Source organism: Blautia glucerasea (assembly GCF_020537505.1).
Classification (GTDB): Bacteria; Bacillota; Clostridia; order Lachnospirales; family Lachnospiraceae; genus Blautia_A.
Window position 1 is genome coordinate 1 of sequence record NZ_JAJBMO010000006.1, and the last position, 57671, is coordinate 57671.

At 44.3% G+C, this 57671-nt stretch carries 51 protein-coding genes, 1 tRNA gene and 2 pseudogenes (1 of these 54 running past the window's edge); 9 read left to right on the forward strand and 45 right to left on the reverse strand.

Going from position 1 to position 57671, the window contains the following annotated elements:
- Positions 1-55: 55 nt before the first annotated feature.
- The 23 genes from LIQ05_RS06690 to LIQ05_RS06800 all read right to left on the reverse strand — a co-directional run bounded on the left by LIQ05_RS06690 (position 56) and on the right by LIQ05_RS06800 (position 27029).
- Positions 56-1117: a sugar ABC transporter substrate-binding protein gene (locus tag LIQ05_RS06690; protein ID WP_226819582.1), complete on the reverse strand. Its 1062-nt coding sequence runs from the start codon at positions 1115-1117 to the stop codon at positions 56-58.
- Positions 1114-2709, reverse strand: coding sequence for a response regulator (locus tag LIQ05_RS06695; RefSeq protein WP_226819583.1), 1596 nt, complete (start codon positions 2707-2709; stop codon positions 1114-1116). The genes LIQ05_RS06690 and LIQ05_RS06695 overlap by 4 nt, the downstream gene beginning before the upstream one ends.
- Before the next feature lie 86 nt (positions 2710-2795).
- The gene (locus LIQ05_RS06700) at positions 2796-4298 is read right to left on the reverse strand and encodes a histidine kinase (protein WP_226819584.1); all 1503 of its coding nucleotides are present in this window, start codon (positions 4296-4298) and stop codon (positions 2796-2798) included.
- Positions 4295-5308 (reverse strand): sugar ABC transporter substrate-binding protein, encoded by a 1014-nt coding sequence (locus tag LIQ05_RS06705; RefSeq protein ID WP_226819585.1) that lies wholly within the window; start codon positions 5306-5308, stop codon positions 4295-4297. The genes LIQ05_RS06700 and LIQ05_RS06705 overlap by 4 nt, the downstream gene beginning before the upstream one ends.
- Before the next feature lie 218 nt (positions 5309-5526).
- A complete protein-coding gene (locus LIQ05_RS06710) occupies positions 5527-6684 on the reverse strand; it encodes an ABC transporter permease subunit (RefSeq protein ID WP_226819586.1) in 1158 nt (385 codons plus the stop codon).
- A 17-nt stretch (positions 6685-6701) separates the two neighbouring features.
- Entirely contained in the window at positions 6702-8240 is a 1539-nt protein-coding gene (locus LIQ05_RS06715) for a sugar ABC transporter ATP-binding protein (RefSeq protein ID WP_226819587.1), read from the reverse strand.
- Positions 8241-8338: 98 nt separating this feature from the next.
- Positions 8339-9466 carry a sugar-binding protein gene (locus tag LIQ05_RS06720; protein ID WP_226819588.1) on the reverse strand — a complete coding sequence of 376 codons (1128 nt, stop codon included), beginning with the start codon at positions 9464-9466 and terminating at the stop codon, positions 8339-8341.
- 248 nt (positions 9467-9714) lie between these two features.
- Positions 9715-10455: a tRNA pseudouridine(38-40) synthase TruA gene (gene truA, locus LIQ05_RS06725; protein WP_226819589.1), complete on the reverse strand. Its 741-nt coding sequence runs from the start codon at positions 10453-10455 to the stop codon at positions 9715-9717.
- Between the two features lie 218 nt (positions 10456-10673).
- Positions 10674-11477: an energy-coupling factor transporter transmembrane component T family protein gene (locus LIQ05_RS06730; protein ID WP_226819590.1), complete on the reverse strand. Its 804-nt coding sequence runs from the start codon at positions 11475-11477 to the stop codon at positions 10674-10676.
- Positions 11474-12361 carry an energy-coupling factor transporter ATPase gene (locus tag LIQ05_RS06735; RefSeq protein WP_226819591.1) on the reverse strand — a complete coding sequence of 296 codons (888 nt, stop codon included), beginning with the start codon at positions 12359-12361 and terminating at the stop codon, positions 11474-11476. Before LIQ05_RS06735 ends, LIQ05_RS06730 begins: the two co-directional genes overlap by 4 nt.
- Entirely contained in the window at positions 12352-13197 is an 846-nt protein-coding gene (locus LIQ05_RS06740; RefSeq protein ID WP_226819592.1) for an energy-coupling factor transporter ATPase, read from the reverse strand. Before LIQ05_RS06740 ends, LIQ05_RS06735 begins: the two co-directional genes overlap by 10 nt.
- An 18-nt stretch (positions 13198-13215) precedes the next feature.
- The gene (gene yihA / locus LIQ05_RS06745; RefSeq protein ID WP_226819593.1) at positions 13216-13836 is read right to left on the reverse strand and encodes a ribosome biogenesis GTP-binding protein YihA/YsxC; all 621 of its coding nucleotides are present in this window, start codon (positions 13834-13836) and stop codon (positions 13216-13218) included.
- Positions 13837-13853: 17 nt separating this feature from the next.
- Positions 13854-16166 (reverse strand): endopeptidase La, encoded by a 2313-nt coding sequence (lon, locus tag LIQ05_RS06750; RefSeq protein ID WP_226819594.1) that lies wholly within the window; start codon positions 16164-16166, stop codon positions 13854-13856.
- A gap of 20 nt (positions 16167-16186) precedes the next feature.
- Entirely contained in the window at positions 16187-17509 is a 1323-nt protein-coding gene (gene clpX, locus LIQ05_RS06755; protein ID WP_226819595.1) for an ATP-dependent Clp protease ATP-binding subunit ClpX, read from the reverse strand.
- Positions 17510-17840: 331 nt separating this feature from the next.
- Positions 17841-18422: an ATP-dependent Clp endopeptidase proteolytic subunit ClpP gene (clpP, locus tag LIQ05_RS06760; RefSeq protein WP_118582708.1), complete on the reverse strand. Its 582-nt coding sequence runs from the start codon at positions 18420-18422 to the stop codon at positions 17841-17843.
- Positions 18423-18541: 119 nt separating this feature from the next.
- Entirely contained in the window at positions 18542-19849 is a 1308-nt protein-coding gene (gene tig, locus LIQ05_RS06765; RefSeq protein ID WP_226819596.1) for a trigger factor, read from the reverse strand.
- A gap of 268 nt (positions 19850-20117) precedes the next feature.
- On the reverse strand, positions 20118-20669 hold the full coding sequence (locus tag LIQ05_RS06770) for a DJ-1 family glyoxalase III (RefSeq protein WP_226819597.1): 552 nt from the start codon (positions 20667-20669) through the stop codon (positions 20118-20120).
- Between the two features lie 164 nt (positions 20670-20833).
- Complete coding sequence (gene proC / locus LIQ05_RS06775; RefSeq protein ID WP_226819598.1) at positions 20834-21628, reverse strand: pyrroline-5-carboxylate reductase; 795 nt, start codon at positions 21626-21628, stop codon at positions 20834-20836.
- Between the two features lie 43 nt (positions 21629-21671).
- Positions 21672-22133: a CYTH domain-containing protein gene (locus tag LIQ05_RS06780; protein WP_226819599.1), complete on the reverse strand. Its 462-nt coding sequence runs from the start codon at positions 22131-22133 to the stop codon at positions 21672-21674.
- A gap of 79 nt (positions 22134-22212) precedes the next feature.
- Positions 22213-23742: a 4-alpha-glucanotransferase gene (gene malQ, locus LIQ05_RS06785; protein WP_226819600.1), complete on the reverse strand. Its 1530-nt coding sequence runs from the start codon at positions 23740-23742 to the stop codon at positions 22213-22215.
- 138 nt (positions 23743-23880) lie between these two features.
- Entirely contained in the window at positions 23881-25209 is a 1329-nt protein-coding gene (locus tag LIQ05_RS06790) for an MATE family efflux transporter (protein WP_226819601.1), read from the reverse strand.
- A 42-nt stretch (positions 25210-25251) separates the two neighbouring features.
- Positions 25252-25725 carry a MarR family winged helix-turn-helix transcriptional regulator gene (locus tag LIQ05_RS06795; RefSeq protein ID WP_226819602.1) on the reverse strand — a complete coding sequence of 158 codons (474 nt, stop codon included), beginning with the start codon at positions 25723-25725 and terminating at the stop codon, positions 25252-25254.
- A gap of 182 nt (positions 25726-25907) precedes the next feature.
- Entirely contained in the window at positions 25908-27029 is a 1122-nt protein-coding gene (locus LIQ05_RS06800) for a DnaJ C-terminal domain-containing protein (RefSeq protein ID WP_226819603.1), read from the reverse strand.
- A gap of 245 nt (positions 27030-27274) precedes the next feature.
- Between LIQ05_RS06800 and LIQ05_RS06805 the strand changes: the two genes are divergently transcribed.
- On the forward strand, positions 27275-28645 hold the full coding sequence (locus tag LIQ05_RS06805; RefSeq protein ID WP_226819604.1) for an MATE family efflux transporter: 1371 nt from the start codon (positions 27275-27277) through the stop codon (positions 28643-28645).
- Positions 28646-28725: 80 nt separating this feature from the next.
- Here LIQ05_RS06805 and LIQ05_RS06810 read toward each other — a convergent pair whose 3' ends face one another.
- From LIQ05_RS06810 to LIQ05_RS06830, 5 genes are all read right to left on the reverse strand, one after another.
- A complete protein-coding gene (locus LIQ05_RS06810; RefSeq protein WP_318289503.1) occupies positions 28726-29025 on the reverse strand; it encodes a PD-(D/E)XK nuclease domain-containing protein in 300 nt (99 codons plus the stop codon).
- A 252-nt stretch (positions 29026-29277) separates the two neighbouring features.
- A complete protein-coding gene (locus tag LIQ05_RS06815; RefSeq protein ID WP_226819605.1) occupies positions 29278-29493 on the reverse strand; it encodes a response regulator in 216 nt (71 codons plus the stop codon).
- Positions 29494-29543: 50 nt separating this feature from the next.
- Positions 29544-30269 (reverse strand): nitroreductase family protein, encoded by a 726-nt coding sequence (locus LIQ05_RS06820; RefSeq protein ID WP_226819606.1) that lies wholly within the window; start codon positions 30267-30269, stop codon positions 29544-29546.
- A 434-nt stretch (positions 30270-30703) separates the two neighbouring features.
- Positions 30704-32062: a M20 family metallopeptidase gene (locus LIQ05_RS06825; protein ID WP_226819607.1), complete on the reverse strand. Its 1359-nt coding sequence runs from the start codon at positions 32060-32062 to the stop codon at positions 30704-30706.
- An 82-nt stretch (positions 32063-32144) separates the two neighbouring features.
- Positions 32145-33035 carry a 4Fe-4S binding protein gene (locus LIQ05_RS06830; protein ID WP_226819608.1) on the reverse strand — a complete coding sequence of 297 codons (891 nt, stop codon included), beginning with the start codon at positions 33033-33035 and terminating at the stop codon, positions 32145-32147.
- Positions 33036-33181: 146 nt separating this feature from the next.
- On the opposite strand from LIQ05_RS06830, the gene LIQ05_RS06835 reads away from it, so the two are divergent.
- Complete coding sequence (locus LIQ05_RS06835) at positions 33182-33355, forward strand: chorismate--pyruvate lyase (protein WP_173719358.1); 174 nt, start codon at positions 33182-33184, stop codon at positions 33353-33355.
- A gap of 37 nt (positions 33356-33392) precedes the next feature.
- On the opposite strand, the gene LIQ05_RS06840 is transcribed toward LIQ05_RS06835, so the two are convergent.
- From LIQ05_RS06840 to LIQ05_RS06850, 3 genes are all read right to left on the reverse strand, one after another.
- Positions 33393-33992, reverse strand: a complete 600-nt coding sequence (locus LIQ05_RS06840; RefSeq protein ID WP_226819609.1) for an HDIG domain-containing metalloprotein — start codon at positions 33990-33992, stop codon at positions 33393-33395.
- Between the two features lie 169 nt (positions 33993-34161).
- Positions 34162-34512, reverse strand: coding sequence for a molecular chaperone Hsp90 (locus tag LIQ05_RS06845; protein WP_226819610.1), 351 nt, complete (start codon positions 34510-34512; stop codon positions 34162-34164).
- A gap of 145 nt (positions 34513-34657) precedes the next feature.
- Positions 34658-35698 (reverse strand): helix-turn-helix domain-containing protein, encoded by a 1041-nt coding sequence (locus LIQ05_RS06850; RefSeq protein ID WP_226819611.1) that lies wholly within the window; start codon positions 35696-35698, stop codon positions 34658-34660.
- A gap of 331 nt (positions 35699-36029) precedes the next feature.
- On the opposite strand from LIQ05_RS06850, the gene LIQ05_RS06855 reads away from it, so the two are divergent.
- Positions 36030-37049: an ABC transporter substrate-binding protein gene (locus tag LIQ05_RS06855; protein WP_226819612.1), complete on the forward strand. Its 1020-nt coding sequence runs from the start codon at positions 36030-36032 to the stop codon at positions 37047-37049.
- Positions 37050-37125: 76 nt separating this feature from the next.
- Here the strand turns inward: LIQ05_RS06855 and LIQ05_RS06860 are convergent, their stop codons facing one another.
- Genes LIQ05_RS06860 through LIQ05_RS06870 form a run of 3 tightly spaced genes read right to left on the reverse strand, consistent with a single transcriptional unit; the run spans position 37126 to position 38145 of the window.
- Positions 37126-37482 carry a succinylglutamate desuccinylase/aspartoacylase family protein gene (locus LIQ05_RS06860; RefSeq protein WP_226819613.1) on the reverse strand — a complete coding sequence of 119 codons (357 nt, stop codon included), beginning with the start codon at positions 37480-37482 and terminating at the stop codon, positions 37126-37128.
- Positions 37483-37519: 37 nt separating this feature from the next.
- Entirely contained in the window at positions 37520-37981 is a 462-nt protein-coding gene (locus tag LIQ05_RS06865; protein ID WP_226819746.1) for a beta-L-arabinofuranosidase domain-containing protein, read from the reverse strand.
- Complete coding sequence (locus tag LIQ05_RS06870) at positions 37885-38145, reverse strand: beta-L-arabinofuranosidase domain-containing protein (RefSeq protein ID WP_226819614.1); 261 nt, start codon at positions 38143-38145, stop codon at positions 37885-37887. The genes LIQ05_RS06865 and LIQ05_RS06870 overlap by 97 nt, the downstream gene beginning before the upstream one ends.
- Positions 38146-38345: 200 nt before the next feature.
- Between LIQ05_RS06870 and LIQ05_RS20565 the strand changes: the two are divergent.
- The 5 genes and pseudogenes from LIQ05_RS20565 to LIQ05_RS06890 all read left to right on the forward strand — a co-directional run.
- Positions 38346-38444: pseudogene (locus LIQ05_RS20565) on the forward strand (IS607 family transposase); the annotation flags it as partial.
- 4 nt (positions 38445-38448) lie between these two features.
- A pseudogene (locus tag LIQ05_RS06875) lies at positions 38449-38994 on the forward strand (RNA-guided endonuclease InsQ/TnpB family protein); the annotation flags it as partial.
- A gap of 173 nt (positions 38995-39167) precedes the next feature.
- Positions 39168-40067, forward strand: coding sequence for a damage-control phosphatase ARMT1 family protein (locus LIQ05_RS06880; RefSeq protein WP_226819615.1), 900 nt, complete (start codon positions 39168-39170; stop codon positions 40065-40067).
- 134 nt (positions 40068-40201) lie between these two features.
- On the forward strand, positions 40202-41314 hold the full coding sequence (locus LIQ05_RS06885; protein ID WP_118582627.1) for an ABC transporter ATP-binding protein: 1113 nt from the start codon (positions 40202-40204) through the stop codon (positions 41312-41314).
- 165 nt (positions 41315-41479) lie between these two features.
- Entirely contained in the window at positions 41480-42562 is a 1083-nt protein-coding gene (locus LIQ05_RS06890; protein WP_226819616.1) for a PucR family transcriptional regulator, read from the forward strand.
- A 79-nt stretch (positions 42563-42641) separates the two neighbouring features.
- On the opposite strand, the gene LIQ05_RS06895 is transcribed toward LIQ05_RS06890, so the two are convergent.
- From LIQ05_RS06895 to LIQ05_RS06920, 6 genes are all read right to left on the reverse strand, one after another.
- Complete coding sequence (locus LIQ05_RS06895) at positions 42642-43757, reverse strand: aldo/keto reductase (protein ID WP_226819617.1); 1116 nt, start codon at positions 43755-43757, stop codon at positions 42642-42644.
- 134 nt (positions 43758-43891) lie between these two features.
- Positions 43892-45394, reverse strand: coding sequence for a glycerol kinase GlpK (gene glpK / locus LIQ05_RS06900; RefSeq protein ID WP_226819618.1), 1503 nt, complete (start codon positions 45392-45394; stop codon positions 43892-43894).
- A 382-nt stretch (positions 45395-45776) separates the two neighbouring features.
- Positions 45777-46679, reverse strand: a complete 903-nt coding sequence (locus LIQ05_RS06905) for an undecaprenyl-diphosphate phosphatase (protein ID WP_226819619.1) — start codon at positions 46677-46679, stop codon at positions 45777-45779.
- Positions 46680-46955: 276 nt separating this feature from the next.
- Entirely contained in the window at positions 46956-50171 is a 3216-nt protein-coding gene (gene carB, locus LIQ05_RS06910; RefSeq protein ID WP_226819620.1) for a carbamoyl-phosphate synthase large subunit, read from the reverse strand.
- Positions 50171-51247: a carbamoyl phosphate synthase small subunit gene (locus LIQ05_RS06915; protein ID WP_226819621.1), complete on the reverse strand. Its 1077-nt coding sequence runs from the start codon at positions 51245-51247 to the stop codon at positions 50171-50173. The genes carB and LIQ05_RS06915 overlap by 1 nt, the downstream gene beginning before the upstream one ends.
- Positions 51248-51624: 377 nt before the next feature.
- A tRNA-Leu gene (locus LIQ05_RS06920) sits at positions 51625-51708 on the reverse strand.
- 274 nt (positions 51709-51982) lie between these two features.
- On the opposite strand from LIQ05_RS06920, the gene LIQ05_RS06925 reads away from it, so the two are divergent.
- Positions 51983-52222: a helix-turn-helix domain-containing protein gene (locus LIQ05_RS06925; protein ID WP_226819622.1), complete on the forward strand. Its 240-nt coding sequence runs from the start codon at positions 51983-51985 to the stop codon at positions 52220-52222.
- Positions 52223-52441: 219 nt separating this feature from the next.
- Here LIQ05_RS06925 and LIQ05_RS06930 read toward each other — a convergent pair whose 3' ends face one another.
- The 5 genes from LIQ05_RS06930 to LIQ05_RS06950 form a co-directional block, all read right to left on the reverse strand.
- Positions 52442-52903 carry a signal peptidase II gene (locus LIQ05_RS06930; RefSeq protein ID WP_226819623.1) on the reverse strand — a complete coding sequence of 154 codons (462 nt, stop codon included), beginning with the start codon at positions 52901-52903 and terminating at the stop codon, positions 52442-52444.
- A gap of 79 nt (positions 52904-52982) precedes the next feature.
- A complete protein-coding gene (locus LIQ05_RS06935) occupies positions 52983-53531 on the reverse strand; it encodes a zinc ribbon domain-containing protein (protein WP_226819624.1) in 549 nt (182 codons plus the stop codon).
- Between the two features lie 140 nt (positions 53532-53671).
- Positions 53672-55108, reverse strand: a complete 1437-nt coding sequence (gene clpX, locus LIQ05_RS06940) for an ATP-dependent Clp protease ATP-binding subunit ClpX (protein ID WP_226819625.1) — start codon at positions 55106-55108, stop codon at positions 53672-53674.
- A 201-nt stretch (positions 55109-55309) separates the two neighbouring features.
- The gene (locus LIQ05_RS06945; RefSeq protein ID WP_226819626.1) at positions 55310-57016 is read right to left on the reverse strand and encodes a S1C family serine protease; all 1707 of its coding nucleotides are present in this window, start codon (positions 57014-57016) and stop codon (positions 55310-55312) included.
- Between the two features lie 179 nt (positions 57017-57195).
- Positions 57196-57671: the 3' portion of a glycosyltransferase family 2 protein gene (locus tag LIQ05_RS06950; protein ID WP_226819627.1), read on the reverse strand. 451 nt of this gene lie beyond the right edge of the window; the window shows 476 of its 927 coding nt (coding positions 452-927); its start codon lies beyond the right edge, outside the window; its stop codon occupies positions 57196-57198.

Sequence of the window (57671 nt, forward strand, 5' to 3'; positions counted from 1 at the left end):
CCCATTGTCCGAATGCGTCCCTCTTCGACGAACTTTTCAACCCACAAAATAGCAACTACCGAATATTCAAATAAACATCCTCCCTAGTATGGAACCCTCCATCAATGATCACCTCATCCATATTCTCTGCTGTCACTGCGATCGGATCGATCTTATAATAAGGAATCTCATAATTCCCGTCATTGAAGGTCTCTACCGCCTTGTATTCCCCTCCTCCGGAAGTAATATCCTCCCCTTTTCCAAGCGCCACCGCGAACTCCGCCGCCGTATTCGCCTCCTGCTCAATAGGCTTATAAACCGTCATCTCCTGTGTACCCTCCACAATCCTCTGGCAAGCTGACAGATCCGCATCCTGGGCCACCACAGCCACTTTTCCAGCAAGCCGGTTCTCAGACAATACCTTCACCGCCTGACTTGCCAGATCATCATTTCCACACATCACCCCTACAATATCTTTGGTAACTTCCAGCCCCTCAGTCACATGATTGCCCGCCAGCTCCGCCAGCCAGTTATCACAATATCCTGTATAAACCACATTCAGATTACTATTCGCAATGGCATTAGTGAACCCTCTCACAACCTCATCCACATTTCTGTCTGTAGGGGATCCGTTAATGGCAAAAATATTCCCTCCCTCCGGGCAGGCCTTGATAAGCGCCTCCCCCATAAGGGTTCCAACCTTCTCATTATCAATAGTAATATACAGATCCGCATTAATATTCTCCACAATACGGTCATAACAAATCACATAAATCCCCTCGTCCTTAGCCTCCTTCAGCACATCATACAAAGCATTGCCATCAATGGGAATGACTACGATCACATCCATTTTTTTCTTAATGAAATACTCAATCTGGGAAATCTGCTCCTCCACAACGCCACCTGCCACCTGTACATTCACCTCAGCCCCAAGGCTCTGGGCAGTAGAAACAAACATATCCCGGTCCCGCAGCCATCTTTCGATTACGAAGGAGTCAAAGCTAAGTCCGATCTGCAGCTTGTCCTCTTCCTTCGCGTTCTCCTTCTGGGGTTCCTGAGGCTTACTTCCGCAGCCTGCTGCCAACGCCCCTGCCAGAATCAGAATCATGGGTAAAATCAGCCAACATTTCTTTCTCATTTTCCATACCTCGCCTTATACTCACTTGGAGTCATATCCATCTGCTTCTTAAAGATCCTGCTGAAATAATTGGGATCCGAATAGCCACTCTGGATTCCCGCTTCCTTTACGCTCACATTTGCATCCACCAGAAGCTCCTTCGCTTTATCAATCCGGACTCTGGTCAGATACTCGATAAAATTCTCCCCAGTCTCATCCTTGAAAATCTTGCTGAAATAATAGGGACTAATATTGACCTGGCTGGACACATCATCCAGGGAAATATCTTTGCTATAATTTTCCTGAATATAAAGCATGGCCTTCTTCACCGCAGAATTGGACTGATCCTCCTTCTGATCACGGATCGCCCTGCACACATTTACCATTTTTTCCTGGAACCACTTGCGAAGCTCTTCATAAGTGGAAAGGGACATTGCCGTATCCAGGTAATCCCGGCGATAGCTGAAACCATAATTGATCGCCCCGCTCTCAAAAGCAATCTTCTCTCCCCAGATAATAAACTCCAGGATCTTCAGGCGAATATTATTCATATCCTGTGAATAATGCTCCACCATCCAGTCGCAGAAGAAATTCACCTCCTGGAGCATGCCATCCTCATTTCCCTCTGCCAGAAAACGGAACATACGCTTCTCGTTATTGCCCGGAAAAGCCTCGTCATAAACGCCATTCTGGGAAAGATCCTCAATATGTATTACCCGGCTAAGACTTCCATTTAGCGCCCGGAGTGCCTCACGGTAAGACCGCTCCAGTTCTTCCATTTCCCACACTCTTCCAATACCTACACGGAATTTGGCATCCAGCCTGCTTTCCAGCCTTGCCACCAGCTCTCTGGCCTTTTCCACCAGATCAATACGATCTTCATAAGGATTCTGGAAAATTTCGCAGGGCACTACCACCGGAATACGGTTGGACATAATGTTTCCAACCACACAGGGAAAAGCAGATTTCACTACATCCCGAAATTCCGGGTAAAAGCTCTGGGCCTTCACATTCATTCCAACCGGACTGATCAGTCTGCCATTTTCATAGCTCTGGCCAAACTGTACCACTATAACATAGCCCTGACCATATTCAATATCCAGAAGCTTCTGGTAATAATCCGCTGCAGTCATTTCCCTCTGGAAAAGCAGGGAGTTTACATAACTGGACTCCACAACCGGAATCACCGTCTCCAGTTTTTCCTGGATTTTCAACAGATTGCTTCTCTGGTCACGGACTTTATCCACCTTAGCTATCGCTTCTTTCACTACAGAAATGATCTTACTTTTCGAAATCGGTTTCGTTAAGTATTTTTCCACACCAAGATCAATGGCCTCTTTTGCATAATCAAACTTATCGTATGCAGAAACCACATAAAACAATACAGAATTGTTAAACTTACGGATCTCGCGCATAGCCTGGATTCCATTGATTCCAGGCATATGGATATCCATAAACACAATGTCCGGGTGAAAAGTCTCAGCCTTCTCGATTACGGCTCTTCCAGTCTTCGCAGTCTCCACGCTACATATATCTCCAAATTCGGCAAGGATTACTCCTTTAAAAGCCTCTAGCATAAGTCCTTCGTCATCTGCTATCAGAATACGGTACATTCTTTTTTCGCTCCTCTTTCTATATGTTGCATTTTCTATCATTCAGCAGTCCCGGTCCGCTGCCAGCCAGCGGATTCTGGTACAATTCACACTCCGTTCTCCCCGGACTCCACCTGCAAAGTGATATGCACACTGGTTCCTTTTCCCAGTCCATCACTTTCAATGGTAAGAAGCCCTTTCTGCTTATAATATAGCTCCAGTCTGTCAATTACATTTCCAACTGCAATTCCTGTGGAATACCGGTCCTCCCCGTTATTTCTGGCTTTTCCAGCCATAACTGCGTCTATCATCTGGGCAGTCATTCCTGCGCCGTTGTCACTGACTGTAATCTCCAGATTCCCCCCATCCTTGTGAATGGACATTCGGATCTTTCCAGTCTCCATACAGTCGTGGATCCCATGCTGTACTGCGTTTTCCACCAGAGGCTGCAGGATCATACTTGGAATACGGAAATCCCCGATTCCCTCATCCACATCCTTTTCGTAATGGATATCTCCGGCAAACCGCACATTTAAAATATAAATATAGTTGTCAACTGCATCTACCTCTTCCCAGAGAAGAGCATCATCCTCCATTTTCCGCACATTATACCGGAAAAAGTCCGCCATTTTTTCCAGGAAAACGCCAGTGCGCTCTGCATCCTCCAGCATGGCAAGCTGAGCCCCTGCATTCAGACAGTTAAAAAGGAAATGGGGGTTGATCTGTGCCTGAAGATACTTCAGCTGAGCCTCCTTCAGATGTGTCTCCATCAGAAGCTCCCGTTCCTTCATCTGCGCCTGTTTCTCCATGCTTTCCCTCTGCTGCTTAATATGAAGGCGAATACTGTCCAGCATCTGATTAAAGCCTCGTGTTACCACGCCTACCTCATCCTCGCGGACAACCGGCAGAATGGGCACATTTAAGTTTCCCATTGCAACCTCATGAGCGGTGTTGGAAAGCTGGGTCAACGGCCAGATCATAGAGCGCACAACCAGAATAATAATCGCCACGCCTACTGCTGCCACAATAAAAATAACCACCAACGCCAACCGATACAATACATCCATAGAGGAAAGCAGGATCTGGTAATTGGAGGAGTTCATCCGGAAACGCAGGTTATTCAGCTTATAAATATAAGAATTGATGTATTCATAAAGCTGCAGCTCTTTTTCATAAGAAGCTTTGTATTTCTCAATATTTCTGCCCCGCTTAGCCTGAACAGTCTCGTTGGTCTGCTCCAGATAGCTTTCTGACATTCTGCGGATATTTTTTTCCAGCATTTTTACTTCACTATCCACGTTCCGGTCGTTCAGCCCATCCAGAAGCTCCCGGTAATCCTGCTCATAGCGGTAGTAATTTTCCAGAGCCTTAGTTCCCTTTGTATTCAGATATTCGTAAACGGTTCCCTCCAGCTTATTTAAGGTGTCCGACAGGTCGTTGATTGCTGCATTACTGGAAAAAACAGCATCGATCCGGTCCACACCCGTGTGGATCTGTTCAAAGATAAAAAAGTTGATACATACCACGAACACCATAACCAGTACCATGGCAGAGCTCAGTCTGGTCTGTATGGAATTCTGAACGGAAAGGCTTTCTTTTTTCTCTCTCATTTATCCCCCTCCGTTCTGTAAATCCCAACATTGCTTCTGGTGATCACATGCTGTCCCACACTGTAGTAGTTGCTGGTATGTCCCAGAGAAGAAAACTCTTCCAGGGCATTGATGCTATAGCGCCCTGTTTCATCCATATCAAGAGCAATGGCTGAAGAAATGATTCCTTTACTGATGGCATCCAGGATCACATCGGAATAATAAAATCCTACAATGTCTACGTTTCCAACCTGATTGTAGTCAATCAAGGCCTGGTAAACACATTCTGTTACCACTTCGTCCATGCAGACCAGTACATCCGGAATATCCTCCCCACTTACAAAAATATCCCGGACAAACTCTTCTGTATCAAAGTCAGAGCTGCTGTCAATGCTGTACTCGGAAATGTTTACCGTCTGATCTTCTTTTTTCTTCTCTTCCAGCTCTTTCTTGATCTGGTAATAGATCAGATTCGTTTCCTGGGTTTTGGACTGGGAATTTGACAACAAAAGCACCCGGGTAGTTTCATGTTCCTTCAAAAGCCCTAAGATCTGCTCTGTGTAGGCATTTCCCAGCTGATAGCTGTTCAGCCCTACAAAGCTGATCCTGGCGCTGGAAGAATCATCTGTCATTACGGTAACCACCGGAATCTCTGCATCTGCGGCTTCCTGGATCAGTTCCTGTTCTTCACTGCTGCCGTCCGCTTCCAGAATGATTCCGTCCACCTGGGAAGCAATCCCAATGCGCAGATAGTCTGCCTTAGTATAATTGAAATCGTGCCCTGGCTCAATCAGCTCCAGATAAGCGTCTGCATCCTTCGCCGCCTGACTGGCACTTTCATAGATAGAATCCCACATCAGGGTATTTTTCTCTCCAGAGATCATCAGATAATGTTTTGTGTAACTGGATGCCCCTTCTCCTTCTCCCAGATCTACCTGATCCAGATTTTTCTGGAAATAGATCCAGATTCCGGAGAGAAACAGCATACAGCCTGCCAAAATAAAAAAGACAGTCAGTGTAGATTTTTTCATAATTTAAAAAGCTTCCTTTAATGTCCGCAAATTTACCAGTGAGTAAATCGCCATTTTATTATTTTCTCCACATGTTTTGAGATATCAAACATGCTTTTAAATATTTAACAGTTTACCATATTTGCCTGATATATGCAAAAAGAGCCATTGCATTTTCTGCAACAGCCCTTTTGTCATTACTGCGATTTGCTCTCACAGCATTTTTTCTTATTATTGAATTAGTTTGATTTTCTGTTAGAGATAACATCAAATACAACTGCAACCAGAAGTACGGCACCTTTTACAACGTACTGCCAGGAATCACCGATACCCATGATTGACATACCCATGTTAATAACACCAAGAAGAAGAGCACCGATTACAACACCGCCTACAGTACCGCTTCCACCGTATGCAGAAGCACCACCGATGAAGCAGGAACCGATTGCATCCATCTCAAAGGATGTACCTGTACTACCATTTACAGAACCTACACGTGCTGCACAGAGAAGACCAGCAAGACCAGCAAGTAAGCCCATGTTTGCATATGCAATGAAATAAACCTTATTGGTATCGATACCGGAAAGCTGCGTTGCTTTCTCGTTACCGCCGATTGCGTAGAAGTAACGTCCAAACGCTGTCTTGGATGTGATAAAGTTGTAGATCATGCAGATTGCAACTACCCATACAAGCATTACGGAGATACCTTTGTACTCATACAGTTTGTAGCAATACCACAGAATAACAACTGCGATCACGGCTGCTCTGCTGTAATCAGAAGCTGCTGTATTCTGACGATAACCTTTTTTCGCTTTGTTTGCTCTGGAACGCATGGTTGAGAAAATAATGTAGCATGCAATCAGAACACCAACGATCAGTGCAGAATATTTCTTTCCATCATCAAGTCCTGGGATGTTGATGTAGGATGTAAATACATTCAGGAAAGATTTGTTCTGGATGGAAACCGTTTTGTTGTCCAGTACCAGACGTCCAAATCCACGGAAAATGAACATACCAGCAAGTGTTGTGATGAAAGGAGGAATTCTCTTATAACCAATCCAGTAGCCCTGCCATACACCAACCAGAAGGCCGATTACCAGGCAAAGGAGAATGGTGATAAATGGATTGAAGCCCTTGCTGCCGATCAGGACAGCTGCAACACCACCAACGAAGCAGATAACAGATCCAACAGAAAGATCGATGTTACCACCAGTTAAGATACAGAGTAACATACCACATGCAAGAACCAGTACGTATCCGTTCTGGAGCATAAGGTTTGACATGTTCTGTGCGAAAAGAAGTCGTCCATCAGTCAGAGCACAGAACAGGATAAATACGATTACAAGTGCAATAACCATCGTATATTTTCTTAAAAAGTCTTTTATTTTTGCATTCATTTTGTTTTCCCCCTTCATTATTTCTTCTGATTCTGCATGATATGTGCCATGATGCCTTCCTGGGTAGCTTCTTTCGCATCCAGTTCTCCGGCCATTTTACCTTCATTCATGATATAAATCCGGTCGCACATACCAAGGATTTCAGGCATTTCTGAGGAAATCATGATTACAGATTTTCCCTGTTCCACCATCTGATTGATCAGACAGTAAATATCATATTTTGCACCTACGTCGATACCACGGGTAGGCTCATCCAGAATCAAAATATCTGGTTCTGTGAACATCCACTTTCCAAGAAGGGCTTTCTGCTGGTTACCACCAGACAGGTTACCAATACGCTGCTCATTGGAAGGTGTCTTGGTTCCCATTTCTTTTGTCATCTGCTCTGCCAGCTGTACTTCAAGGTCTGTATTGATAATTCCTTTATCACAGACTTTTGCAAGACGGGCAAGAGTTGTGTTGAAACGGATGGATTCATCCAGAATCAGTCCGTTTGTCTTACGGTCCTCAGTTACATATGCAAGACCATGCTGGATGGCTGCACGAGGATCCTTCAAATCTACTTTTTCACCCTTTATGTACAGTTCTCCGGAGATTGCGCTTCCATAGCTCTTACCGAAGATAGACATTGCCAGCTCTGTACGGCCTGCACCCTGCAGTCCTGAGAAACCAACAACCTCACCTTTATGTACTTTAAAGGAAATATTGTCGTCTACAATTTTTTCCGGATACAGAGGATGATGAACAGTCCAGTTCTTTACCTCCAGCATCACATCTTTACTTACATTGTGCTCACGTTTCGGATAACGGTCTTCCATAGGACGTCCAACCATTCCTTTGATGATCCTGTCCTCACTTAAGTCATCCACGCCTTTTGTAAGTGTCTCGATTGTGCTTCCGTCTCGAAGAATGGTACAACGGTCTGCACAGTAAATGATCTCATTCAGTTTGTGTGTGATAATAATAGATGTCAGTCCCTGTTTCTTAAATTCCATAAGCAGGTCCAGAAGCATCTTCGCATCCTCATCATTCAGGGATGAAGTCGGCTCATCCAGGATGAGCAGTTTAACATCTTTTGAAAAAGCTTTCGCAATTTCTACCAGCTGCTGTTTGCCGGTTCCGATATCTTTGATCAGGGTCTGGGCAGATTCATGAAGACCTACCTGGGCCATATGTTTCTCAGCCTCGCTGTATGTTTTATCCCAGTCGATGGCTCCTCTTTTATTTTTGATCTCGTTTCCAAGAAACATGTTTTCACCGATGGAAAGCAGTGGGATTAATGCAAGCTCCTGGTGAATAATAACGATACCTTTTGCCTCGCTGTCATTAAGCTTTTTAAACTTACACTCTTCACCCTCGTAGGTAACCGTTCCAGTATAGCTGCCGTATGGATACTGACCACTTAATACGTTCATCAATGTGGACTTTCCCGCACCGTTCTCACCGATCAGCGCATGAATCTCGCCACGCTGAACTTCAAGATTAACATTATCCAAAGCTTTGACACCGGGGAATTCCTTTGTAATGTGTTCCATTACTAAAATATTGTCAGCCAAAATGGCGCCCCCTTTCCCATAAAGCAGGCGGAGCTTTTCACCCCGCCCACATTTAAAACTTTATTTTTGATTTGTATGACGTTTTAGTTCAGCTTTTATTAGTTTGCCGGATGAAGATATCCATCATCGTCCATTGTGTAGTATCCTGGGTCAACCAGTGCTTCCTGAAGGTTGTCTTTTGTTACAACTGTAGGAACCAGAAGGAAGGATGGGCATTTATTTCCATCAGATGTCTCATAGGACTCTGTATCGTATGCACACTCGAAATCCCAACCGGATTTTTCAATCAGGGACTCATCAATTGTGTCACCAGCCAGCATTGCTTTTGCAAGGTCAAGTGTTACGACTGCTTCATTGGCAACTGCTTTGTAAACTGTCATGGACTGTTTTCCATCAACGATGTTTGCAAGGTTCGCTTCGTCACCATCCTGTCCTGTGATCAGAACTGTGTTATCACCAGCATAGTCAGACTCGATTGCCTGTGTTACACCAAGTGCTGTGGAGTCGTTGGAGCAAAGAGCTACATCAAGCTGTGTTCCGTCTGCATAATAGGATGCCAGAATGTTCTGCATTCTTTCAAGTGCTGTCTGGGTATCCCATGCAGGTGTTGCAACAGAATCAAAATCAGTCTGTCCGGAAACTACATTTAAGGTTCCTGCATCAATGTATGGTTTTAATACATCAAATGCACCATTGAAGAAGTATCCAGCATTGTTATCAGCAGGATCACCAGCTGTAAACTCGATATTGTATGTCTTGTCTCCAGCATTGTCCAGATCCAGAGTATCTACAACGTACTGTCCCTGAAGGGTACCTACTGTGTAGTTATCAAAAGAAATATAATAGGAAACAGCGTCGGATTTGATCAGACGGTCATAGGAAATAACCGGGATTCCTGCATCTGCTGCCTCATCCATAACTGTATTAAGAGCCTCGCCATCGATAGCTGCTACAACTAACAGGTTAACTCCGTCGGAAATCAGGTTCTGGATATCGTTTACCTGACGGTCTGTCTCGTTGTCAGAATATGTAAGCTCTACTTCGTATCCAGCATCTTCGAACTGTTTCTGCAGATAAGAACCATCACGGTTCCAACGCTCCAGAGACTGTGTCGGCATTGAGATACCGATCTTTCCGCCAGCTGCTCCGTCTTCTGCCATTACCGGAACTGTAAGTGAACCAACTGCCATTGCTGCTACCATTGCCATTGCTACTTTTCTTTTCATGAAAAAACCTCCCGTATCATTTTTATTTGCTATGTTCTATAGCTTTTTGATGGGATTATAATATCATATCGGAACCCTGTGTAAAATGGACTAATTTTTGATTGCTCTTTCAATTTTTGTGTTTGGATATGCACAATTTTGTGCTGAGCTGGACATTTTTGTTGTGGAAATGTGCTAAATTATAATTATGTGCTATTGACATTTTGGGGTTATGAAGTGATATAAAATTCCCGAATATGCTTTTGCTATTAATCAAAGAACTGTATCCCCATAAGCGTCAACCCTTGCGCTGGTGCAGTGGGTCCGGCGGCGGAGCGGTCTTTGGCGTCCAGGATCTTTTGCATGCGTTCTGGTGGATACTGGCCGTTGCCAATCTCGATCAGGGTGCCGGAAATGATGCGGACCATGTTATAAAGGAAACCGGTTCCAGATACGCGGATGGTGACAATGTCGCCGTCGCGGAAGACTTCGATTCCGGTGACGGTGCGGATGGTAGTCTTTACCTGGGCGCCGGAACCACAGAAGCTGGCAAAATCGTGGCGTCCGATCAGGTAGGAGGTTGCCTCGCGCATTTTGTCTACGTCTAATTTATAGTGATAAAAATAGGAATACAGCCGCTCAGTAGGAACCTGGAATTTACGGTTCAGGATGCGGTATTCATAGGTTTTCTCGCTGTCGCAGTATCTTGGGTGAAAATCCGGCTCCACTTCTTCGGACATCTGGATCCGGATGTCTTCGGGGAGACGCTGGTTCAGGGCATAGGATATTTTTTCGCCGGGAATGCGGGTGTTGGTATCAAATACAGCTACATTTCCAAGAGCGTGTACACCGGCATCTGTACGGCTGGCACCGATAGTCTCGATTTTTTCTCCCAGAAGCTCTGAGAGAGTGTCATTGAGTACACCTTGTACCGTAATTCCATTAGGCTGTGTCTGCCAGCCGCAGTAATTGGTTCCATCGTATGCCACAACAAGTCCAATTCGTTTCATAATCTTCTCCTTGTGAAAATTCCCTCACCTGCGATTTAGCACAAGTGAGGGAATTATATAAACATTCGTAACTATTCAGCATCTTCACAATCACAAATCAAATTAAAATTCAGATTACTCTCGTTCAGGCTCTAAATCACCTCACGAAATACTGCAAAAATAGTTACATATATCATTGATCACTTAATTTCTTTGAATAAAAGCTTTATTTCATTCTATCAGATTCCAGCTGCCCTAAATCCAATCGCCACAGCCAAATACGCTATCATCACCACATAAGCCACATGATCTCTCATCTTATAGGTCAGCGGCTTCATCTGCGTCCTGTTATCACCGCCATGATAGCATCTTGCCTCCATGGCCATGGCCAGGTCATTTGCCCGGCGAAATGCGGAGATGAACAGTGGTACCAGAAGAGGAACCATGTTCTTCGCCTTCTGGATCAGATTACCATTCTCGAAATCAGCTCCCCGGGCGATCTGCGCCTTCATGATCTTATCCGTTTCTTCCAGAAGGATCGGAATAAAACGAAGAGCGATAGACATCATCATAGCGATATCATGCACCGGCACATGGAGCTTATTCAAAGGGCGGAGCAGACACTCCAGTCCGTCAGTCAGCTGATTCGGTGTGGTGGTCAGCGTCATAATGGAAGAACCAATTACCAGGTAAACCAGTCGGATCGCCATAGTGCCAGCCAGCACCAGGCCTTCATTTGTCACCTTAATAAAACCAAGCTTCCACACTACCTCACCAGGAGTCAGGATCATATTAAAAAATATGGTGATCAGAAGCAGCATGAAAATGGTCTTCAGACCTTTAAAAATAAACTTCACCGGAACCTTTGACAACAGGATCATTCCTGCAAGAAATATCGTAGCCACTGCATATCCCACAAAGGTATGAAATAAAAACACAGATACAATAAATCCAATGGTTCCTACCAGCTTAGTTCTTGGATCCAGCTTGTGGATCAAAGAATCCGCCGGATAATACTGTCCGATTGTAATATCTCTGATCATTCTGCATTGCCTCCCTTCTTAAGAAGTGAAGGCTTCTGCTTTTTCAAAGCTTCCAGAATAGTATCCCTGGCTTCCTCCACAGTGGTAGCTGTAGTATCCACATTCAAACCATTTTCAGAAAGGGCATGCATAATATAAGTAATCTGCGGTGCCGCAAGCCCCATTCCTTCCAGCTCTTTATAATGGGAAAATACATTCTTCGGGGTATCATCAAATACCATCTCCCCATGATTCATAACGATCAGACGCTCCACATACTTGGCAATGTCCTCCATACTGTGGGAAACCAGGATAATGGTGATTCCGCGCATCTTATGAAGGGCCGCAATCTGATCCAGAATGTCATCTCTTCCCTGGGGATCAAGTCCTGCTGTCGGCTCGTCCAGGATCAGGATCTTCGGGTTCATAGCAAGCACTCCTGCAATAGCAACCCTCTTTTTCTGGCCTCCGGAAAGCTCAAATGGAGACTTTGTAAAATTCTCTTCTTTCACCCCTACATGAGCAAGGGCCTTTTTCGCCTCTTTCTCCGCCTGCTCTTTGGAAAGTCCCTGGTTCATAGGGCCAAAGCACACATCCGCCAGAACTGTATTCTCAAACAGCTGGTGCTCCGGGTACTGGAATACCAGGCCAACCTCGCTTCGAAGGGCCCGGCGGTTATAATTCTCCGCCCACACGTTCTCTCCATTATAAAAGATCTGTCCGCTTGTAGGCTGGATCAATGCATTAAAATGCTGGATCAAAGTTGATTTTCCGCTTCCGGTATGACCGATCACACCAATGAACTGTCCATCCGGAATCACAAGATTAATGTCCTTCAGGGCGTGGCTCTCATAAGCAGTACCCTGACTGTAAGTATAGGTCACGTTCTTAAGCTCTATCGACATAATGCACCTACCAATTCCTCTTTCGTCAGTATTCCTTCCGGAATGTCCACGCCAGCCTTATGAAGCTCATGGGCGAGCAAGGTCACCTGGGGTACATCCAGCCGGTATTTTTTCAGTGTCTCTACCTGGGAAAAAATTTCTCTTGGAGTTCCCTGCATTACCACATTTCCACCATCCATTACATAAACCTTGTTTGCATGGATCACTTCTTCCATATAATGGGTAATGAGGATAACGGTTACATTTTCTTTTTTGTTGAGCTCGGAAACGGCTTCCAATACTTCTTTTCGGCCATTTGGATCAAGCATTGCAGTTGGCTCGTCCAGTACAATACAGCTTGGACGCATGGCCACAACACCTGCGATGGCAACTCTTTGTTTCTGGCCTCCGGATAGCTTGTTCGGAGACTGATAACGGTAAGCGGTCATTCCTGTCTTTTTCAGACTGTCATCCACACGCTTCCAGATTTCGTCTGTAGGTACTCCCATATTCTCAGGACCAAAGCCTACATCCTCTTCCACAACCGTACCAATGATCTGGTTGTCCGGATTCTGGAAAACCATTCCCGCTCTCTGGCGGATCTTCCACAACTCCGGCTCCTTGGCTGTGTCCATATCATCCACCCACATGGTTCCCTCAGAAGGGATAAGCAGCGCATTCATCTGCTTTGCCAGTGTGGATTTTCCGGAACCATTGTGCCCCAGAACGGCCACAAAATCGCCGGCTTCAATGTCCAGGTTTACATCATTGACAGCACGCTGTGTTGCTTCCACATTGCCGTCCTCATCATACTTGAGATAGTCAAATCCCAGCTTGAACGCCTTGATAATTCCCATATTCTTTTTCCTCGTCTGTCAGGCCTTCGGCTCGTCCGTAGCTGCCGGTAATGTGTAACCGGTCAACTCGTCCATCAATGCCCAGATCTCATCTCTTCCCTGCTTGGTCTCAGCAGAGAAAGGAATGATTCTGCTTCCCGGGCGCAGCTTCAGTCCATCCTTGATTGCCTTCATATTCTTCTGTACCTGGCTTCTTTTCAGCTTGTCCAGTTTGGTTGCAATAATGATCGGATTGTATCCGTTGTTCACGATCCAGTCATACATCAGCTTGTCATTTGCAGATGGATCATGACGGATATCAATTAACAGAAATACTGCTTTTAAATCCTGTGAAGTGTGGAGATAACGCTCGATCATCTTTCCCCACTTCGCCTTCTCGGTCTCCGGAACCTTGGCATAACCGTATCCCGGAAGATCCACAAGGTACATAAAATCATTTACATTGTAAAAATTGATGGTCTGTGTCTTACCAGGCTGGGAGCTTGTTCTCGCCAGCGCCTTACGGTTCAAAAGACCATTAATGAGGGAGGATTTTCCCACATTGGATTTCCCTGCAAAAGCAATTTCAGGTCTTCCTGTGTCCGGCAGTTTGCTGGTAATACCGCAAACGATATCCAGTGAAACATTTTTAATTACCATTTTTCCTACCTCTCATTTCAGGCAAGTGCCCGTTCCAGCACTTCGTTCATATTCTCCACAAACGTGATCTTCAGTCCGTCTATGATCTCTTCATCCAACTCTTTCATATCTGTTTTATTGGACTTTGGCACCAGTACTTCTTTAATCTTGGCGTACTTGGCAGCAAGAAGCTTTTCCTTCAGTCCACCGATTGGAAGCACACGGCCTCTTAAGGTAATCTCACCAGTCATGGCCAGATCTGCTCTTACCGGCTTGTCAATAATGGCAGAAAGCATTGCAGTTGCCATGGTAATTCCGGCTGACGGGCCATCCTTTGGCACTGCCCCTTCCGGAATATGTACATGAATGTCATTTTCCTGGAAAAACTCCTGATCGATTCCATACTTAGACGCTACAGAACGGATATAGCTGATGCCTGCTGTGGCAGACTCCTTCATCACATCCCCAAGCTGTCCGGTAAGTACAAATTCCCCTTTACCAGGCATAATATTCACTTCGATCTGAAGGGTATCACCGCCCACCTGTGTCCAGGCAAGGCCTCTTGCAATCCCAACCTCATCCTTTTTATTTGCCATCAGATAATTGTATTTCTCCTGTCCCAGGAAGCTCTCAAGATTCTTTCCTGTAACCGTTACCTTCTCTTTGCCATCTTCCATGATCAGACGTGCTGTCTTACGGCAGATCTGACCGATGAGACGCTCCAGATTACGGACACCGGCTTCCTTGGTATAATTGTTGATGATCTTACGAAGGGCGCCGCTCTGGATGGAAAGTCTGCCTTTTTCAATTCCATTGGCTTCCATCTGCTTTGGAATCAAATGTTCCCTGGCAATATGTTCCTTCTCATTCTCTGTATAACCGCTGATCTCAATGACCTCCATTCGGTCAAGAAGTGGCCTCGGAATCCCCTGGATATCATTGGCTGTTGCAATAAATAACACCTCAGAAAGATCCTGGGGAAGCTCTACATAGTGATCATTGAAATGGCTGTTCTGCTCCGGATCCAGCACTTCCAGAAGCGCAGAGGAAGTATCTCCCTTATAATCGCTGCTAGTCTTGTCGATCTCGTCCAGAAGCATAAGCGGGTTGGCCACCTTGGCCTGCTGAAGGGCAACGGTGATCCTTCCCGGCATAGCACCTACATAAGTCTTTCTGTGACCGCGGATCTCAGCCTCATCCCGCACACCGCCAAGGCAGATACGCACATAGCGCTTGCCAGTGGCTTCTGCAACTGATTTGGCAATGGAAGTTTTACCTGTTCCTGGAGGTCCTACCAGGCAAAGGATCGGGGATTTTCCCTTATGTGTCAGCTTACGTACTGACAGGAATTCCATGATCCGCTCTTTTACATCCTTCAAACCATAATGTCCTTCTTCCAGGATCTTCCATGCAGCCTTCAGATCCTCGGAATCCTCCGAGCACTTATCCCATGGAAGGGAAAGAAGTGTCTCAATATAGCCGCGTAAAATGCTGCTCTCAGCTGCATTGGTATTGGTAATCTTAAACCGGCCGATTTCCTTGAAAATACGGTCTTTCACTTCCTGTGAGGCGGTAAGCTCCTTGGCTTTTCTTCGGAATTCCTCTGCCTCATCAGCTGTATTGTCCTCACCAAGTTCCTCACGGATCAGCTTCAGCTGCTCTCTCAGAATATATTCACGCTGATTTTTGTCCACACGTTTCTTCAGTTTCTGCTGAAGGTCGTGGCTGATGTCCAGCACATTGATCTCGTTGCTGAGGATCGCACCCAGAATCTCATACCGGTCAGTCAGCCTGGCAGCTTCCAGAAGCTTCTGCTTACTCTGCCAGGAAAGGGGCAGATTGATGGCGATCTGGTCGATCAGCTCAGGTGCTTTCTCGATATTCATGATCTGGGCTGCCAGTTCCTTCCCAATCTTACCGCCCTTGGCGCAATAAGTATGGAAAAGCTCCTTGATGCTTCTGTACATTGCCTCCAGCATTGCCTGAGGCAGTTCCTCTTCTTCCTTGTTAACCAGAACAGTCTCTGCTCTTAAATATGGTGTCTCCTGTTCCAGTCCAAGAAGTTCTGCTCTTCTCTTTCCTTCCACAAGAACACGGAGCAGGTTGTCAGGAAGCTTCACAACCTGCTTGATATATGCAATTGTTCCCACCTGAAAAAGCTGCACAAAACCAGGATCCTCAATCTGTGGATTCTTCTGTGTTACCAGAAAAATCTTCTGATCCTGAAGCATAGCCGCTTCGATTGCCTTCTTGGAACGCTCCCGGCTTACATCAAAATGAATGATCATTCCCGGAAGAATGGTAGTTTCCCGAAGGGCAAGGGCAGGAAGTACATTGATCGGCTCACTCATCTGTGGTCAAATCCCTTTCATCAGGCTGTTTCAGGAGTGCCCTTCTTGCGCGCATGCTGGCTTCTTCTGCCTGTGTTCGCCGGACTTACCGGCTGCGCAGGAGCTTCCCCGTGAACAATTTCCGGTTCACCGGTTCCTTCTACAGCTTCTTTTGTAATAATGCATTTACGAATGGTATCATCGGATGGAGTCTTGTACATCAGATCCATAAGAGTGCTCTCCATGATCGCACGAAGTCCTCTGGCGCCGGTTTTACGCTCCATGGACTTTCTCGCCATAACACGAAGTGCCTCATCCTCGAAATCAAGCTCTACCCCATCAAGCTCAAACAGCTTGTGGTACTGCTTGGTCAATGCGTTCTTCGGCTCCTGAAGGATACGAAGAAGTGCGTTCTCATCAAGTCCGTCCAGAGTTACTACTACAGGCACACGTCCTACAAACTCCGGGATCAGGCCGTAACGGATCAGATCCTCTGGCATTACCTGTTTAAACAGCTCGCCAACGTTCTGTTCCTCTTTGGAAGTAACCTCAGCACCAAAACCGATTGCCTTGGTATCCTGTCTGCCTTCGATGATCTTCTCCAGACCATCAAAAGCACCACCGCAGATAAACAGAATGTTTGTAGTGTCAATCTGGATAAATTCCTGATGTGGATGCTTTCTTCCACCCTGCGGCGGAACACTTGCAACAGTACCTTCCAGGATTTTCAGAAGTGCCTGCTGAACACCCTCACCGGAAACATCACGGGTAATGGAAACATTCTCAGATTTGCGTGTGATCTTGTCGATCTCATCTATATAAATAATTCCGTACTGTGCTCTGTCAATATCATAGTCCGCTGCCTGAATGATCTTCAGAAGAATGTTCTCCACATCCTCACCTACATATCCGGCTTCTGTCAGTGTGGTTGCATCTGCAATGGCAAAAGGCACATTCAGAAGTCTTGCCAGTGTCTGGGCAAGAAGTGTCTTACCGGAACCAGTTGGTCCAAGCATAAGGATGTTGCTCTTCTGAAGCTCTACATCCAGATTCCTGGAAGCAGTAACACGTTTATAATGATTGTATACAGCAACGGAAAGTGCTTTCTTGGCCTCATCCTGTCCGATTACATAGTCGTCCAGAATTGCATGGATTTCCTCTGGTTTCATCAGATTGATCTCAGATCCAAGAATATCTTCCTGGTCGTATCCTCCAAACTCTTCTTCCATGATCTCCGAGCAGATTCCTACACACTCATCACAGATGTAGGCTCCATCCGGTCCAGCGATTAATTTGCGGACCTGATCCTCGGTTTTCTGGCAAAAGGAACATCTTACTTTTCCTTCTCTTATCTTCTCAGCCATGAATCTTTAACTTTTCCTTTCTTTCAAATAAAGCCTTTTTCTTCAGAGCTATTCTGAAAAAAGATTTCTTTATTTTTTTAAATTTAGAATTATTCTGTAAAATATACCTATTTTGCAAAATTATCCCATTTTACAAGATAAGACTCCTGTTAATTCAGGAGTCTTTTCTTACAGTAGTAGCATGCAAAAGAAAACTCCGGCTGTCAGAGCCTCTAAAAGCTCCAGGGGGATTTCTTTTGTTTTCCGTTTAGGCGGGAAAATTTATACTGGAAATACACAAATATACTATATCTTCATCAGGGTACACTCGGTTATCCAGTTACAGGTTTTCCTATTTGTGGGTTACAACACCATCGATCAGACCATAAGCTAACGCTTCTTCTGCAGACATGTAATTGTCGCGGTCTGTATCCTTCTCTACAACCTCAAGAGGCTGTCCGGTGTTTGCAGCCAGAATTTCATTTAATGTTCTCTTTGTCTTGGCAATGTGATCTGCCACGATCTGGATCTCTGTAGCCTGTCCCTGGGCTCCGCCAGATGGCTGATGGATCATGATCGTAGAATTCGGCAGTGCAAATCTCTTACCCTTTGTACCACCAGCAAGAAGGAACGCTCCCATGCTGGCAGCCATTCCCAGACAGATAGTGGAAACGTCGCACTTGATATACTGCATGGTATCATAGATTGCCATACCAGCTGTCACGGAACCACCCGGGCTGTTGATATAAAGCTGGATATCCTTTCCAGGATCTTCTGCTTCCAGAAAAAGCAGCTCTGCAACTACCAGGCTGGCACTTACATCGTTTACTTCCTCTCCCAGGAAAATAATTCTGTCCTTCAGAAGCCTTGAATAGATGTCGTAGCTTCTCTCCCCTCTGCTTGTCTGCTCAATGACATAAGGCACTAAACTCATATATTCCCTCTTTTCTTATCAGGTAAGCGCCCTGGCGTGCATTATGCAGTGCCAGGAGGACGCTTAAATAACGAAATAAATTTACCCCATCTTGGGATGTGCCGGTATCTGCTTACAAATTACTCAGCGTCTGCTGCTTTCTCAACTTCAACAGCTGCGTCAGCGATAACAGTAACAGCCTTCTGAACAGCCATATCTTTCTTCATCTGCTCAAGTCCGCTCTCACCGATAGCTTCTCTGATCTTGTCAGCTTCCATCTTGTAAGCGTCTGCCATCTTCTGGATCTCTTCTGTGATCTCTTCTTCGGATGGCTGGATGTTCTCAGCCTCAGCAACTTTCTCAAGAACCAGTCTTGTCTGGATTCTCTTAAGTGCCTGTGGCTTCATGTCTTCCATCATCTTGTCCATGCTCTGGCCTGTGAACTGGAAGTACTGCTCCATAGATAATCCCTGCTGCTGCATTCTTCTGGAGAAATCGTCCATCATCTGACGGCACTCTGTCTTAGTCATAAGCTCCGGAATATCCATCTGTGCATTTTCGATTGCTTTATCTACTGCTGCATTTTCTTTTGCAGTTCTTGCTTCTTTTTCTTTCTTCTCTGTCAGGTTCTTCTTAACGTCTTCTTTATACTCAGCAAGAGTATCAAACTCAGATACGTCTTTCGCGAACTCGTCGTCAAGCTCCGGAACCTCTTTGGTCTCAATCTTCTTAACATCACACTGGAATACAGCTTCTTTGCCTGCAAGCTCTTTTGCCTGATATTCCTCTGGGAAAGTAACCTTAACTTCTACGTGGTCACCAGCGTTTGCTCCAACAAGCTGATCCTCGAATCCTGGAATAAATGTACCGGAACCAAGTGTCAGTGCGTAGTCAGATCCTTTACCGCCGTCAAATGCAACACCGTCAACAAATCCCTCGAAATCGATTGTTGTAATATCGCCGTTTGCTGCTGCACGATCCTCAACTGCAACTGTTCTTGCGTTCTTCTCCTGCTCTTTTCTGATCTCAGCGTCAACTTCCTCGTCTGTTACAACAATCTCAGACTTCGGAACCTCTACTCCCTTGTAATCTCCAAGAGTAACCTCTGGTTTCACAGCTACATCTGCTGTGAAGATAAGAGCTTTTCCTGGCTCCATCTGTGTAACATTGATCTCTGGCTGGGAAACGATCTCAAGATCGCACTCGCCCAGTGCTTTTGTGTACTCCTGTGGTACGAGAGAGTTAACAGCGTCTTCCATGAATACGCCCTTGCCATACATGCTCTCGATCATTTTTCTAGGAGCTTTTCCTTTACGGAATCCTGGAAGGCTGATTCTGCTTTTCTGTTTCTGATAAGCTTTCTCCATTGCCTTGTCTAAATCTTCAGCGGAAACTTCGATGGTAAGTTTCGCCATGTTTTTCTCTAATTTCTCCACCTGTAAACTCATTTTCGTGTTCCTCCTTAATATTCTCAGGTAAAATGTCAGGTCCAATGCATTGACATTGTCCATTTCTTAATAATGATACCGCAGATGATAACCGGAAAGTCCGAAACAGGTTCCTGTCACTGCGATCCTTCTGCGGTTATAAATGCGCAGGGTTTCCCCCTATTATTACAGTCATTGTAGAAGTATAGCACAACCAAATTAAAAACGCCAGTGTTTTTTATGGTTTTCCTTGTTATTCCTAAAAAATTAGGGTTTTTTATAATATTTCCTACTTATAAACTACGGATTCTGCAATCTGGTCTGCTTTTTCCTGTCCAAGAAGCTGGGAGATCAGGGAAAGGGCAAAGTCTACTGCTGTTCCAAGGCCCCGGCTGGTGGTGATATTTCCGTCAATTACAACGTTCTCTTCGGATTTCAAAGCGTCTCCAAGTCCCTCCATGCAAGCCGGGTATGCAGTTGCCTTCTTTCCATGTAAAAGTCCGATTTCTGCAAAGACAGTAGGAGCCGCGCAGATGGCAGCGATCTTACCGCCATTATTATAAAAGTTTTTAACCAGACCGGTCAGCGGCCCAAATGCGCCAAGATGGGTAGTTCCTGGCTGTCCGCCTGGAAGCACCAGCATATCCGCGTCAGAGAAGTCTGTCTCATGGAAGGTGGTATCGGTTAGCATGGTGATGCCGTGGGATGTGGTGATCTGTTTGGTGTTTTTAATAGAAACCGTTGTGATGGTGATCCCAGCTCTTCTCATAAGATCAACTACAGTTAAACCTTCGATGTCTTCGAAACCGTCAGCGAGGAAAATGTATACTTTTTTACTCATGGTGAAACCTCCTAATTCATTTTCAATTAACATTTATCACGTTGTATCCTACATATTTCTACTATAAAGTGTTTTTCACATTCCAAGCCATTATAGTTTCTTCATTAAATTAATAACAAAATCATTGATCATAACGTACTTTATAGTCATTTTAATAACAACATTTACATTTTTCTGCCCTTATCAGCAGCGCCCTGCAGTGCTTCAAACACTGCACTACGGAAGCCATTTTGTTCCAGAATGCGGACGCCCTCGATAGTTGTTCCAGCCGGAGAGCATACCATATCTTTCAGTTCACCAGGATGCATGCCGGTCTCCAGAACCATTTTAGCACTTCCAAGCACAGACTGTGCTGCAAACTGATACGCCTGCTTTCTTGGCATTCCCTGGGCTACTGCTGCGTCTGCCATTGCTTCAATAAACATAAACACATAAGCTGGGGAGCATCCGCTGACTGCACCTACTGCATCCATCATTCTCTCTGGAACTACTTCTGTACGTCCGAAACTGTTTGTGATGGTAAGGATCTGATCCAGATCTTCCATGGTAACACGTTCGTTGACGCATGCACCAGTCATCCCCTCGCCCACCTGAGCTGGTGTATTCGGCATAAGACGTACCACTTTCAAAGGAAGGCCGCATTTTTCTTCCAGCCATGCAAGTGTTTTGCCAGGGGCAATGCCTACGATCATATGCTCTGGTGTCAGGTAATCTTTTACCTCATTAATTACTTCTTCGTAAAACTGAGGTTTCACAGCTAATATAACAATATTTGCATTTTTCACAATCTCACAGTTATCAAGAGTGGTGACAACCCCAAGCTTTTCCCTGCTTTTTCGGCTTCCCTCTTCTGTAAGATTTGAAACAATAATCTCATTTTTCTCAAATATACCCTTTTTCAGGATTCCGCCGATCATTGCAGAACCCATATTTCCACATCCGATAAATCCGATTTTCATGTTTTTCTCCTCTCGTGCAAGTTGGGTAAAGATCTGCTGGAATTTATTGTTTTTTTGCGCCCTTACTCAAAGTACTATTATGATACTCTGTGGAATAGGTCACATCCTCCCCAAACCACTTGGGAGGCTGATAAGACCGTGCAACTTCTTCTGACGGGAACTCCACTTCTGCCAGAAAAAGGCCTTCATAGGGAGCTTTAAATACATCCAATTCAATGGACAGACCATCCTTCTCAGGAATCACGTAGCGGATCTTGGAGATCACGATTCCGTCTGCTTTTGGCTTCAGATGCTCATAGGCATCTTTGGTCAACGGCAGGTTATATTCCTCCCGTGCCAGAAGTCCTTTTGATTTATAGGTCAGATAATACTTGTCATTGGACTTGCGGATCCGCACAACCGGTTCTGTGCACAAATATCCCTGCTCAATCACTTTGCTCGGATACTGTTCCAGATTTTTGGGAAGGTCTTCCTTTTTTACAAGAAACTTTCTCTCAATTTCCACCTTTGTTTCCTCCGTATATGCAAAATTGAGGGCAAATACCCTTGCCCTCAATCTTACTCTTCTCCCACTCTTTATGCAACTATTTCTCTTCTTCCGGATCCAGTGTCCAGTTTCTTCTTCCGAATCTGGTTGCCAGAATCAGCATTTCCTTCTGCAATTCCTTGCTAAACTGTCCTTCCTTCAGACGCCATTTCCAGTTCTTTCCAAGTGTGGACGGCTGATTAATCCGGGCTTTATTATCTAACAGAAGATAATCCTGAATCGGAATGATACATCTTCCAGCCACGCTTCCCATAACAAGACGGATCATATTCCGGCAGATGCCTTTCTCATCATCATGGAAATTCCACAGATATTCCCGAACCATATGCCGCTCTTCCGGAGTGATATCAGCAAACCATCCAAGAAGAGTCTCATTATCGTGAGTTCCGGTATAAACCACACAATTGTTATTATAATTATGAGGCAGATAATCACTGGCATTTCCTGTATCACGTTCATCAAAAGCAAATTCGATTACCTTCATATTCGGATAACCGCTCTCTTCCACAAGACGCTTTACAGAATCTGTCATAAAGCCAAGATCCTCTGCAATAATGTCCTTGTGTCCCAACCGATAGGAAACGGTACGGAAAAGATCCATGCCAGGACCTTTTTCCCACCAGCCACGTTTTGCATCTTTGTCCCCATAAGGAATTGCGTAATACTCATCAAATCCGCGGAAATGATCTATACGGACAACATCATACATATTAAAGCAATGTGCCAGACGCTTGATCCACCACTCGAAACCTGTATTCCTATGCACATCCCATCTGTACAGAGGATTTCCCCAAAGCTGTCCTGTTGCAGAAAATCCATCTGGCGGACATCCGGCCACCTGGGTAGGCTCGTTATTTTCATCCAGCTTAAACAGTCCTGAATTTGCCCAGGTATCAGCACTGTCCATGGCAACATAGATCGGAATATCTCCGATAATACGGATTCCCCTTTTGTTTGCATAAGCTTTCAGCTTCGCCCACTGCTCATAGAATTTGAACTGCATATACTCCTGAAATTCAATTTCAAAATACAGTTCTTTTCTGTAATAATCCAGTGCATTATTCCAGCGAAGACGGATGTCCTCAGCCCATTCTGTCCAGGGAATTCCTCCGAACCGATCTTTAACCGCCATAAAAAGAGCGTAATCTCCAAGCCAGTGCGCCTGTTCCTGCTGAAATCTTACAAAATCAGGATTTTTGGAAATCTCGCTTCTCTCATAGGCTTTACGAAGAAGTTTGTAACGTCCTTTGTAAATTTTCTCATAATCAACATCATCTTCTCTGGAACCAAAATCTACAGCATCACACTCTTTCTTAGTAAGAACCCCTTCCTCAATCAAGTCTTCCAGACTGATAAAATAAGGATTTCCTGCAAAGGTTGAAAAGGACTGATATGGTGAATCCCCATAGCTGGTAGGGCCAAGAGGCAAAATCTGCCAGCATCCCTGTCCTGCTGCCTTTAACTGATCAACAAATTCATAGGCACTTTTTGAAAAACAACCAATTCCGTATTTCGACGGCAGACTGCTGATTGGAAGCAATACACCGCATTCTCTCTGATTACCCATTTTTTCCTCCCTGTCCACAGAACTCAAACATCAACACATATTGTTACACTCATTACGTTTTAACATACGTGTTTATATCATGTCACAATCCATGTACTAAAATCAATATCACTTTTTCAAGAAACATGGTATTTTTTTCTAATAATGATATTTCTTTTTGTTTCTAGCAAGACAGGACACTGAGCAGATAAGTCCCAGTCCTTCTGCCACTATAATTGCTCCCCAGATTCCATCCAGCCCCAAAAACATCGGAAGCAAAATAACCATTCCACCCCGGAAAAGCAGTGTTCTTGTGAAAGATAAAAATGCGGAAAGTGGTCCGTTACACAGCGCAGTAAAAAAGGAAGAAGCATAAATATTAATTCCACTGAACAGATATCCCACTGAAAAAATACGGAATCCATGAACGGTCATGTCCAGCAGTTCCTTATCATATCCTACAAAAACAGAAGATAGAGGATAACTCACCACCTCTGAAACAGTCACCATTGCAATGGAAGTAAATCCAATGATCGTAACACTTTTACGGAAAACACTTTTCAGTTCAGCATAATTTTCCGCGCCATACTGGTAGCTGACAACAGGTGCGCTTCCGGAGGAAAATCCAAGGAAAGCTGCCAGAAATGCAAAGTCCACATACATCATAACGGAATAAGCTGCCACTCCACTTTCCCCGATTACTTCCATCAACCGAATGTTGTATAAAATGCCAATTAAAGACGCAGAAATATTACTCATCAGTTCCGAAGATCCATTGGATGCAGCCTGAAGAAGCTGTTTCCCATAAAACTTTGTCTTCACAAGCTGAAGACCATGTTTTCTCTTTTTTGCAAAATAAATAAGTGGAATTCCCCCGCCAACTACATATCCCATAATTGTTGCCAGTGCCGCTCCTGCGACACCCATTTTCAGCACTGCTATAAACACATAATCCAATGCCATATTTGTCACACCAGAAGCAATGGAAAGTAGCAGTCCCAGAGTAGGCTTCTCATTGACAACAAAGAAATTCTGAAAACTGACCTGCAGCATAAATGGGACACTGCCAGCCAGAAGAATTGCCCCATAAATGACACAGTCCTCCATAAGAAGATCGCTGGCTCCTGCAAACCGCATGATTGGACGAACAAAAACAAGTGACAGCGCAGTCAGGATTCCACCGATTATGATCATACTGTAAATCAGCATGGAAAAATATTGGTTCGCCAGGTCCTTTTTGCCTTCGCCCAGGGTCTTCGCCACAAGCGCACTGCCACCGGTGCCAAGCATAAAACCAACTGAACCAATGATCATAGTCACCGGAAAGGCAATATTTATGGCTGAAAGTGCCATTGCACCTACCAGATTGGATACAAATAAACCGTCCACTACACTGTAGACTGAGGCGATTATCATAGTAACCACCGAAGGTAAGGTAAAACGCAGCAGGCGTTTGTAGGTAAAATGATCGGATAGTCTGATCTGCATAAATATAGTACTTCTCCTTAATTTTTTTAATACACTTTCTTTCTACTCAGTCAAGACATTCTCTTCTGCCAGGAACTGATCCGTCTCTTCTTCCAGCACATTCACATGCTTCAGTCCATAATAAAGGACTCCCTTTTTTTCTTCCTCAGAAAGCCTTTCAAAGGCTCTTCTCTCCACTTCGAAAACATGATCCACCGTATTTCTGACCAGCTCATTTCCTTTTTCTGTAAAATGAATGGTTTTATTCTTTCGGTTTCCAGCATTCTTTTCCAGGTAAATATAGTCTTCTTTTTCCAGTTTTTTCAGTGCAGTATTTACCGTCTGTTTCCGAAGGTATAGATTATTACAGATCTGTGCCTGAGTCGTGCAATCCTCATTTTCCCGGACAAAATATAAAATATCGAACATCGTCTCTGTAAGGCCATAATGAGAAGCCAGTTTATAATACACTGCACAGTTCTTTTTATAAATATTATTTACATCCCGTAGGAAATCTCTGAAAGTCATCTCTGCCATATACGTTTTATTTTCCTTTCCACATTCTCGATTTCGTAATATAGCCGTTCAAATAATCCGGAATCGGACTTTTTATTATTATAGTCCGATTTCGGATTATTGTCAAGATATAAAAAAAGCCTACATGCATTCCGCTTAGATTTCATAAACCAGGCTTTATACATGTAAGCTATATGATGCCTTTATGCTGTTCGACTTCCTCTCTCACCAGCCATTCTGGTACTTGTATCAAATTCACGAAGTTTCCGTCTGGATTCCTCACTTAAATTTCTCGGTACCTGAACCTGGACAGTTACATACAGATCACCGTAGACTCCGGTTTTTCCCATCATCTGGATACCTTTTCCTTTCAGACGAATCTTACTGCCAGACTGTGTGCCTTCCGGAATACGACACAGCACCTGACCATTCAGGGTCTGGACTTTTGCCTCACCGCCAAGAGCGGCTGTGATAAACGGCACATTTACGGTGGTGTAAACATCGGTGCCTTTTCGTTCAAAGCCAGGGCGCTCGCCTACGTGAACTTTCAGGAGAAGATCTCCTGCCTGAGCGCCGCCGTAGCCTGGGTTGCCTTTACCTCTCAGGCGGATGCTCTTGCCATTATCAATTCCGGCAGGGATATGAACCTTCAGTGTCTGTTTGCCTCTGCCGTCAGCTTCTGAAAGATTGATCAGCTTATCGCAGCCGAATACGGCTTCGTTAAAGCTGATAGAAATTTCAGCATTCAGATCCTGGCCTTTCTGCTGTCGGCTGCCACCGAAGCCGCTATTGTAGCTTCTTCCGAAGTCATCTCCATAACCTGTGCCACCAAAGCCGCCAAAGCCACTTCCTCCAAATCCGTGTGCGGAGCCAGTCTTTCCAGAATTGCTTCCTCCAAAACCTCCGCCAAACAGATTCTTCAAAATATCGTCCATGTCACCGCCTTCAAAATGAAATTCCTGATAGCTGCCATCTGGACTTCTGTAAGCACCTCTATGACCATTTCCAAAACCGCCAAAGCCACCGAATCCAGAGCCGTCAAAGCCGCCTTTTCCATTAAAGCCGCCTGTGCCATATCCGGCACTGCCAGCGCCTTCCTCAAATGCTGCATGACCGAACTGATCATAGAGTTTTTTCTTCTCAGGGTCACTGAGCACATTATACGCTTCTGTAACTTCTTTAAACTTCTCCTCAGCATCCGGATTTCCCTCGTTTGAATCCGGATGATATTTCTTCGCCATCTTACGATAGGCTTTTTTTATAGCCTCTTTATCTGCACTGCGGTTAATTCCCAGCACTTCATAATAATCTCTCTTTGTTCCCATATTGGTCACCTCTGACTCCTCATATTGCTAAATAAATTCCCCGGAATCTCTTCCGGGGAATGCTGTTATCCATCTCCCGAACAGCCCCGGGAAATAGCTTTTCTTTTTGTTCTATTTGTAATATAACATTCATTTTTATTAAAGTCAAGGTATGGAACATAATTTCATATTTTTTTCACATTAGTAGTTCTATTGCGTTTTCTATGTTATAATAATGATACTTTACCATTTTCAGGAGAAATAAAATGAAAAAGAAACAATTAAACCTCACCTCCGGTCCTATTTTACGGACTTTGTCTGAACTTGCACTGCCAATCATGGCTTCTTCCTTTCTCTCTACCGCCTATAACATCACGGACATGGCATGGATTGGAATGCTGGGCTCCAAGGCAGTGGCTGGTGTCGGTGTGGGAGGTATGTACGTATGGCTCTCCCAGGGACTTTCTTCCCTGGCAAGAATGGGAGGACAGGTAAACATGGCGCATTCCCTTGGAAGAGGAGATCAGAAGACTGCCGCAGGCTTTGCACAGGCGGCCCTGCAGCTTACCATACTATTCTCTCTATTTGTTACATTGATCAGTATGTTATTTACGAATCCGCTGCTGCAGTTCTTTGCATTAAATGATACAGAAACTTACAACAGTGCCAGAATTTATATGCGGATCACCTGCGGACTGATCCTGTTTTCCTTCCTTTCCCAGGTGCTGACAGGCCTTTTTACAGCCCAGGGCGATTCCAAAACACCGCTGAAAGCAAACTTCTTTGGCCTGATACTGAATATGATCCTTGATCCGCTTCTTGTTCTTGGGATAGGACCATTTCCCAGATTAGAAGTTGTAGGAGCTGCAGTGGCAACTGTTACAGCACAGATTGTAGTTCTGTTAATCCTTGTTGCAGAAATTCTCCGTGACCACGGTGAAGCCAATGTACTACACAAAATCCGTCTGCTTTCACGACCGGATATTGCCTGTTTAAAAGGAGTCTTTCGCATTGGAACCCCCACTGCACTTCAGGGAAGCCTTTACTGTATCATCTCCATGATACTCACCCGAATGGTTTCTGGATTCGGGGACGGAGCGATTGCCGTACAGCGTGTAGGCGGACAGATTGAGTCTCTTTCCTGGAACACGGCTGACGGTTTTGGCTCTGCCCTGAATGCTTTCATGGGACAGAACTACGGAGCAGGAAAAAAAGACCGAATCAAGTCAGGATACCATATTTCCATTCGGCTTCTGGTATGCTGGGCTGCACTGATCACTATTGCCTTTGTATTTTTTCCACGACAGATTTCTGTGCTCTTTTTCCACGAGGAGGAGGTTATCCGGTTTTCCGTTGATTACCTGCGGATCATCGGATTTTCCGAAATTTTTCTCAGCGTGGAAATGATGACTGTGGGCGCCCTGTCTGGTCTTGGACGTACACAGCTTTGCAGTCTGATCAGCGTTGGCCTGACTGTTATACGAATTCCTCTTGCACTGGTTCTGTCAAACACTGCACTGGGACTGAATGGAATCTGGTGGGCACTGACACTTTCCACCTTTTCAAAGGGAATTATTTTTTATTTTGTGTTCCAGTATATTTGCGAACACAGTCTGTTAAGAACTACTAACAAATAGTAAAAGAACCGACAGGTGATATTTTCATAGCATCTGTCGGTTCTTATTATCTAATAGAGTTCTCAGCCATTCCCGCGTAGTTATGCTCCTATGAGTACTTCTTTTCCTTTAAATGCAAATCCGTAATGATGAATCTCTTCTTTTTCAAAGCCAAGTCCTATAAGCTCCGCATCGTATTGCTTTTCTTCAATCTGCTGCAATGCCGCTTTTACAGTATCCTCAAGATTTTTTCCCTTTTTTTCATTATAAACCTTGAATTCCAGAACCACAGCCGGCAGGCTGCCTTTCCTTTGAAGATGCGGAATCAGCATAATATCGTAGCGTCCAAAACCGCTTTCCCGGTTGGAACGAATAATATAGTTCTCCCGCGGTTCCACCATAAGCCCTAATACAAAACCATCCCTTAAACATATTAGAAAACATCCCAACTGTTTCCAGATTGGTAATGGAAAGTGTAATAAACACAACTGCAATCAGATTGAAAATATCCGCAATCACATGATCTGCAAATACGTAAATCCCACAGCACATAATGGCCAGTACAAGATAAAGATCAACAGCTTTATTAAACTCATTTACACGGTTTGCGTTGATACTGTAATAAATAATGCAGAACAGGCTGAGCAGAATATTTAATACATTAAAGCATCCATACCATTCATTTTTGGCATTTCAATGTCCAGTAAAAGAACATCATATATGGGCTCATATTTAAATACCAATTCACTTCCATCTTGAAAAAAAGACGCCTGGATATCTACATTTTTTTCTTTTTTGTAACGTTCAATATATTCGGAAATTGTCTTCTGGAACGAGGGATCATCCTCTGCTATTCCAATTCTGAACATCCTGTTGTTCTCCTTTTCCCTGATATAAGCAATTCTAAAAACAGCAATATTCACTCAAACTGCTTCAGATATTCCCCCACTGACCGTGTCATCTCTTTTGAAAAATCGGAATTATATTTTCTTTTGCAGAAGGCTTTGCACCAGTCTTCAAAGGTGGAATTTTTGTATTGGTGGCTCAACATTTCGCGAAGTTCAGTGCCGTCCATACTGCGGTAGGTGTCCTCATGGACAATATGCTCCTGTGCACATCTCTGTGGTTTAGGACGATTCCTCTGCTGCTGAGTGGGCCAGCCAAATACCAGCATAACAGCTGGAAAAACATAATCAGGCAGGTTCAGAAGTCTTCTTTGTTCTTCATAATTTTCCATAATATCACCAATATAGCAGGAACCGATACCAAAACTCTCAGCTGCCACAACTGCATTTTGTGCGGCAATTGCCGTGTCTGTCACCGCAAGCATAAGGTCTCCTATACCTGGTTTTCTTGGCTCACAGCCAGCTTCCAGATATGCATCATACCACTTCTTGCAGTCAGCACAGAATACCAGTACCATAGGTGCTTTCGCAATAAATGGCTGGTGGTCGCAGGTCTCAGATAAAGTCTTTTTCAATTCTTCATCTGTGATGTCCAAAATAGTATAAAGTTGCTGACAGCCTGCTGTAGGCGCCTGGGCTGCGGCTTCAAGGATGACCTTCTTCATCTCCTGCGGAATGGACTTTTCTTCGTATACGCGCATGGATTTTCTATCATATAAGCTTTTTATAATTTCATTCATTTTAAATTTCTCCCCTTTCCTCTAAACAGCTAGCATCGAAGAACATAACCATATAAAAAATATCTTTTTCAGTTTTTCTCACAAAAAAACAGATATTCCCAATAATAATACCGAGAAATATCTGTTTTTTCAAGTCAATATGGAGTCCACAAATTAAGCGGTCTGTGCGCTGCCTTTCATCATCCTGAAATAGCAGAGAATCAGCAGTGCACACGTACCGAACCAGGCCAGTGGACTGGCAATACAGACAGCCGTATAGCCATTCTCCAATAAAAAAACGATTCGGGTATTGTCATTTCTGATACAGATATTGACATTTTGTGTAAAAGAGGTATTACAAAGTAATTTCCTGATTACGTAAAAAAGCCCTCGGATGCCAGAAACATTCGAGGACTTCTTCGCTTATTTCTATATTTAAAACTGATTGGATTCGGTTAAATCGCCAGCAAATTCTTAATTGCTTCCATATACACTTCCACAGCCTCTTCCATCTCAGAAACCAGAATGAATTCATCTGCGCCGTGAATACGGTAATCCACACCCAGTTTTTCCGGACCAAATGCAATAATATTTTTCAGAGATTTGGCATAGGTTCCGCCGCCAATTACCATTGGTTTGTTCTCCTTGTCACCTGTCACATCCACATAAGCCTTGTACAGGGCATTTACCAGCGGAGATTCTCTTGGGAAGAACAACGGATTACCGATTTCCCCCACCTCAATACGGCCGTTTTCATCTTCCAGGTTACCTTCTATACGCTCCAGAATATCATCCTTTTTGAAGGTTACAGGTACACGGATGTCGATGGTGCAGGAAATCACACCATTCTCTGTTTTTACGATTCCATTGCAGAAGGTCAACTCACCAAACTCATCGGAAATTTTAAGACCAACACCGGAACCATCACAGGCTGTTCCAATGTGCTGATTATAAAATTTAACAAAATCGTCTTCGAAGCCTGCCTTTGCAAGACATTCCATGGTAACACCAGCAGCGTTGATACCAAGTGTCGGTGTGCTGGCATGGGCCGGTACGCCTTTTGCATAAATGGTGATCTGATTTTCGGCTTCTGTAACTTTATATTCCTGTAGTTTTGTCTCGGAAAGCATCTGCTCCAGTTTCTCCTTAAGACCAGCCTCTGCTGGAATCACAGTGGTACAGTTATCGCATACTGCATTAGAAACAAAACCGCCATTCATGGAGATAATTCTGGTATTTTTAGAATATGCCATCATGGACATATAACCTTTTTCACCATGAATACATGGGAAATTTGCATCAGGTGTAAAGCCGCAGGATAACTCTTCCTCGACCTCATTATAATGCGCCATACATTTGGAACCGGTTTCCTCGTTACATCCCATGATCAGGCGGACTCTTTTGTTCAGCTTCACGCCGGAATCCTTCAGAAGCTTCATAGCATAGAGTGCTTCAATTACAGGCCCCTTGTCATCTGTAGTTCCACGTCCGTATACATGGTCGCCATCTCTTGTCAGCTTAAATGGATCGTAGGTCCAGTCACCGCCTACAGGTACAATATCAAGATGACCTGCAATACCTACGATTTCCTCGCCTTCTCCCATTTCAGCGTAACCGCAGTAGTTATCAAGATTTACTGTTTTAAAACCAAGCTCTCTGGCAATTTCAAGCCCGATTTCAAGTGCCTCTGCCGGTCCTTCTCCGAAGGGTTTTCCCTCTGACGGGGTGCCAAGCTGGGAATCAATAGCAACCAGCTTTCCAAGATTTTCAAGCATTTTCTCAGATAATGCATGGATTTGTTCTCTTGTATTCATAGGTGTTTATTTCCTCCAAATTCTATTTTATCTTTGCAGAGCATTTCCACAAATTATAATGACTCTCCCGGGTAACGTCTTTTCACAGCTGCTCCAACAGCTGCTTCTCCACATTTTCAAAACCGATTCTCTCGATAGTCTCCGCGAAACGTTCTCCCTTTCTTCCATTATCACGGAAGAAAAGAATTGCCTTTTCAATTACATCCAGAGCTTCTTCTTTGGATGTAAAAATCCGGCCAAGAGCTTTTCCCTGAGACACTTTTTTGCCCCAGCGTCCGCCTATGTATATTTTATAACCATAAACACCATCTTCTATGGTGTGGAACGGACATTTTCCAACACAGCGTCCGCAGTTTTTACATATGTTTTTGTCAATCTGAATCTTTCCATCCACTACCTTTGCCACTTTGTTTGGACAGGCAGCCTCAATGGCACATTTCTTGCAGCCTTTGCATATATCTGTCTTGACGTTTGGAATTCTCTGTCCGATAATCCCTACATCATTCAGGTCTGGTTTCACACAGTTGTTTGGACAGCCACCCACAGCAATCTTAAATTTATGCGGAAGTGCAACCTCCCTGTAGCCTTCATAAAAACGTCTGTAAATTTCTTCTGATACTGCATAGGAATCCAGAAGTCCATACTGGCATGTAGTTCCTTTGCAGGACACTACAGGACGTACCTTAGCCCCTGTTCCACCTGTTACCAGGCCTTCTTTCGCTATAAATTTCTGAAATTCTTCAATCTTATCGTAGGGAATTCCCGGGATTTCCACAGACAATCTGGTGGTATACAAAAGCTCACCGTTTCCAAATTTTTCTGCAGCGTCTGCCATACAGCGATGCTGTGCTGCAGTTACTTTGCCATTTGTCGTGAGAACTCTTGCTGAAAACAGGTCGGTTCCTCTGTTATTCAGAAATCCCATTCCTTTTACTCTTTTTTCATCTTCCGGGGGGATTGTTAATGCTGACATTTTTGATACCTCATTTCCTGTTGCTATTCACTGATAATTTTTCACCTGTGAATTCTATTATAGCACCTGAATTGGTGTTTGAAAAACGTTTTTCTCTGTGGTATTCTATAAGCATATAAATAATACAAACCGGAGGGATAATTCCTATGTTAATTTGTGATTATATTGTAGAATCTATTGACGGCGACTACGCTCATCTGCGCAGGACGGATCTTCCCGAAGAAGAACTGAAGCTGGTAGCAAGAGCGCTTCTGCCATTTGACATTACAGAAGGATGCAGATTGCATTATGAAATGATGCAGTATACCATAATTGACTGATATACTGCAAGTCAATTCATTCGGTTACAAAAAGTATTCAGGCATTTTCCAGTTCCGCATTAATCGTATCTTCACTGGCTGCCATCGCCTGTAGTGTCATGGTCAGCAGTTTTTCCAGCTCCCATCCAAGCTGCTGCGCACCGCGCTCAATTACTTCCCTGGAGCAGCCTGCTGCGAAGCCTTTGCTTTTGTACTTTTTCTTCAGTGATTTCAGTTCCATATCCTTAGTACTCTTGGACGGACGCATTAATGCTGCTGCCCAGATCAATCCGGTAAGTTCGTCTGCTGCAAAGAGCACTTTTTCCATCTCCTGTTCCGGTGCTACGTCGATTGTTGCACCGCAGCCTACAGTTATTCCATATCCGTGAGATACCACACTGTGTATCACATCTTCTCCTACACCTGCCTCGCGGAGCATTTCCGGTGCTTTCAGGCAATGCTCTTCCGGATAAAGCTCGAAATCAATATCGTGAAGAAGTCCTACGATTCCCCAGTATTCAGCATCCTCTCCATATCCCAGTTCGTTTGCGTACCATTTCATGACCGCTTCCACAGTCAGTGCATGCTGGATATGAAATGGATCCTTGTTGTATTTTTTTAATAATGTAAAAGCCTCGTCTCTTGTGATTGTTTCCATTGTTGTCACTCCTCGTATGTCTGTATCTGAACTTGATTTCCGGATTTTCCCCAATCACCCTCACTCATGAACATGCTGTAAGGTTCTGCTCCCGATTTTTCTTTATTGTCAAGCGGATATTCGCAATCCGCTTCGCTACTTGCTCATAACCGAATAACTGCTCCGCAGTTTATTCGGTTAAAATCTCATCTTTCTTCGCAAGCAGTGCCTCGCATGCTGCACATGCCGGACAATCACAGTATTTTTCGCCTGCGGCTTTGCGCTCTTTTGCGTGAAGCAAAACATTTTTCACACCATCCGCACCAAAAACCTTAGCTCCCATATCAGACTCAGCGAAGGAAATTAATCCCTCGATAGGCATAATATCCGCTTCCATCTCTGCAACGTATGCTTTGGCTGCATCTGCTTCTTTTTCTGTTCCAACAGCATCCAGATAATTTTGCGCTGCGTCTTTGATCTCTTTACAAGCGGATGGTGCTGCTAATAAATCCCCAGTTAATTCACGAATTGTTTTTTCCATAATAAAACTCCCTTTCTGAAGTGTGTTCTTTCTATACTCTGTTTACCACATGAGCATGCTCATGATTTGAAATAAAAGAAAAACCTTGCAAATACTATACATCGTTCTTTATTTATATACAACCATTTTGAGAAAAGTGACAATTTTAATTCCCTGATAACAATTTTTCCCAGGGTTCATATCCTTTCATATAAACAAATTCTTCTGCGTTTCTGAAGCCTTCCAGCAATTCTTTTTTCATTTCTTCCGTATATGGATTTTCGACTCCCCGGAATTTCATATGCTTGTATAATTGGGATTTTTGAAAATCACATATGGTATCCACATTATTCAGCAATTGCTTTGCAACCAGGAAAGTACCCTCCACATTGTTCTCTGCGGTCACAACACTCAACATTGCTGCACATTCATTGTATTTTCCCATATCAAAGCCTGAAGCTAATGTACACATTTTCTCTGCCAGAAACCTTGCGTATCCATGGTCTTTTCCCTCAAGAGCCTTAGTGATCATGATTCCAAAAGCCATATTCAAAGTGGTATACTCTGAAAAAACAGCCTTTTCCAGCATCTCAAATGCCTCTTCTGTTTTCCCCTGCTCCATATATAATTGTCCCTGCTTCACCTTTTTCATGGGATCATAATCGGAAAAATAGTTTAAATATTTTTCTGCCATTTCATAATTCTTTTTACGCAAATAGAAGCCGAACAGGGAATCCGCTGCATGGTGCTGAATTTTTTCATCTTTATCATTCAGCGCCATTTCGTACCAGGAATTGATCTGCTCATCGTACCTGTCCGGATTCTCACACATACCAATGATCCGGCGCGAATCAAGCATTACCGCCATCTGCCAGATCAGCAGATTGCAGTTTGGATATTCTTTTATGGTATTTACAGCCCACTGATAGGTCTTCTCAAAGCCTTCCTCAGAAAACGTTTTGTCCATTTTGTGGATCAGCTCTTCAATTTCAAGGTCAGTCAGATTTTCGTGAAAAGACAACAGGATATCAAGGGAAATATGCAGTAGTCTTGCAATAGGAGCTAACAATTCAATATCAGGATTGGAGTTCCCATTTTCCCACTTATTCACCGCCGGAGTGGTTACTCCCAGACGATTTGCCATTTCTTCCTGCGTGTAACCTAATTCTTTTCTATATTTTTTAATCACATTTCCAATATTCATCATATTTTTCTCCTGAATCAAGCGGATATTCGCAATCCGCTTCGCTACTTGCTCATAACCGAATGCTGCTTCGCAGCTTATTCGGTTAAAATTCCAAAAGCTTTTGTGATTAAAGCATAGCAGAATTGACAGATGAGCACAATTGAATTGTTGTTAAATACATTTCATATTTTTTAACTATCAGGAAAATTAAAATCCATTTACAAATTTTATCAGAAAAGGCAAATAAATAACTTTTCTCGACACTCCTTTTTAACTCTGCAATATGCATACTACGAACATCTTTCCCATATTTTGCATATCCTAACAGCAGAAGTCAAAAAGGAGTCTCTGTATGAAGAATAAAAAATGGATTTCACTGGCAGCAACCGTGGTTCTTACGGCAACTGCACTGCCAGCCACAGTCTTTGCTGCAAAGGCTGTAGAATCAAAAGAAGAGCTTACAAAGGTTACCTTAAACGAAGTGGCGCATTCGATTTTCTATGCACCGCAGTATGTGGCAATTGAAGAAGGGTATTTCGCAGAGGAAGGGATAGATCTGACACTTGTCACAGGATTTGGTGCGGATAAGACTATGACTGCTGTCATTTCCGGTGAAGCTGATATTGGGTTTATGGGGGCCGAGGCATCTATCTATGCTTATCAGGAAGGTGCCACTGATCCGATTGTGAATTTCGCACAGCTCACCCAGAGAGCTGGAAACTTCCTTGTGGCAAGAAAAGAAATGCCGAATTTCACATGGGATGATCTGAGAGACAAGAGAGTTCTTGGCGGTCGTAAAGGTGGTATGCCGGAAATGGTATTTGAGTACATTTTAAAGAATCATTATATTGATCCGGCCATAGATCTGGAAATCGACCAGAGTATTGATTTTGGTTCCACTGCTGCTGCATTTACTGGTGACATGTCAGCAGATTTCACTGTTGAATTTGAGCCATCCGCAACTGCCCTGGAAAAAGAAGGAAAAGGTTATGTAGTGGCTTCTCTGGGTGTGGATTCCGGCTATGTCCCTTATACCTCTTACAGTGCCAAAACCAGTTTCCTGAATGAAAATCCACAGGTAATCCAGAGTTTCACCAATGCCCTTCAAAAGGGAATGGATTATGTGCAAAACCATTCTCCCGAGGAAATTGCGCAGGTGATTTCCCCACAATTCCCGGAAACAGATATGGATACTCTTACCACAATTGTCAATCGTTATTATGAGCAGGACACCTGGAAAGAAAATCTGGTGTTTGAGAAGGATAGCTTTGAACTGCTGCAGGATATTCTGGAAGGTGCCGGAGAATTGGAAAAGCGGGTGGATTACGAACAGTTGGTTACCACAAAGTTTGCAGAATCTGCTTTCTTTTAAAAATTAGCGCCATAAAAATATAACAATATTTACAAAAGGAGATGTAACCATTTTCTGGCTATATCTCCTTTTTCTTTCACTGTACCAGCTTTATCACCGCTGTATTTGCATAAGTCAGAGGCTCATTATGGATAAAAAACACTTTACTTTCAACAGGTGCCGTCACCTGATCCCGGATTGTTCCTGTAAGAGGATCTACGATTTTTCCGATCTGATCTCCTTTTTTCAGCTTTGTCCCATGCTGAACGGAAGGAATAAAAATCCCACTGACCTTTGCATTGAGATAGCTTACATCCTTTGGGTTTCGGGAAATAATGGGAACCTGCACCTGATGTACAGATCCTGTCCAGATTCCAAGCTTTTTCATCAAATTAAAAGTACCGTCTACAAGCTGATCTCCATATGAACGGGTAATCCTCATGCCAACGCCCATTTCCACTACCAGCACCGATGTACCAATACTGTTCAGACTATAGGCAAAAAATGAACTGGTTAATATAAACTGCCTCGTCATTCTCTGCGTATATGTACTGTCCCAGGGAAGCAAGTGTCCTTCCCACATTTGGCGAACAGCAGGCAACTCCAAACCACTTCTGTCTTACCGGCTTCACATGTTCCATGTACGTGTGCTCTGTACAGAATTCCGGAACCACCTCAAGGGGATTTACGTAAAAGTACCGGTCTCCTGTGATGTACATCCTGCGGTCTATCATGTTGTTCCAGATTCTCTGGCATGCCTCCTTAAGCTGCTGGTCATCATTTTCCCCGGCAAGGTCTGCCATTGCGGAACACATATACATCTCTCGGACTGCATGTCCTACTGCCTCGTCCTGTTCTACAGGAGGCTTATGAGCCTGTGAATATTCCAGATCGTATCTCTCGAACTCCGGAAAAAATTCCGGATGTCCTCTTCCCGCGATCTCAGCCTGCAGATAATTGGGATTCCTGCCTCGATCATATGTCCGGCTGTGTACAGCTCGTGGCCTTCCACCAGGTTGGTCCACTTCTTCGTGGGAGCATTGATGGAAAAATAGGTGTTCAGGTAACCATCTGGCTCCTGGGCTTTCCCGATCAGGTCAATGACCTCATCTGCCAATCTATGTTTGTTTTATTTAGTGTGCATATTTTTTCAAAGCATACATAAAGAAACTACATACAAGTTTCTTTTACAGTTATCCTCTGGTTTTGTCAGACACTTTTTGTTATAATATAGATAATTATTATTTCCGTTAATTTGATATTCCATTTTTAGGAGGTTATTAACAGTTAAATATAAATTATAAAATCATATAAGTACTTCATCCGCATCATACTACAGTAAGTGGCTATAGATATTATTCTGATGAGCAACTCAACCAGGTAATAAATGTAAAGCCTAAAAACCGCATTACAATTAACTAAGTATAAGAACATCAATAAGAATCAGAAAGGAAAGAAACTAGAAAAACAGAAACGCAGATTACAGCGTAGTATCTCTCGTTCTTACGAGAAAAATAAGAAAGGAGAAAGCTACTGTAAAACAAATAATGTAATCAAAAAGGAAAAACTTTTATTAAAACGAAATCACAGATTAACAAATATCCGTAAAAACTATTTGAATCAGACCATATCTGAGATCATAAATCGAAAACCAAGATTTATATGTATTGAAGATCTGAATGTCAGCGGAATGATGAAAAACAGACATTTATCCAAAGCAGTCCAGGAACAGGGATTTTTTTGGTTTAGAAAACAGCTTGAATATAAATGCAGTGATAAAGGAATTCAGCTTATTGTAGCTGATCGGTTTTATCCATCATCAAAGCTTTGCTGCTGTTGTGGAAACATCAAAAAAGATTTGAAGTTATCTGACAGAATTTATAGATGTGAGTGCGGGAATATGATTGACAGAGACTTCCAGGCATCTATAAATCTCAAGACTTACGGAGAGAAATTTGCAAGCTGACACTGAAACGTTAATGCAAATATGTACAGATACGTTAGTCCGGAATTTACGCCTATGGAGAGTACAAGAACTTGTGAGTAGATAGATATTTATATCATCAAAAGCATACTCGTTGAAGTAGGAATGAAACATAGAAGTTTATAACTTTTTATAAGTTTTCAGTAACGGCATCTATGAAATTAAATCCAAAATGTATGGCCTGTCAGCTTCGGAAGCAGGAGGCTAAGATCCGTCATTTTGACGATGAGGACAGGAAGAAGCAATATATGGAAAAAATCCGCCAGCGTTTTGACCAGCCAAAGGAGGAGGACTGCGTTCCCAGCATTTCCACAGAGCTGAAGAAGTTCTACTGTTCCTTCTGGGGCGTTCCTATGGAAGATTTTCGTCAGATCAACCGTGAATACGACCAGCTTATGCTGGATCTGGAAGAAGACCTTCTCTCCACCATCCGCTATTCCTCAGATCCACTGAAGGCTGCGCTTATTTACGCCCGCACTGGCAACTATATCGACTTTGCAGCCCTTCCAGAAGTCAGCAAGGAAACTGCACTTTCTCTTATTAAAAGTGAAAACAAGGATGAGCTGGATGAACAGGAGTACCGGAATTTCTGTCAGGATATGAAAAAAGCATCCAATGTTGTATATATTACCGACAACTGTGGGGAGATTGTCCTGGACAAAATTGCCATTCAGGTACTGAAAAAAACATTTCCCAATATACGTGTCACGGCACTGGTACGCGGTCTGCCAGCGGGGAACGACGCTACTATGGCTGATGCAGAGTTCTGTGGGCTTACCGACATTGTACCAGTTCTGGGAAACGGCAGTGATGTAGGAGGTACCTGGTTTCATGGAATCAGTACACATACCCGGGAGCTTTTGCAGAGCGCAGATGTCATTTTAGCCAAAGGCCAGGGCAATTATGAGACTATGCATGGCTGCGGACTGAACATCTACTACCTGTTTTTGTGCAAATGTGACTGGTTTCAACAGCTTTTTCATGCAAAATTACTACAGGGAATGTTCATAAATGAGAAGCGGGCGCCAAAGGCTACTGCTTTTTCGTCAGATTGACAAGAAACTGTTTAAAAGTTTGTATGATTCTGCCCTAGCCCTTTTGGGTGGTTTTCGCTATACTAACAACAGATGAAAAAAGCATCGAACTTATTTAAGCATATTAATTAATTGAAAATTTTGGAGGAAAAATCATGGCAAGCTTATCATTACAGCACATTAACAAAACTTACCCAAATGGTTTCCAGGCAGTTAAAGATTTCAACCTTGAAATTGAAGACAAAGAGTTCATCATCTTCGTTGGACCATCTGGATGTGGAAAATCTACAACACTTCGTATGATCGCAGGTCTTGAGGAGATTAGCGGTGGTACATTAAAGATCGGTGACAAAGTTATGAACGATGTAGAGCCGAAAGACCGTGATATCGCAATGGTATTCCAGAACTACGCTCTGTATCCTCATATGACAGTATATGATAACATGGCATTTGGTCTGAAGCTTCGTAAAGTTCCGAAAGACCAGATTGACAAAGCTGTTAGGGAAGCTGCCAGAATCCTTGACCTTGAGAAACTTCTTGATCGTAAACCGAAGGCTCTTTCCGGTGGACAGAGACAGCGTGTTGCTATGGGACGTGCTATCGTTCGTAATCCTAAGGTATTCCTTATGGATGAGCCTCTTTCCAACCTGGATGCTAAGCTTCGTGTTCAGATGCGTATCGAGATCTCCAAGATCCATCAGAGACTGGGCGCAACAATCATCTATGTAACACATGACCAGACAGAGGCTATGACCCTTGGTACCAGAATCGTTGTTATGAAAGATGGTGTTGTTCAGCAGGTTGATACACCACAGCACCTTTATGAGCAGCCAGGCAACCTGTTCGTTGCAGGATTCATGGGATCCCCGCAGATGAACTTCCTTGACGCTCAGATTGCTGAAAAAGGCGGCGACCTTATTGCTAAAGTTGGTGAGTATGACATTGTTATCCCAGCAGCGAAAGCGAAAGTTCTGAAAGACGGCGGTTATGTTGGCAAGACAGTTGTTCTTGGTATCCGTCCAGAGGATATTCATGATTCCCAGATGTTCATCGAGGCTTCTCCAAGCGTTCCAATGACATCTACCGTTAAAGTTTATGAGCTTCTTGGTGCTGAAGTATTCCTGTACTTCGATGTAAACGGAACTCAGGTTACAGCACGAGTTGATCCTCGTACAAACTCCAAGACAGGCGATACAATCAAATTCGCATTCGATATGGAGAAATCTCACTTCTTCGATAAAGAGACAGAGCTTACTATCTGCAACTAATATTTAGAAGAATGAATTTAGTTAGGCCTCAGGGGTTTTCCCCTGGGGCTTTTTTGTGATATACTGTGAACACTTAGAGAGTCCAAGCCACAGGCGCAGGACAAACTTAGTGTGAACGCACACCTGGATCAAACTTTATTACTTTTCTACAAAAGGAGTACACCTATGAAATTACTTCAGATTCTCCAGAAATGTCTGGAAGACTGGAAGAATATCAGTCATCTGGATTTCTGCCTTGTAAATTTAGATAACACTATTTATATCAGCACCTGCGACAGAGCCCTTCCTTCTGAAGAGAAGCTGGAAGAATTTAAGGAAGATGAGGCGCTGTGTATTTCCAATATGAACTGCCGTCTGTATAAAGTGACAGAGAGTCACCAGCTTCAGTACGTCCTGATCGTATGGGGAAATGAAGAAGCCGCTTCCACCATCGGGGAACTGGCTGTCTGCCAGATTGAGAGCCTGCTTACCGCTTACATGGAAAAAAGCGACAAGAACGTATTTATGCAGAATCTTCTCCTTGGCTCCTACTCTGAGGTAGACGCTTTTAACCGTGCGAAAAAGCTTCATATTGCTACGACTGTACGGCGTGCAGTTTTCCTGGTTGAGACCAAACAGAGCAAGGACGAAAATGCCCTGGCTACCATCCGTAATATTTTTGCAGCTAAGACAAGAGATTTTATTACCGCTATCGACGATTCCGGAATTATTATTCTCCGTGAGCTGCAACCTTCTGAGGATTATTCCGATCTGGATGATATTGCCCATATGCTGGTGGACATGCTGAATACCGAGGCCATGACTTCCGCCTGGGTTTCCTACAGCAATATTGCAGATGACCTGAAGCAGCTCCCGGATGCTTACAAGGAAGCCCGTACTGCCTTGGAAGTGGGCAAGATTTTCTATACTGGCAAGAATGTATTTGGATATAACCGTCTTGGAATCGGTCGCCTGATCTATCAGCTGCCTGTGGAGATCTGCGAGATGTTTATCGATGAGTTTTTCAAAGAAGAGACTCTGGATTCTATTGATGACGAAACACTCACTACCATCCGCACCTTCTTTGAAAATAACCTGAACCTTTCTGAAACCTCAAGGCAGCTTTATGTACACCGAAATACACTGGTGTACCGCTTTGAGAAACTACAGAAAAAGTTCGGGCTGGATATCCGGACTTTTGAGGATGCGCTGACGTTTAAACTAGCCATGATGGTTGTGAATTATATTAAATATAAAAAGGCGGAATAAACCGCTTCCGCCCTTTTAAGCAATACCACTTAAATTAAGACAAATCTGGCGGACCTAACTAAATAGATCCGCCAAAATATTATTTCTGTTCAGTCTCAAATTCCTTCGCCACATCTTCCAGCAAATCTCTAATCGGGAGATGCTGTGGGCAGGCTTTTTCGCATTTGCCGCACTTGATACAATCGGAGGCTTTGCCGTTATGTACAGTGTAAGCATTGCTGTAGTAGTAATTTGCATTGCAGTCGTTAAATACCTTCTTGGCATTCATGCAGGCAAAAAGGTCTGGAATGGAAATCTGTTTCGGGCATCCGGCAGTACAGTAACGACAGGCTGTACAGGCAATCGCGTGTTTCTGATGGAAAATATCAGCCACCTTGTGAACAGCTTCCATTTCTTTTTCATTCAGAGGCTGGAAGTCCTTCATAAAGCTGATGTTATCCTCCATCTGCTCCATATTACTCATACCGGAGAGTACCATAAGAACACCCTCAAACCCCGCTGCAAAACGAAGGGCATAGCTTGCCGGGCTGCCGCCGTGAAGGTCATCCAGAACCTTCTTAGCGTCTTCTGGAAGGTTTACAAGGTTACCTCCCTTAACTGGCTCCATGATTAGTACAGGTTTGTTGTGTTTACGACAGACTTCATAGCACTTGCGGCTCTGTACAGCTGGATTTTCATAGTCCAGATAGTTGAACTGGATCTGAACAACTTCAATCTGCGGATACTCAGTAAGAATTTGATCCAAAGCTTCTGCCTTGTCGTGGAAAGAGATTCCGAAATGACGGATCTTACCTTCTTCTTTCAGCTGGAGTGCAATCTCATAAGCATGACATTTCTTAAAGTATTTGAAAATTTCCTCACTCTGTGCATGCATAAGATAGAAGTCAAAATAATCTACTCCACAAGCCTTCATCTGGCTCTCAAAAAATGGTCTGATTTCTTCCTCTGATTTGAAATAGAAGTTTGTCAGCTTATTAGTAAGAATATATTCACTACGCTCATGACGGCTGGTCAGACAGTCGCGAAGGGCAAGTTCACTTTTTCCATCCAGATATCCGTGAGCAGTATCGAAATAATTGAAGCCCTGCTCAAGAAAAGTATCTACCATTTTACACATCTGTTCCTTGTCAACTTCGCCATCCTTCATAGGAAGACGCAAACAGCCAAAACCAAAATTTTTTTTGATTTTATCCATGATGAAATACTCCTTTCTTGAAAGACTGGCCATAGAGCAAGGGGATATGCGGAAACCTGAAATCGCTCTATGGCCAGAATTTTTTTCTTTATTATACAGGTTAAAGTGGACTTTAAGTCAAAAAAACTCAGTTTTTATTCTTCCTCATCCTTCGCCCACTCGAACGTACACTTCACAGCCTTTGTCCACCCTTTCAGCTTCTTTCTTCGCTCTTCTTCCGTCATCCGGGGCGCAAACTGCTGACCGATCTGCCAGTTGCTTTTTACTTCGGAGGCGTCTTTCCAGAAACCGGTAGCGAGACCGGCAAGATAAGAGGCGCCAAGGGCAGTGGTTTCGATGCAGCTAGGGCGGACTACCTGGGTGTCAAGGAGGTCAGCCTGGAACTGCATGAGGAAGTTGTTGGCGCTAGCGCCGCCGTCTACACGAAGGGCGCTGAGATCAAAGCCGGAATCCTTCTCCATGGCTTCCAGAACGTCGTGTACCTGGTAAGCCAGAGACTCTACCGTTGCGCGCACCAGATGAGCTTTTCCTGCGCCTCTGGTAAGCCCAAGGATAGCACCTCTTGCATACTGATCCCAGTATGGTGCACCAAGACCTGTGAAAGCCGGTACTACGTAAACACCGTTTGTGTCCGGCACAGAAAGACAATATTTCTCTGAGTCCGGAGAACTCTCCAGAATTCCCACTTCATCTCTCAGCCACTGAATAGCAGCGCCCGCCACAAAAACACTTCCCTCCAGGGCATATCCCGGCGTTCCGTCTGCTTTCACCGCAATGGTGGTAAGAAGTCCATTCTTGGATTCTACCGCCTTATCGCCTGTATGCATGAGCATAAAACAGCCGGTACCATATGTATTCTTTACATCTCCTGACTCAAAGCAGCACTGTCCGAAAAGAGCCGCCTGCTGGTCTCCTGCTGCCCCGGCGATAGGGATTCTTCCACCGATCAGGTTCTCATTTGTATAACCGTAAATACAGCTGCTTGGCTTCACTTCCGGCAGCATACACGCTGGGATATCCAGGTATTCCAGAATCTCTTTATCCCATTTTCTCTCATGGATGTCAAAAAGCATGGTCCGGGAGGCGTTTGTGTAATCCGTCACATGAACCTTCCCTTTCGTCAATTTCCAAATCAGCCAGGTATCCACAGTTCCGAAAAGCAGCTCTCCATTCTTCGCGCGCTCTCTGGCGCCTTCCACATGATCCAGGATCCATTTCAGCTTCGTTCCTGAAAAATAAGCATCCGGAATCAGGCCGGTTTTCTTTCGAACCAGCTCTGACATGCCGTCTTTTTCCATCTTTTCGATCATATCGGCTGTTCTGCGGCACTGCCATACAATTGCCGGATATACAGGCTCTCCTGTCTTCTTATCCCATACAATGGTAGTCTCTCGCTGATTGGTAATTCCGATAGCATGAATATCCTCTGCATCCACACCAATCTTGCTCATGGCCTCTGTAGCTACTGAAATCTGGGAAGACCAGATTTCCTTCGGATCATGCTCCACCCAGCCTGGCTTGGGATAATACTGCTTGTACTCTTTTTGTGCTACACTGCACATATTTCCCTTCTTATCAAATAAAATACATCTGGAACTGGTAGTTCCCTGATCCAATGCCATTATATATTTTCCCATAGTACACCTCGTTTACATTACTTGAATTATTTATATTATAGCCTATTTTCATATACAAGAAAATACCTTAACTTGCTATTTTGTGGGTTGGTCGTTACCCCGTACGCGATTTCACAATGGGTATTACTCCAGCGAACCATTTCAGGCGCGTTCTTAGCGTAGATGAAATCCAGCGCTTACGAAGACTTAGGAGTGACGGCTCTCCGGAACTCCTTAGTCGCAGTTAGCGATTAGTTCATCGTAGCGTTGCGCCGGTGAGTGAGTAATTCCCATTGTCCGAATGCGTCCCTCTTCGACGAACTTTTCAACCCACAAAATAGCAAAAACGCCAACCTGCAAATTTTCCCCATGCAGGCTGGCGCCAAAATTTTTTATATGTAATTTATGCCAGTAAAGTCTTACCAATAAAGTAAACCAGAACCAGCGCACCAAGTACGATTCTGTACCATCCAAATGCCTTGAAATCATGTTTCTTGATATAGCCCATCAGGAACTTGATCGCCAGGATGGAAACTACAAATGCAACCACCATACCGATCACCAGGATCAATACCTCTGTACCGGTAAAGCCAAAACCGAATTTCACAAGCTTCAGAAGACTGGCTCCGAACATAACCGGGATACCAAGGAAGAAGGTGAACTCAGCTGCGACCGTACGGGAAGTACCAACCAGGATCCCTCCGATAATAGTAGATCCGGATCTGGATGTACCTGGAATAACAGAGAGTACCTGGAAGCAGCCGATCAGAAGTGCCGTCTTGAAAGACAAATCTTCCAGACTTGTGCACTGGGGCTCTCTGCCTTTGTTATAGTTTTCCACAATAATAAACAAAACACCGTAGACGATCAGTGCAATAGCAACCACTACATAGTTGTTAAAATGTTTTTCAATGGAATCATTAAATGGAAGTGCGATAATAATGGTCGGCAGACATGCTACCACGATCTTAAACCACAGCACCCATTTCTCCTTGTCGCAGAAGCGTTCAACGAAATTCAGGATCACCTGTGCCCATTTCGGCTTCTTGGCAATGGCCATCTGGGTTCTTCTTGGAAGCTTCTTTATGTAAAAAGGCCACAGCTTATTCCAATACAAAACAACAACTGCAAGGATGGCTCCAAGCTGGATCACAACCAGAAATACGTCCATAAAATCCTGTGAAACATTCAGATGAATAAATTCATCCACCAGGATCATGTGGCCAGTACTGCTGATGGGAAGCCACTCTGTAATTCCCTCAACGATACCAAGGAGAATTACCTTTAAAAGTTCGATAATATCCATTTCTACCCCTTTCTTATGAATGCAAGGAAACTCCTTCAGCTGCTTCACTTTCTCAAATCAGCTGCGCCGTACCCATCCTGTCTGATCCGCAATCTCCATCGCACTCACTTTAACAAAATGAGGACGGAGACCTGAACTTCTCCGTCCTCTTTAGTATATTACACAACTTTGCTTTCGTAAACTTGTATTTTGCATTTTTCGCAAAAATTTAGCCTTTGTTTGTTACTGTTCACAGAGTGAACCGTAGCCTTTGTTTAATGCTTTAGCGCGTGTTTATTATCTTCTCGCGATAGTCGCAATATCAATCAGACTCAGCTTGTTAGCATCTGTGTTCTCCAGACTTGTTACCAGAGCCTCTGCGGTATCAAGGCTGGTAAGAACATTAACACCAGTCTCAATCGCGTTACGTCTGATCACGAAACCGTCCTTTTGATGCTCAACACCCTGGGATGGGATATCGATTACCACATCGATCTTATGTCCAAGGATCAGGTCCATAAGGTTCGGTGCCGGCTGCTCCAGCTTGTTGGTACGGATTACCTTAACTCCGTGCTCTTTCAAAGTATTGGCAGTTCCTCTTGTGGCATAGATACGGTATCCAAGTGCCTCAAATCTCTTAGCAATCGGTACAGCGTCCTCCTGTTCTTCTGGTCTGACTGTCATGATCATGTTCTTGTACTTCGGCAGACGGATTCCAGCTCCAAGGAATGCTTTATACAGAGCCTCATTGAAGGTCTCTGCAATACCAAGGCACTCACCAGTAGATTTCATCTCAGGTCCAAGGCTGATATCAGCGCCGCGGATCTTCTCGAAGGAGAATACCGGCATCTTGATGGCGATGTGTTTTGCCTCTGGCTGAAGACCTGGCTCGTAACCCATGTCTTTCAGCTTGTATCCAAGGATTACCCTAGTTGCCAGCGGTACGATCGGGATTCCGGTAACCTTGCTGATATAAGGTACCGTACGGCTGGAACGCGGATTTACCTCAATTACGTATACATCATCTCCAAGAACGATGAACTGGATGTTGATCATACCAATTACATGCAGTGCTCTTGCAAGACGTCTGGTGTACTCTGCAATGGTCTCTTTCGCCTTAGCGCTGATGGTTCTTGCCGGATATACAGAAATACTGTCACCGGAATGGATTCCGGCACGCTCAATATGCTCCATAATACCAGGGATCAGAATGTCCTCGCCGTCGCAGACTGCGTCAACCTCAATTTCTTTTCCCATCAGGTACTTATCTACAAGGATCGGGTGCTCCTGTGCGATCTGGTTGATCACACCGATGTACTCTTCCACATCCTCATCGCTTACAGCAATTCTCATACCCTGTCCGCCAAGTACGTAGGAAGGACGAACCAGAACCGGATAACCCAGCTCGTTGGCTGCCTTTTTCGCCTCTTCTGCAGTAAATACAGTGTGTCCCTTCGGTCTCGGGATCTGGCATTTCTCCAGGATCTCATCAAACAGCTCACGGTCCTCTGCAGCATCTACATTCTCAGCAGATGTTCCAAGGATCTTCACGCCCATCTTGGTAAGGGCTTCGGTCAGCTTGATGGCGGTCTGTCCACCGAACTGGACAACGGCTCCGTCCGGTTTCTCAATATTTACAATGTTCTCAACATCTTCCGGTGTGAGAGGCTCGAAATACAGCTTGTCTGCAATATCGAAGTCTGTACTTACAGTTTCCGGGTTGTTGTTGATAATGATGGTCTCGTAGCCTTCTTTTGCAAAAGCCCAGGTACAGTGTACTGAGCAGAAGTCGAACTCGATACCCTGTCCGATACGGATCGGGCCGGAACCAAGTACCAGGATCTTTTTCTTATCTGGTGTGGCAACTGCCTCATTCTCTGTTCCTTCATCGCCATATACAGAATAGTAATATGGAGTAGCTGCTGCAAACTCAGCTGCACAGGTATCAACCATCTTATAAGCTGCTTTGATACCATACTCTGCGCGGAGGTCTTTGATTTCTTCCTCTGTTCTTCCGGTAAGGCGGGCGATGATGTAGTCCGGGAATTCCATGCGTTTTGCTTCCAGAAGAAGCTCTTTGGTAAGTTTTCTGGTCTTCAGGGCATTTTCCATTCCAACAAGGATTGCCAGCTTATCAATGAACCAGATATCGATCTTGGTAATATCATGAAGCATGGACTGCGGCATACCGCGGCGGATTGCTTCTGCGATCTTCCAGATTCTGCGGTCATCTACGATTGCCAGCTCATCAAGAAGCTCCTCGTCTGTAAGCTGGGTAAAATCATAGGACATAAGGCTGTCCACATGCTGCTCCAGGGAGCGGATTGCCTTCATAAGAGCACCTTCAAAGTTATGGCAGATACTCATAACCTCACCGGTAGCTTTCATCTGAGTGGTAAGGGTTCTCTTAGCTGTTATAAATTTATCAAACGGAAGTCTCGGGATCTTAACTACGCAGTAGTCGAGCATTGGCTCAAAGCTTGCGTATGTTTTTCCGGTGATGGCGTTAGGAATCTCATCCAGTGTATAGCCAAGTGCGATCTTCGCAGCAACTTTTGCAATCGGATAACCAGTAGCCTTACTTGCAAGTGCCGAGGAACGGCTTACACGAGGGTTAACCTCGATTACACAGTACTCAAAGCTATCTGGCTTCAGTGCGTACTGAACGTTGCATCCACCTGTGATTCCAAGCTCTGTGATGATGTTCAGGGCAGAAGTACGGAGCATCTGGTACTCTTTGTCTCCAAGAGTCTGGGACGGAGCAACTACAATGGAATCTCCTGTGTGGACACCAACCGGGTCGATGTTCTCCATGTTGCAGACTGTAATGCAGTTTCCTGCACTGTCACGCATTACCTCGTACTCGATTTCTTTCCATCCTGCGATACAGCGCTCTACCAGAACCTCTCCAACACGGGAAAGACGGAGACCGTTCTCCAGGATCTCACGAAGCTCAAATTCATTGTGGGCGATACCGCCGCCGCTTCCGCCAAGGGTGTAAGCAGGACGAAGAACAACCGGGTAACCGATGGTATTTGTAAATGCAAAACCATCCTCTACAGTGGTAACAACCTTAGAAGCTGCAACCGGCTCACCGATCTTCTCCATGGTATCTTTAAATTCCTGACGGTCCTCAGCCTTCTTGATGGTTTGGGCTGTGGTACCGATCAGTCTTACATTATGCTCTTTCAGGAAGCCCTTCTCGTCCAGCTCCATGGCAAGGTTCAGACCTGCCTGTCCGCCCAGGGTAGGAAGAACGCTGTCCGGTTTCTCCTTCAGAATCAGCTGCTCTACTACTTCTACGGTAAGAGGCTCGATATAAACGCGGTCTGCAATGTCTTTATCTGTCATAATGGTAGCCGGGTTGGAGTTCAGAAGAACAACCTCCAGGCCTTCTTCTTTCAGAGAACGGCAGGCCTGTGTTCCTGCGTAGTCAAACTCTGCTGCCTGGCCGATGATGATCGGACCGGAACCAATAACAAGTACTTTTTTAATGTCTTTATTTCTTGGCATTATTTATTTCCTCCCATCATTTCCATAAATCTGTCAAACAGGTAACCGGAATCCTGTGGTCCCGGGCATGCCTCCGGATGGAACTGTACTGTGAAAATGTTCTTTCCAACGTATGCCATTCCCTCGTTTGTGCCGTCGTTGACATTTACAAACGCCGGGTGTGCAATATTTTTCTCCTCAAGATCCTTGGCATCTACTACGTAGCCGTGGTTCTGGGAAGAGATATAAACTCTGCCTGTTGCAAGGTCTTTTACCGGATGGTTTCCACCGCGGTGGCCGTATTTCATCTTATAGGTATCGCCGCCTGTTGCAAGTGCCATCAGCTGATGTCCAAGACAAATTGCAAAGATCGGAACATCGGAATCGTAAAGCTTCTTTACTTCTTTAATAATGGAAGTACATTCCTTCGGATCTCCAGGGCCGTTGCTGAGCATGATTCCGTCTGGATGATCTCCCAGGATCTCTTCAGCCGGTGTAAGGGCCGGGTAAATGGTTACCTGACAGCCGCGCTTATTCAGGGAACGGGCAATATTGCGTTTCGCACCAAAGTCCATAAGTGCAACCTTCGGGCCATTTCCTGGAAGGATTTCTTTCTCACGGCAGGTTACTTTTTCTACTACTTTACCAGTTGTATATGCTTTTAACTTGGGGAGAATTGCGTTTAAGTCATAATTTTCATCCGTTGTGATCATACCGTTCATAGTACCTTTCTCACGGAGGATCTTGGTAAGAGCTCTGGTGTCGATTCCTGCGATTCCAGGAATATCATGTTTGGTCAAGAAATGCTGAATGGTGTCAACGCTTCTGAAATTGCTTGGAACACGGGATAATTCACGTACGATAAATGCGTCGATCCACGGCTTGGTGGATTCCTGGTCATCATAACAGATTCCGTAGTTTCCTATTAATGGATAGGTCATACATACCGCCTGGCCTGCGTAAGACGGGTCTGTCATTACTTCCAGATAACCGGTCATGGAAGTATTAAAAACAATCTCACTGATGACTTCCCTGGCAGAGCCAATGCTGGTTCCTGTAAATACATGGCCATCTTCTAATATCAGAAATGCTTTCATACAATCTCCCTTTCTTATGTGTCTATTTTTTCCTAAATCGCAACTGTTCAGTACCTTCACAGTTGCTGCCAAAATGCATTCCCAATCACCTTCGGTGATGGCATTTTGGCTCGTAGGTCTCGGGATTTTGGCATATCCATGCCAAAACACCTCGCGGAATTCTATCTCCTGATAGTTACCTAAATCTTCAAGATTGTACCATAGCAAAGTGCTTTTTTCAACAAAATACGGGCAAAAAAAAATTCTGTTGTGCATAAAAAATTTGCACAACAGAAAAAAGCTACCGGATCAGAGCCTGCTTCCATTCGAGACTTTCTGTGTCTCACAGCCAACATTCATAAGCGGCTCTGGTATTCGTAACAAAAGAAAAAAAATAATGCAGGAGATGGGACTTGAACCCACACGATCTTGCGACCACAGGCACCTGAAGCCTGCGCGTCTGCCAATTCCGCCACTCCTGCATTTCTTATGTTTCAATCGCTCTCTCGCGACTGCTTGATTATAATACAACACAATCCAGCAAATGTCAACATTAATTTTCAAAAAAATTTGAAAAATTAAAAAAATATTATTTTTGAAGAAATGGGACTCTTTCCAGGATTTATGATTAGTCCATTTTGGTCTTTTTAACAGTTCAGGGGAAGCCGCAAATTATAATAAAATAAGCTGTTATCCTGTGACTTTTCAAAGGTAATGGCAAATACCATTTATACTTTTACACCAGAGAAATGAAATATGATGTACAAAAGAATCCGAGAGCTGCGGGAAGATCACGATTTGAAGCAGGGCTATCTGGCACACTATCTCAATGTGAGCCAGCGTACCTATTCGCGGTATGAAACCGGGGAACGCCATATTCCCCTGGATATTTTGTGCAGGATTGCAGACTTCTATAAGGTAAGTGTGGATTATCTGCTGGAACGCACGGATGTAAAGCGCCCTTATCCCCCTTCACGGCTCTCCCAGAAAGACTGAGAGCTGCAGCTGTCCCCGCCCATGCTTTATGGCTTGGTCCTAATGTCAGCTACAGTAACTCAAACAAACGACAAAAGACACCTCAGGCGACTTATGCCGGGTGTCTTTTGTCGTTTGCTTGTAAATCCTTTACTTACATAAAAAAGAACTTTAAGATCAACGTTCACAGATCTCTTAAAGTTCTTTTTATTTACGCGGGCAACAAGCTGAAGTCCATGTTTACCTCTTATCAGGAAGTAAATTCCCTACTGCCCATAAAGCGGCACCTGTGGCAATGCACACATCCGAAAGATTAAAGGCTATCTTGCGGATTTCTTTATTCTTCACATTTAGGCTTACATAGTCTGTGACATAGCCTTTATTCCGACGATCCACATAATTTGACATCCCACCGCCTACGATCATGGCAAGTCCGGCCTTACTCAGCTTACTGCCTCCGTGAAGAAGCAGATGCCAGTATTCCCCTGCGGCACAGCCAAGACCGGCTGCGGACAGCTCCTGGCAGTTCTTCTGGCCTATCTTCACCCTGCCGAGAACCATATCCTTGTTATGACAGTTGCGAAGGATCAGCCTGCCACCAAGCGCCTCTTCCCGACTTCCCTGAAGGCGGGTACTGTCGATATATTCCTTAATTCTGTAATCCAGCAGAAAAATTCCGCCGGCAATTGTCAGCGAAAGCATGGTTGCTGCCTCCTTAATACTGATAAATTACAAAAAACACCTCGCAAAATGCAATCTTCTAAATAGTTGCAATAAATTATTATTCAGTGGTTTCTTCCGTTTCGTTTTCTGCCTCTACAGTTGCCTCTGCTTCCTCAGCCTCATTTTCTGCCTCTGCTGCAGTCTCCTCTGCTTTCTCAGCCTCATTTTCTGCCTCTGCTACAATCTCCTCTGTCTCTGAGTCGATCACATCTCCCTCGGCAGTCTCAGTCTCTGGCTGCGGAGTAGGGCATACAGATCCGCAGAACGGACAGAAGGATACGCTTCTGTCTACATGCCTGCCGCATGCTGGGCAGATCTTCTGACCTTTCAGTTCAGCTGCAGAATCCCTGTATCCGGTAATAATATCCAGATGCTGCTGGATCTCCTCGCAGAATCCCTTCAGGGCTTCGTCCAACTCTGCGCCTTCTTTGTATTTCTCAAAGATCACATTTCCAATGTCTGCTTTCAGTTTCTGGACCATCTGCTCTTCGCTGGAAATCTTGCTTCTGATCTTCTGTGTCTCATACAACTGGCCGGCTTTTTTGCCAAGATCTTTGGTCGTCCTTGTAATCCTGTCGCTTAACTCATCAAAAAAATCGCGTGCCATAATACCGTCTCCTTTACATATAAAAAGTGTTTAAACACATGTTACCTTTACGAACTTCCAGGCGGGGGCCATACAAATCTGTTTACATGCTTCACACAGGCCAAATCTTACTGTTCACGCCCTGACCTGTAACAGTCAACTTACTTAGCAGCCCCGATCAGCGGAATCTCCTGTCCCCGAAGCATGATTCTCGGTCCACCAGTTCCCTCTATATATTCCCTGGTAATAATAACTTGTCCAATACTGTCATCCTTGGGGATCTCATACATAATATCCAACATGTACTCCTCCAGAATAGCCCTAAGCCCTCTGGCTCCTGTATGTTTCTCCAATGCCTTGGCTGCAATGGCATAAAGCGCTTCCTCCTCGTAATCCAGCTTCACCTCATCCAGGGCAAGGAGCTTCTGATACTGCTTCAGAATAGCATTCTTAGGCTCCTTCAGAATCTGTACCAGCATGTCCTCATTCAGGCCATCCAGTGTATATATGATCGGCAGACGGCCAATAAATTCCGGGATCATGCCAAATGTACGGATATCGTCCACTGTCACCTTCTCCAGAATATGAGGATCGTTGTCATATTTGTCCTTCAGGTCTGCATAAAAGCCAATGGAAGCCTGCTTATTCAGTCTCTCCTTGATAATGTTCTCCAGATCCGGGAACGCACCGCCGCAGATAAACAGAATATTCTTAGTATTCACCGTCACCATCGGAACCATGGCATTCTTGCTGTTAGCGCCTACCGGCACCTCCACTTCGCTTCCCTCCAGAAGCTTCAGAAGTCCCTGCTGTACTGCCTCACCGCTTACATCACGCTGGTTGGTATTTTTCTTCTTTGCAAGCTTGTCAATCTCATCGATAAAGATAATTCCATGCTCTGCCTTCTCCACATCATTGTCTGCAGCTGCAAGGAGCTTGGAAACAACACTCTCAATATCATCACCGATATAACCGGCCTCTGTCAGAGAGGTAGCGTCAGCAATGGCCAGCGGCACATCCAGAAGTCTGGCAAGGGTCTTCACAAGATAGGTCTTACCACATCCGGTAGGTCCGATCATCAGCATATTGGACTTCTCGATCTCGATCTCATCCATGGTATCGGTAGCCACACGCTTATAGTGATTATAAACAGCTACAGACATTACCTTCTTGGCTCTCTCCTGACCGATCACATATTCATCAAGGCTTGCCTTGATCTTGTGTGGTGCCGGGATTTTCTTAAGGTCAATCTCCGGCTTGGCGTTTTCTTTTTTCTTCTTTACCTTCTTCGGACGGGGAATGGCATCCTGAAGACTTCCCAGATTGATCATGCTTACATTTGGCATATTGAGAAGATCATTCAGATTCAGTCCGTTATTCATCTGCTGTGTCATGGTATCAAAGCTCTTCTGCATACAATCGTTGCAGATATGTATATTATTGGGCAGCTCGATCATCTTGCCAGCCTGGCTCTCCGGGCGGTGGCAAAGGAAGCAGAATTTCTCATAATCGCTGTCATCCTCGTGATCGTCGCTCCCTGTCTCCGTTATATCTCCCTCGATGATATCTTCTTTTTCATCGTCAAAATGATCTGTCATATCAATAATTCCTTTCCTGCTGCCGGCATTTATCAGCGCCAGCTTTCTTTTCCTTCTGCATAAAATGTTTTGTTGCCTTATTGTAACATACTTTTCTCTAATTTAGAAATTAACTTTTTATAAAATGTCATAAAACCAAGTCCCGGGCCGCCGTCCACCCACTCCAACGAATAAAGGGGAGCTTTTGGCTCCCCTCGCACATTACTGATTACTATCTGGTCTTGCACTCAGCGTGACGGTTACAGTAGATTCTTCATACTCTCCGTTATTCAACCGCGCCACCTCAATTTCAATCTGTTCCCCTGCTGAATAATACTGAAGCTTATCATTAATATCTGCCTTGCTGGAAACCTTCTGTCCATCCAGCCTGGTTATAATATCACTCTTCTGAATTCCTGCATTGTCAGCTGCCTCTCCTGGAGCCACGTACATGACAAAGGCACCGGATGGCATATTATACATCTGAATGGCTTCTCTGGAAAGATCTGCAAATTTAATTCCCAGATATCCAACCTGTGACTCATCAGAAACCTTATCTCTGGTCTTACGGTTCATAAGGTCTTCCAGGATCGGCTGTGCCTTGGAAATGGGGATGGCATATCCAGTACCTTCCACACTGCTTGATGCGATTTTCGCACAGTTAATGCCAATGAGCTCTCCCTGCATGTTTAAAAGGGCACCGCCGCTGTTTCCAGGATTGATAGCTGCATCTGTCTGGATCAGGTCCTCGTAAGTGTTGGAATCAGACTGTACCGTACGGTCCAGAGCACTTACCCAGCCGGATGTTACCGTCTGTCCATAGCCAAGTGCATTACCAATGGCTACTACCTGCTCTCCAACTGCCAGATCATCGGAATTGCCAAGCTGGGCGATCTTGATCTGGTCCATGGTCTCCTCCGGGATATCACTTTTCTCAACTGCGATCACGGCAAGGTCCGTATCCTCATCTGTTCCTTTTATCTTGGCAGAAACAGCGCCATCAATATTCAGGTCACCATTCCCGTTTACATAATTCTCTGTTTCCTGTTCTGCATTTACCACATCACTGCCGATAAAGCAGACGCTTAAGGTCGTGGCACCTTCTACCACATGATTATTAGTGGCGATCAAAAGTTCATCATCATTCTCACCAACAATAATACCGGAGCCGCTTCCTGTGCTGGGATACTCCATTCCATAGCCGAAGAAGCTACGGATTTCCTGCATGCTGACAGAAGTGATCGCCACTACAGAAGGCATTGCAGCCTGGGCAACTCCAGCTACCGGTCCTTTCTCATTGGCGACGGTCTCTGCACTGGTACTGCTGGCTGCAGCACTTACTTCGTCTGTGCCAGTGTCTCCTGATGCAGCAGAAGAACCAAGAGTTTCTGCTGTTCCAACAGATGTCTGTGTCTCCTTATTAAAATACCGGTCTGATATTCCATTTACTGCCTGGAATACAATTCCTGCCACCAGGCCGAAGATTACAGCCAGTGTAATGGTATTGCCAGCTTTTTTGCCAAAGCTTGTGGATGTACTTCGTTCACCATGATGCTTCAGATAAGATCCTTTATGACGCTTCTTTGTATCCTCTTCTGGCGGCTTCTTCTGGTCATCTACCTGATAGTGTGCGTATTTCGGTTCTGAATTCTGCGACTGGAAACGGTCAGAATCATTTTCACTATTCCCATAGGTACTGCCGGAACTATTGTCTGAGGCATAATAATTACCTCCGGCTGTATTTCCTGTTCTATCTGATGTCCTGCTGCTTGTATATTTGTAATGATAGGTTACATTCTCATTCAGATCATCTCCGGGGGCAGCTGTCTGATCAGATCCAGTTTGTCCGGACATGTCCGGATTCTCTGGCTTCTGGGGCTCACCATCCGTGTTCTTAGGATCCTTACCCCAATTCCATTCCTCACTCATTTTTTGCTCCCTTCTATGTTCATCCACACTCCTGTTCTCTCAGAAACAGATATGCTCCGTAACATTTTCTTTTATTTTATGATACAAGTTTAGCAAGCAATTGTGTTGAAAGTGTGATAGATTTTTTAAGAAAAGGTGACACGCAAAAAACATGACACCTTAGATAAATTTAAGCAGGATCATTCCTTAGTTTGCTTCCAGTATTCCCGATTCATAGTACAAAACAGAATTACTTTTTCAGGAAGCTTCTGGTATCTTTTTCCCAGAAAATATCCCAAATATTTAAAGCCGCTCTGCCCCACCAGCTTGGGTATCAGCCACAAATGTCCTGTTTTTACAAGATAGGAAAAACTCTTTTTCACAAGGCGGAGACCTTCTCCCTCCGAGGGAACACCCTCAAAGATCTCCGGATGCTCCGCCTGGGAAACACCCAGGTCAAAATTTCTGCGGAACTGCTGCTGGCAGGAATAGTTGTGGGAATGAATGACACAGGCATCTGCAGCATAAGCAATTCCATAGCCTCTCTTTACTATGGTTCCTGCATAGATCATATCCTCATTAAAGATGGCTTTCGGAACAAATCCACCAACCTGTTCATAAATGCTCTTTCTGTAAGCAGCACAAACATTGGAGCAAAAATAGGTTTTTATTCCAT

Coding starts and splice junctions, on each gene's coding strand:
- tig (WP_226819596.1), bottom strand. CDS start 19,849: ATGAGTTTACAGGTGGAGAAATTAGAGAAAAACATGGCGAAACTTACC.
- clpX (WP_226819625.1), bottom strand. CDS start 55,108: ATGACAGATCATTTTGACGATGAAAAAGAAGATATCATCGAGGGAGAT.
- LIQ05_RS06945 (WP_226819626.1), bottom strand. CDS start 57,016: ATGAGTGAGGAATGGAATTGGGGTAAGGATCCTAAGAACACGGATGGT.
- LIQ05_RS06880 (WP_226819615.1), top strand. CDS start 39,168: ATGAAATTAAATCCAAAATGTATGGCCTGTCAGCTTCGGAAGCAGGAG.
- carB (WP_226819620.1), bottom strand. CDS start 50,171: ATGCCAAGAAATAAAGACATTAAAAAAGTACTTGTTATTGGTTCCGGT.
- LIQ05_RS06830 (WP_226819608.1), bottom strand. CDS start 33,035: ATGTCAGCATTAACAATCCCCCCGGAAGATGAAAAAAGAGTAAAAGGA.
- LIQ05_RS06905 (WP_226819619.1), bottom strand. CDS start 46,679: ATGGATATTATCGAACTTTTAAAGGTAATTCTCCTTGGTATCGTTGAG.
- LIQ05_RS06855 (WP_226819612.1), top strand. CDS start 36,030: ATGAAGAATAAAAAATGGATTTCACTGGCAGCAACCGTGGTTCTTACG.
- lon (WP_226819594.1), bottom strand. CDS start 16,166: ATGAGTGAGCCGATCAATGTACTTCCTGCCCTTGCCCTTCGGGAAACT.
- LIQ05_RS06840 (WP_226819609.1), bottom strand. CDS start 33,992: ATGGAAACAATCACAAGAGACGAGGCTTTTACATTATTAAAAAAATAC.
- LIQ05_RS06710 (WP_226819586.1), bottom strand. CDS start 6,684: ATGAATGCAAAAATAAAAGACTTTTTAAGAAAATATACGATGGTTATT.
- LIQ05_RS06730 (WP_226819590.1), bottom strand. CDS start 11,477: ATGATCAGAGATATTACAATCGGACAGTATTATCCGGCGGATTCTTTG.
- proC (WP_226819598.1), bottom strand. CDS start 21,628: ATGAAAATCGGATTTATCGGATGTGGAAATATGGGTTCTGCAATGATC.
- LIQ05_RS06835 (WP_173719358.1), top strand. CDS start 33,182: ATGTTAATTTGTGATTATATTGTAGAATCTATTGACGGCGACTACGCT.
- LIQ05_RS06790 (WP_226819601.1), bottom strand. CDS start 25,209: ATGCAGATCAGACTATCCGATCATTTTACCTACAAACGCCTGCTGCGT.
- clpX (WP_226819595.1), bottom strand. CDS start 17,509: ATGGCTGAGAAGATAAGAGAAGGAAAAGTAAGATGTTCCTTTTGCCAG.
- LIQ05_RS06890 (WP_226819616.1), top strand. CDS start 41,480: ATGAAATTACTTCAGATTCTCCAGAAATGTCTGGAAGACTGGAAGAAT.
- LIQ05_RS06795 (WP_226819602.1), bottom strand. CDS start 25,725: ATGGCAGAGATGACTTTCAGAGATTTCCTACGGGATGTAAATAATATT.
- LIQ05_RS06925 (WP_226819622.1), top strand. CDS start 51,983: ATGATGTACAAAAGAATCCGAGAGCTGCGGGAAGATCACGATTTGAAG.
- LIQ05_RS06800 (WP_226819603.1), bottom strand. CDS start 27,029: ATGGGAACAAAGAGAGATTATTATGAAGTGCTGGGAATTAACCGCAGT.
- LIQ05_RS06805 (WP_226819604.1), top strand. CDS start 27,275: ATGAAAAAGAAACAATTAAACCTCACCTCCGGTCCTATTTTACGGACT.
- LIQ05_RS06815 (WP_226819605.1), bottom strand. CDS start 29,493: ATGTTCAGAATTGGAATAGCAGAGGATGATCCCTCGTTCCAGAAGACA.
- glpK (WP_226819618.1), bottom strand. CDS start 45,394: ATGGGAAAATATATAATGGCATTGGATCAGGGAACTACCAGTTCCAGA.
- LIQ05_RS06935 (WP_226819624.1), bottom strand. CDS start 53,531: ATGGCACGCGATTTTTTTGATGAGTTAAGCGACAGGATTACAAGGACG.
- clpP (WP_118582708.1), bottom strand. CDS start 18,422: ATGAGTTTAGTGCCTTATGTCATTGAGCAGACAAGCAGAGGGGAGAGA.
- LIQ05_RS06740 (WP_226819592.1), bottom strand. CDS start 13,197: ATGGGAATTATCAAGGCGTTCAAGCTGGGATTTGACTATCTCAAGTAT.
- LIQ05_RS06885 (WP_118582627.1), top strand. CDS start 40,202: ATGGCAAGCTTATCATTACAGCACATTAACAAAACTTACCCAAATGGT.
- LIQ05_RS06690 (WP_226819582.1), bottom strand. CDS start 1,117: ATGAGAAAGAAATGTTGGCTGATTTTACCCATGATTCTGATTCTGGCA.
- truA (WP_226819589.1), bottom strand. CDS start 10,455: ATGAAACGAATTGGACTTGTTGTGGCATACGATGGAACCAATTACTGC.
- LIQ05_RS06810 (WP_318289503.1), bottom strand. CDS start 29,025: ATGGTGGAACCGCGGGAGAACTATATTATTCGTTCCAACCGGGAAAGC.
- LIQ05_RS06860 (WP_226819613.1), bottom strand. CDS start 37,482: ATGGGCGTTGGCATGAGGATTACCCGTTCATATGGAGATCAGCTTGTA.
- yihA (WP_226819593.1), bottom strand. CDS start 13,836: ATGGTAATTAAAAATGTTTCACTGGATATCGTTTGCGGTATTACCAGC.
- LIQ05_RS06700 (WP_226819584.1), bottom strand. CDS start 4,298: ATGAGAGAGAAAAAAGAAAGCCTTTCCGTTCAGAATTCCATACAGACC.
- LIQ05_RS06930 (WP_226819623.1), bottom strand. CDS start 52,903: ATGCTTTCGCTGACAATTGCCGGCGGAATTTTTCTGCTGGATTACAGA.
- LIQ05_RS06695 (WP_226819583.1), bottom strand. CDS start 2,709: ATGTACCGTATTCTGATAGCAGATGACGAAGGACTTATGCTAGAGGCT.
- malQ (WP_226819600.1), bottom strand. CDS start 23,742: ATGGGTAATCAGAGAGAATGCGGTGTATTGCTTCCAATCAGCAGTCTG.
- LIQ05_RS06895 (WP_226819617.1), bottom strand. CDS start 43,757: ATGGATAAAATCAAAAAAAATTTTGGTTTTGGCTGTTTGCGTCTTCCT.
- LIQ05_RS06845 (WP_226819610.1), bottom strand. CDS start 34,512: ATGGAAAAAACAATTCGTGAATTAACTGGGGATTTATTAGCAGCACCA.
- LIQ05_RS06770 (WP_226819597.1), bottom strand. CDS start 20,669: ATGAGTAAAAAAGTATACATTTTCCTCGCTGACGGTTTCGAAGACATC.
- LIQ05_RS06720 (WP_226819588.1), bottom strand. CDS start 9,466: ATGAAAAGAAAAGTAGCAATGGCAATGGTAGCAGCAATGGCAGTTGGT.
- LIQ05_RS06705 (WP_226819585.1), bottom strand. CDS start 5,308: ATGAAAAAATCTACACTGACTGTCTTTTTTATTTTGGCAGGCTGTATG.
- LIQ05_RS06820 (WP_226819606.1), bottom strand. CDS start 30,269: ATGAATGAAATTATAAAAAGCTTATATGATAGAAAATCCATGCGCGTA.
- LIQ05_RS06915 (WP_226819621.1), bottom strand. CDS start 51,247: ATGAAAGCATTTCTGATATTAGAAGATGGCCATGTATTTACAGGAACC.
- LIQ05_RS06825 (WP_226819607.1), bottom strand. CDS start 32,062: ATGAATACAAGAGAACAAATCCATGCATTATCTGAGAAAATGCTTGAA.
- LIQ05_RS06850 (WP_226819611.1), bottom strand. CDS start 35,698: ATGATGAATATTGGAAATGTGATTAAAAAATATAGAAAAGAATTAGGT.
- LIQ05_RS06735 (WP_226819591.1), bottom strand. CDS start 12,361: ATGTCGATAGAGCTTAAGAACGTGACCTATACTTACAGTCAGGGTACT.